Below are 57,671 nucleotides of genomic sequence, written 5' to 3' on the forward strand. Positions count from 1 at the left end.
GTAATTCTGGTCAGTTCCTGATATACTATTCGTCCGGCACCTATGTTTGTATGCCCCACCTCTGAATTTCCCATCTGTCCGTCGGGAAGTCCCACATCCATACCGCTGGTATGCACTATTGTGTTGGGGCAGGTTGCAAGGTATTTGTCAAGGTTTGGCTTATGAGCTGCGGCAATGGCATTTCCATCTGTTCTGGGGTTGTTGCCGAAACCATCCAGGATCATTAATGTTATTAATTTCTTATCCATATGATATTCTCCTTTAGAGTGTATTTAAGCTCCCATTGCACACATCATTTTGGCGTATTTTGCGCCATGCACAAGCAGATCTTAAACAGGCTCTTATATTTTAACGGTTACTATTTAAAACTGGCTATAATGTCCATTTTACAAATCCTTATCACAGTCATCCTGTCACATTTATAAATATTCCACTCGGGGGCTTGTGACAAACATTTTTATTTGATAAAAGTTGTAAACTTACAACTTGACCCCCCAGCACCTACCGGAGGGTCAAATTTGAAATTATATAATTCACTGAACGTAATTTATAAAGTCATTTATATACATTTATAGCAGTTGAACTTTTATGCGGTAATTTTAAGCGTTAGCTATTACTGTAAATTCGTCAACCTTTAAGCTTGCTCCGCCGACAAGTCCGCCGTCGATATCCGACATTGCAAAGAGCTCGGCTGCATTCTTTGCATTTACGCTTCCGCCGTACTGTACTCTTACCTGTTCGGCTACTTCTTCACCATAGAGCTCGCATACAAGCTGTCTGATTATGCCGCAAACCTCGTTAGCCTGCTCGTTTGTGGCTGTTTTACCTGTTCCGATAGCCCAGATAGGTTCATAGGCTATGACAGTCTTCTTAACCTGCTCAGCTGTGAGGCCAAGCAAGGCAACCTTGATCTGGTATCTTACGTGGTCGGCTGTAACTCCCTGTTCTCTCTGGGTAAGGGTTTCACCGCAGCAGATTATTGGAGTCATTCCGTAATTGAATATGGCATGAGCTTTCTTGTTGATCATTTCATTGGTTTCACCGAAATACTCTCTTCTTTCAGAGTGTCCGATTATTACATAATCAACTCCGAGATCAGCCAGCATCGGGCCTGAAACTTCACCGGTGTAAGCACCTTTTTCCTCCCAGTGCATGTTCTGGGCTGCTACCTTTATGTTTGTGCCTTTTACAGCTTCAACAACTCCGGGCAGGCAAACAAAGGGAACACCCACAACTACTTCATTTGAAGCATCTGCAATACTTGCTTTCAATTCATTTACAAATGCAACGGCTTCCTTTGGAGTCTTGTTCATTTTCCAGTTACCTGCTGCAATAGTCTTTCTAGGATTTTTGTCCATAAGTACAGCTATACCGGGAAGAACCTTTCCTTCGAGGAATTCCAGCGAAGCTCCGCCGCCTGTTGAAATATGAGTGATCTTATCCGCAAAACCAAGTTGTTCAACAGCAGCCGCTGAATCTCCTCCTCCGACTATTGAAAGAGCGCCTGACTCCGCAACAGCTTTTGCAACTTCCTTTGTACCTGTAGCAAAATTAGGGAATTCAAATACCCCCATCGGTCCGTTCCAGATAACTGTCTTGGCTTTTCTGATTTCTTTTGAAAACTTCTCTATTGTGAGTGATCCTATATCCATACCCATCCATCCGTCAGGCATGGCATCTGAAGGAACATATTTTATTTCAGTGTCATTCTTGAATTCCTGTGCAACCATGCTGCCTATCGGAAGCATCAGGTTGACTCCCTTTGCCTCGGCCTTGGCCATAAGAGTCTTTGCAAGCTCAAGCTTGTCGTCTTCACAGATTGAATTTCCGATGTGGTAGCCCTTTGCCTTCAGGAAGGTGTAAGCCATACCGCCGCCGATTATTAAAGTATCAACCTTATCTATAAGGTTTTCAATAACTGCGATTTTGTCGGAAACCTTTGCACCACCCAGTATTGCAACGAAAGGTCTTGCCGGGTTGGCCAGAGCCTTGCCCATGAAATCAATTTCCTTCTTGATGAGATATCCGCATACGGCGGGTAAATAATCTGCAAGACCTGCAGTTGAAGCATGAGCTCTGTGAGCAGTTCCGAATGCATCGTTTACAAAGATTTCAGCCATGCTTGCCAGCTGTTTTGCAAACCCGGGATCATTCTTTGTTTCTTCCTTGTGGAATCTTACGTTTTCAAGCATAAGAACTTCTCCGTCCTTCAATGCAGCAGCCTTGGCTTTAGCATCTTCACCTATGACGTCCTTTGCCATGATAACTTCTTTTCCCAGCAGCTGGCCCAATTTAACTGCTGTGGGCTTCATGCTGTATTTATCTTCAAAGCCATCCTTCGGCCTTCCCAGGTGGGAAACCAAAATTGTCTTTGCTCCCTTGTCAACAAGGTACTTGATGGTAGGAAGTGCACCAACTATTCTCTTATCGTCAGTGATATTTCTATCAGCATCCAATGGTACGTTAAAATCAACTCTTACAATAACTCTTTTTCCAGCCACATCGATATCTTCGATGGTCTTCTTGTTCTTCATACTCATAAGTTCACACTCCTATATATATTTTAATAACACATAGATTCAATAAAAATTTTCCTGTTATAGAAAATTTTTTTATCCTTATATGCCGTTTTAACGAGACTGATATGCTCACCGTCTGAAAACCGGATCAGTAAGAGGTACATGTGTCCCCAAAACAATTCGGACATTGCCGTCCCGTTATAGAACTGAGTCTAAATTTCAGGAAAATTCTCTTATTTGTCTGCTGTCGCACATACTATGTATATTATCCAATTTTCCATAGAATCATTACACTTGGTGGATGATTCTTTTTAAATAACCAAAGTAATTTTACCTCTTTTTCAGTGTTATTTCAATAGTTTGTTAGTGAATTAACAAAATACTTTACATGACATGTACCGGATTTTTTGATAAACTTATTGATATAACTGCAACTAATTTATTAACGGTAAAACGGGAGTGAAGCTGAAAATGGTAATACAGAGGCCGCAAATACCGCAGGATCTGGCAATATCCTGCAATGTGGGTGAAATAATTTCTGAACTGATGGAATCCGGCTATGATATAGAGAACTATCAATTTAAAAACGGTATATTTGATTGTACTTCATACTCAGCTATGCTGTTCTTCAATAAATGCATATTTGAAAAGTGTACCTTCAATAAAAGCAATAATAGTCATATATTTGAAAACACGGTTTTCAAGGATTGCGATTTGAACGGCATGGACTTTACCGATGCAGGCTTCAACAGCGTGGAATTTATTAATTGCAATATGACCGGAACTAATATGACCAGGGCCAAGCTGCATGATGTGACAATAAACGAATGCAGCTTGCGGTATTCCATTTTCTCCAATGCTGATTTTACGCGGGTTTCCATCCAAAAATCAAATCTGTCCAACTGCTATATATGGGAAGCAACTCAAAAAGACCTGTTTTTCTCCGAATGCAACCTCACTTCGGCAGAACTGGCAGGCACCATGCTAAAAGGCATTGATTTCACCACCAGTGATATTGATGGACTTTTATTGAGAGGGCCGGAATTAAAGGGTGTGATAGTCAATGAATTTCAAGCCCTGGCTCTGTCCAAAATACTGGGTATTATAATTAAATAGTACTTTAAATTAACGCGTTGTGCTAATTAATTTAATTTTTTACTTTACCCAGGTGATATTTTTATATCAACCGGTAACTTCCGCACTAACTTCATAAAATAAGGACGCACCCAAAACAATTACCAAAATTGTATCGCCTCATTTAAAGCGGCACAGTTTATGCTGAAAAGGAGCCTGAAAAACGTTTTACCGTCCTCCAGACTCCTTTTCATAGAAAAAAATTTATTTACGCAGGTTGTTAATTGATATCCTTATGCTTTCAAACGGGTCGATCCTTATATCGTCCTGTTCAATTGCCACCCATTTAAAGCCTGCCTGTGCCGAAATATCATAAAGCCCTCTGCAGTCGATAATGCCGGTACCTACTTCGGTCATCTTTTTTTCTGTCCTGTCGGCCATATCCTTGATATGAATGGTTTTTATGCGTGAAATATTTTTTGTAAGATATTCCGCAGCCTCCAGGCCGGCATGTGTTACCCAATAGCAGTCAAGCTCAAGGGATACGTTCCCGGGAGATGTATTTTTAAGTATAATATCCTCTGCCATTTCTCCCGAAAACCTAGGTTCAAATTCGTGGGCATGATTATGATACATAAAATGTATGCCGTTCCTGCGCATCTTCTCGCCCCATTTTTCAGCTTTTTCACATAAACGCAGCCAGCCGTCCCTGTCCGCGGACTCATACCAGGCCAGGCTTATATATTCAATCTCCAGTTCATAACAGTATTTGACAAGTACATCCAGCTCATTGGTCAGAATATCGGCACTGGTATGAGTTCCCAGGGCTTTTAAATTGTATTTCTTAAGCATTTCCCCCATATCGTCCGAATTGATATCAAAGAAGGAATAAAACTCAACACCATCATAACCGGCTCTGGATACTTCCTTTAATACATTTTCGAAATTCTCGCCGCATTTTTCTCTTAAGGAATAAAGCTGCAGGCCTATATCAGGTTTCATAAATATCAACTCCTTTTATACATTCACCGCATTTGGCGGATTCAAATATTGCATCGATAATCCTCATTACACGCATTGCCTGGGCAGGTGTAACAATCAATTCCCCCTCACCCTTCACAGCCTTTGCAACATTATCATAATAATCCTTGCAGTCGGGCTCCATTTGGGGCAGAGGGAGTTCATCGATTGTTTCCACCGGCCTCGGCGCCATGGTCTTTGTCGGTCCCGCACTGGTGTGTACGATACCTTCCTCCCATTTGAACTCAACCAGGTTGGCTTTAAGAATTTTTCCGCTGCATTCCCAATCGTTTATGACAAGTGTTCCGGAATCAGTGCTTATATGCCATCTTGGCAGCGGAATAAAGGTATAGGTGTCAACCTCAATCAAAGCACTTAGCCCGTTTTCAAATTTAAGCAATACTTTGAAGTTATCATCCACACCCTCAAACTTCACGCTGAGCAGATGGGCGTAAACCTCTGTAACAGGACTGTCCACAAGCCAGAGCAGCTGGTCCAGCAAATGTACTCCCCAATCCAGTAGCATTCCGCCGCCGGCCTCCCTGACGCATCTCCAGTCTCCGGGAATTCCCCGGGAGCCCTGAACACGGGATTCAATGTAGAAGGGCTTTCCTATAAGCTTCCTGTCAAGGGCTTCCTTCACTATCCTGAAATCCTTGTCCCAACGCCTGTTCTGATGAACTGTAAAAATTTTCTTTTCCTGCTTTGAAACCTCAAGGACTTCCTCCAGTTCCTTTGCATTCATCATAACAGGCTTTTCGCATATGACATGCTTTCCGGCCCTGAGTGCCTCAATGGAAAGCTCCTTGTGGAAATTATTCGGGGTGGCTATTATGACGAGTTCAGTGTCATCCGAGAGGCATTCCTCCAAGGTGGAATATCCCTTATACCCTTTTTTAACACCTTCCTGGACTTTCTGAGGATTTATATCATAAACCCCGGTTATTTCTATTGAATTTATCTGTTTTATCTGTTGGGCATGAAATGACCCCATGCCGCCAAATCCGATTATTGCAGCTTTTATACTCAAATTGACCTCCCAAGCCGTATCACGGCTTTGAACCGCACAGCGGCCACAAAATATTGATGAAGAATTTTCCTTCGTATCCGGTGTGTTTATGCCCACCACATGCCGGTCGGCTTTTCTTCGAACAACATCACTCTTTTCAGGAAAGCAACTGCTTTCTCAAGTCCTTCCTTCGAAGTCATGAGGCTGTCTTCATGTTCAATAGACATAACATGATTGTACCCTGCAAGTCTCAGCTCACTGCAAATTGCCCTCCAGACCTCTTCCCCGTGGCCATAGCCCACAGTTCTGAATATCCAGGACCTTTCATTTTCTCTTCCAAAGTGTTTGGAGTCCAGGACCCCGTTCCTGCTCGTATTATAAACATCAATTCTGGTATCTTTTGCATGGAAGTGATATATTGCTCCCTTCAGTTCCCTTATTGCCGCCACGGGATCAATACCCTGCCAGAACAGGTGTGACGGATCAAAATTTGCTCCGATTATATCACCCACCGCCGCTCTCAGCCTGAGAACCGTGTCGGGATTGTACAGGCAGAAGCCCGGATGCATTTCAAAGGCTATTTTGTCCACACCGTATTTTTTTGTAAACTCGGCAGTCTTCTGCCAATATGGTATAAGGACCTCATTCCACTGCCATTTCAGAATTTCCTGAAAATCATCTGGCCAGGCACAGGTTACCCAATTTGGATATTTCGAATTCTCACTGTCCCCGGGACAGCCGGAGAAGGTTACAACCCGGTCCATACCCAATTCTCCTGCCAGCTGCACCGCCGCCTCATATTCCCTGTGGAATTTCTGTGCTATCTCCTTCTGGGGATGTACCGGGTTGCCATGCACCGACAATGCGCTCAGAGTCATTTCATATTTGTCAAGGGTGTCCTTGAACTCTTTTATAAGGCTCTTATTCTTTATAAACTCGACGGCATTGCAGTGTGCGGTTCCCGGGTAGCCTCCGCAGCCGATTTCCACTGCCTCTACTCCGATACATTTCAAATATTCCAGGGTCTGCTCCAGACTCTGATCACCCAATAAAACGGTAAAAACTCCCAGTTTCATACAATCTCCTCCAAATATCAGTCAAATTTTGATATATAATTTTGATTTCCTAGTCATTAAAGTACACCGGTTTGCCGGTGCTGGCAGATTCATATATGGCCTCAAGGATCTGAGTGACCACCAGGGCCTGTTCCGGGGTTACTGTAAGTTCGCCCTTGCCCAGGACCGCATTGATAAAGCTCAGCTGTTCAAGTACTTCAGGCTTTTGTTCCCCTCCTTCGAAGAAAGCGACTCCTCCGGCATTAAAATCAGGTTTGAGAACATATTGATTGCCGTTTTTTACACCGTTGATTCTGAGTCCGTCAAGCATATCTGCTCCAGCTTGGGTACCGCACAGTATGGTCGCGGCCTCCAGGTTCTCCAGGGAATTCAGTGCCCAGCTGGACTCAAGTAGGATTGTGGCACCATTTTCCATGACAACAAAGCCAAAGGCGCTGTCCTCTACTGTAAACTCTTCAGTATTCCAGTCACCCCAGATATTACCGGTATTCTTTTGACTGTTCAGCTTGTGGTATGTAGTTCCTACGGCATATTTGGGCTTGTAGTTATCCATCATCCACAGTGTAAGGTCAAGTGCATGTGTTCCGATATCTATGAGGGGACCTCCGCCCTGCTCATATTCATTTAGGAAAACTCCCCAGGTGGGAACAGCTCTGCGTCTGATAGCCCTTGCCTTTGCCATGTAAATTTCTCCCAGTACACCATTTCGGCATTCTGCCTTAAGGTATCTGGAATCCGAACGGAAACGGTTCTGGTAGCCTATGGTCAGCACTTTGTTGTTGGCTTTTGCAGCGTCCACCATTTTTTTGGCTTCAGCTGAATTTATGGCCATGGGTTTCTCACACATGACATGTTTGCCTGCGTTGAGGGCGGCTACCGTTATTTCACTGTGTGAACGGTTTGGTGTACACACGTATACGATTTCAATGCTGCTGTCCTTGAGCAATTCCCTGTAATCGCCATAAGTTTTTGCGTCTTTTGTACCATACTCTTTTGCAGCCTTTTCAGCCTTTTCGGGAACGATATCACAAAAAGCCGCCAGATCAACCAAACCTGTCTTTTTTACACTGGGCATCTGCTTTCCGTTTGCAATTCCGCCGCAACCAATTATTCCTGCTTTTAAATTTGCCATACTATCCTCCGTCTGCGTGCTCCTCACGCTAAAAAGTAATAAAAACACCTGTGTTTTGCCGCGCTTCAGTACGCTGAATTGAAATTGTCTTCTGCTCGCATTGATGTATCATAATAATGTATTATAATGATGTTTTATGATGATATATTATATTGACAATGATAATATGCTTTTGATAATATCAAAAGTAAATTACTCTATAATATTAGACAAAAACTGATGTTTGTATAGAAATCTTAAGAGGTTGGCCTATGAGTGCTTATTTTGAAATATCCAGGGAATCGGATAGTAAAATTCACATTTTCAGAGTCATGGATAATTACTGCGAACCCCATTTTCATTCCAATATTGAATTGGTATATGTCGTCAGCGGTAAAATGAACATCAACATCAACGGCCAGATCAAGTCTATGACCGGAGGCTGCATTTCAGTTGCAAACAGTTATGACATACATTCCTATACAAATATTGAAAATTCGGATTCCATAGTCATGATAATACCTGTGGAGCTGGTCAACAGCTACATAGCGGCTATTCGTTCCAAGGTTTTTTCCAGCTCCTTTATCGAGAGCTGTGAGAACACCAAAAACATATTCAACGTAATGGAAAAACTGCTCCAGGCCCAGGATTCCTCCAACGAACTGGTCAGCAAGGGTGCGGCTTACTATATACTGGGCCTCCTGTGTGATTGTGTGGAGCTTATTGATAAACCGGCGGTAAGCAGTACAGACCTTGCAAGAAAAATTCTGGTTTATTTGCAGCAGAATTATTTGAATTCCCTGTCCATAGAAACTCTTGCCAGGCATTTCGGGTACAACAAGGACTATCTTTCCAAGTTTTTTAATTCATATCTGGGCTGCGGTTTTAACAGCTATATGAACGCCCTGCGTTCCCGCCATGCCGCTCAGCTGATTTCAAGCGGCAAATCAGACCTTACGGATATTGCCTTCATGTCGGGCTTCGGAAATTACCGTACCTTCAACAGGGCTTTTCTGCAATCCTACGGCATTACTCCGTCGGATTACAAAAAAAGACTTGCAGGCTTAAAGCGTGCAAGTCAGCTTTGCTTATAGGAATTTATAGCTTTTTATTGAAATGTTAAATTTGACTTTCCGACATAATATCAGAGCTGCTTTGATTTTTCCCAGCCCCGGCCAAAAGCGTAATTATGATGGCGGCCACCAGTACTATTGTAACTCCGAGCCCGCCCTCCAGTCCGAAATCTCCTCCGTTGATCAAGGTGCCTGTTCCCGCCGGCACAAAGGAAAAAACCGAGGCCTTTATATTTATACCGCTGACTGCAATTCCAAAAATGTTTCCCTGTACGAAATTCCACATGGAATGTATTGCACAGACTCCCCATATATTTCCGGTACGGAGCATGTAGACCGAAGCAAATATGCCAAACAGCGTAAGGTTTATAACAGGCAGCAGTGATATTCCATTGTTTAAAATATGCATCAGGGCAAACAGTATGGAATTCAGCAGTATTGCAACCACAACCGTTTTCTTTGCCGCTATGGAAACCATAAAATATCCTCTCAGCATAACCTCTTCGCTCATACCCTGGAAAAGGAAAGCCAGGAAAAAAGCAAAGACAAGTCCAAGGCTGTTGCCCAAAATCACCCCATTAAAGGCAAGTGCTCCGGTAAGCCAGCAAATCAGGACTCCAGCTCCGAACATCACCGCACCGATGACCAGCCCCAGCAGGTAATTGAAAACAGCTTTCCTCTTTACAAAACCCATCGAATAAAGGCTGCGCTTTTCTATAAATCTGCAGTAGACTATGACCAATATTGTCACGATAATTGTACAGAACAGGGTTAAAAGGCTGAACCAATTCACGCTCATCATTTCCCTCGCATAATTCATACTGTCAGCCGGATTTGTGAAATCAGCCCTCCCGCTTGAGATATCGGCCACAACCTTTATAATTGCTCCAATGGCCACCGGCAGACCGGCCGCAATCTGTGTAACAATAAACACTGCAATGAATATCAGCACCTGTACTGCCAGGTTGGGCCTGAACCGCGCCTTTTGTGCCTCAACTACAATATCAGGCTTGTTTTTCAATAATTCCAGCATATTGGACCTCCTGTTTTAATTTATTCCGAATAGTGAAAACCTCTTTACTTTAATATTGTCATTTATCATATATGTCCAGGTGGCAGCCGGAGTACTGTACCCTCTTACGGCAAAATCAGCCTCACTTACGCCGAAATCCGTCTGCTCCAGCTCCTGCAGCATGTCATCCTCCAGCCTGTTCATAAGAGAGTCAAACTCCTGTATAACCAGCTTCCGGTATTCATCCAGAGGGACTTTTCTGGTAGCTCCCACCAGGTGAATGCCTTCCTGTACACTTTCACAGTACTCCAGAAAAGTATACCAGCATTCATCAATAAAGTGAATGGCTGCCCTTTTTCCAACAGCATCGACCTTCCCGGTGCCATACTGCCCGCACAATTCCCTGTACAGTTCAGGTCTGCTTGCCGGCAGCAGGGGCGCTGCCTTCATATACAGTATTTCATCCCGTTTTTTTGTCAGCAGTCTTCTCTGGTATTCCAACAGCAGGGAATATTTCCCAAGGGTCTTTCTGGCATCAAAGTTCTGGCCGTCAACTACCCTCTGGATATGATTTATTAATGAATTCAGCTTGCTGTCCTCAATTTTCTCCTCCTGCCTGTAACCCAGATATTTTTTGGGCAGCAGCTTACGAATCTCAAACCTGTTGAGGAGCTCGTCCTCAAGGCTGATAAAAAACCTGGAAGCCCCGGGGTCCCCCTGCCGGCCTGCACGCCCTTTCAGCTGCTTATCAATCCTGATACACTCGTTTTTGTTTGTACCTATCACATACAGGCCGCCTAAATCAAGAACCTTGTTGGTTTCCACAGATGCCGGACAGCCATCTCCCAATTTTATGTCCACACCTCTTCCGGCCATATTTGTTGAAACGGTGACTGCACTCAGTTTTCCGGCATTTGCTATTATTTCGGCCTCCTCAGCATCGTTCCTGGCGTTGAGCACCGCACAGTCAATCCGGCAGTTTTGCAGCCTTTCTGCAAGGCTCTCGGACTCCTCTATACTTGAGGTTCCTATGAGTATGGGGCGGCCTGACTTATGAACTTCCAGAATTTCTTTTATTATGGCTCTGTCCCTGGCTGCTTTATGAGTAAATATCTCATCGGGATAATCCACCCGTATACATTTTTTGTCCGGTTTAACCACATAAACCCTCCGGTTATAGGCATCCAGGAATTCCTCTTCCGAAGACTGGGCCGTTGCAGTCATACCGGCCATTTCAGGATAAAGACTGATAAAATTCTGTATGGTGATCCTGCCAAGAATCCTGCTGTTCGGTGTATAACTGATCCCCTCCAGAGCCTCTACCGCCATTTGCAAGCCAACATGCCACTTTCTACGTTCGGCAACTCTTCCGGTGAATTCATCTACTATCTCTATCCTGTTGTCCCTGACGATATAGTCAACATCCCTTTTCAAAAGGGTTTTGGCGTGCAGCAGATTGTTTATGAATGTCAGCAGCTCCAAATTGTCCCCGTACAGGTTTCCGCAGTTCAACTCCCTTTCGAGAATGCTTATTCCGGTATCGGTAAGAAAAACATTCCTTTTGTTTTCATCAGTGAGATAATCAATCTCCGGTCTTAATTTCTCAATGCTCTGTACCAGCTTTTTATCTATACTCCCACATTCATTACCGTCTTTTCCTGCTATTACAAGAGGAACTCTTGCTTCATCTATCAGGATGGAGTCGGCTTCATCCACTATAACATAGTTAAATGAACGGTGTACAAGTTCTTCCGGACTGTATACCAGTGTATCCCGTAAAAAATCAAAACCTGCTTCCTTGGGAGTCATATATGTGATATCCGCCCTGTATGCCTTTTTACGGCCTTGGGCTTCCATGGCACCCTGAATGAAATCAACGCTCAGCCCCCAGGCAGAATATACGCTCTTCATCCATATGGCATCTCTTCGGGCCAGATAATCATTAAAGGTCAGAATATGAACACCCTTGCCGGCAAGCGCATTCAATACCGCCGGAAATACCGCCGCCATGGTTTTGCCTTCGCCGGTGGGAAGCTCGGCGATATTCCCGAAGTGGAGAGCTATACCGGTGAGAAGTTGGGAGTCATATGCCTCCAGCTTGAAGCTGCGCCTGCAGAGTTCTTTTGTTATGGCATAACATTCCGGCAGATAACTATCTGTAAACGCTGTTTCTCTCAGCAGTTTGTTGAGCAAAACATTGTCCGTGTCACGGCAGTCCTTGTACTTATCGGTCAACCATGCAGAAAATTTGTCTTTAAATTCTTTTACTCGATTTTTGAGCCCTGCGTCGGAAAGACCGGTTAATTCGATCCGTTTTATTTCTTCCAGCAGTTTGTCATACCCGGAAAATTCAGCCGGCCGGGCCAGTAATTTTAACATTTTTTTAAACATAAAGTCCTCCTGTATTTGATTAACTTTTAATGATTCATCAAACACAGAAGGCCCGGATCCTTAATAGCTTTATATATTGTTGTAATCTGCCGATTCCTTCGTCCCAGAATATCCAGATCAATTGAAAGATGACCCGATATAATTTTGCAACATGCCGCAAACACTCCGATACTTATGTGACACAGAAGTGCCGCACGGAATATTTCCAGCTGCATAATAATTGGATATTGTATAAAACATGATAAAAACAGCAATAAATAATTATTTATAAGCATTTAGTTTTTCCTGAGTTAAATTTTTTTTCACGCTTGTTAAGAAGTCTAATCTTATTATATATCATACAAATCAATTGTACCGCAATAGAAACCGAGAAAAGCTAGGAAATATTCTCCAGTGATGGTCCTCAGCAATAAATAATATATTGTTTTAGTCCTTAGGAAAAAGAAAGACAGTCATCGTGTAGACAACCGCCGTAAAATCACTAATATGATAGAACTTTAATTATTGTAATTTGATTATGCTTTTTGCTTCTTTTAAAAGTTTAACTGAATACTCAGGATACTCCATTTCTTTAAATTCTAATATAACCTTTTCCAATTCAGAATAGTCTCTATCAATATTAAAATGACATTCAATAAAATATCTAAAAGTCTCTAGCGTCAATATCGGAAAGCAGAAACTTGTAAGTATATAACCATATTTTATTGGCTTATCCAATTGCTATTCACAACCGAAAGCTGTTCCTCGGCCTGCCACATGGCGTAATACTTGCCGCGCTTTCCAAGCAGTTCCTGATGTGTGCCCTGTTCAACGATCTTTCCGCCCGACACCACAAGGATTTTATCCGCATTTTGAATAATCGAGAGCGTATGCGCAATCATAATCACGGTCTTTTTCGACCCCAGCAGATTGCGGATGGCCTGTTTGACGGCCAGTTCATTTTCTATGTCCAGAGAGGCAGTGGCCTCGTCCAGAAGCAGGATAGGGCTGTCTTTGAGTATGGCCCGGGCTATGGAAAGCCTCTGACGCTCGCCGCCCGACAACTGATTGCCGTTTTCGCCGGTCGGCGTCTCATAGCCCTTTTCCATACTGCGAATAAAGGAATCACAGTTTGCCAGCCGGCAGGCTTCTTCAATCTCATGGTCCCCGGCTGTGGGGCGTGCAGAGCGAATGTTGTCCCTGATGGTATCATTGAACAGAAACACGTCCTGATCCACCATTGAAATTTGACTCAACACTTTTTCGGCGGCAATATCCTTGATGGAAATCCCGCCAATCCTTATATCCCCTGACTGCGGCTCGTAGTATTTGGAAATCAAATTCAGGATGGTTGATTTTCCGGAGCCGGAATTGCCCACTATGGCGGTAAGTTTTTCATTTTCCGCCGTGAAACTCACACCCGTCAGCACCGGCTCGTCAGCTTCATAGGAGAAAGTCACATTCTCAAAAGATACATCATGGCTTTGCGGTGAAAAAAGAATGTCTGACTGGTGTTCCTCTTCCTCATCTATCACCTTTATAATCTGCCGCCTGGAAATCATCAGGTTTTTGTAGGAAGTCAGGTCAATAAAAATCGTACCGGCCAGTTTTGCCACAAAGATCGGCAGCATGACTACCATCAGGTATGTGGCAGTATCCAAGGTCCCTGACAGCCACGCACTTCCGCCTGCAAAAGCTGTAAGGGGAAGGCTGCACCAGGCAAAAATGCTGAAGGTTACTCCGCTGGGAATGATCCTTTTTTCATAGCGGTAGCTGATGTCGCTATAAGCGCGCATGGAATCAGTGACAGTTTGGTTTTTTGTCCCCCCGCTTCCATATGCCCGGAAGGTCTGGATGCCGGTGATGTATTCCACAATGTTGCTCACATTGTCGGCCAGGATTTGATTTTTTTCTTTCCCATATTTCTTCACCGACCGGAAGGAATCCCATAACGTCGGAATCAGCAGTAGATCGGCGGCCAATGCGATCAATCCGGCCGGAGGATAAACAATCAGGGCAAACAAAATCATAAGCGATGTCAGGGAAATATTTTTAATAATGTCGCCCAGCTTGTGTGTCAATATTTTTTCATAATTATTGACATCGCTGCTCACCACATTAATGTATTCACCCGTCTTGCCCTTTGTATAGCGAGAGAGAGGGATTTTACCGATCTTATCCCCTAAAAACAGCCGGATTCGGTTGCTTATATCAGCTCCGCCAATTTGCCCCTGGGTGTATCCGATACCATAAATGATCAGCCGGATGACAAAAATGGCGGCGAGAATACCGGTCAGGGTAAATAGCAGCTCGGTATCCAGGTTTTTCTCTATCAGCGCCTTGATGGGAAAATATATAATCATCAGATTACAGCCTGCCAACAAGCCTTCCAAAAGATTCAGAACCATAGCCAGATAAAACCGCCGGTTCTTTTGCATCACTTTATCCGTGTTCATTACAGAGCGCCTCCTTCCATGCTGTATGATATCCCTCGTGCCTGCTCATAGTCCCGCCATGCCTGCCGGTAATACTCATTGCTTTGCTTTACCCCGTCATGCGTGCCTATACACGAAACGGTATTGTTTTCCACCACGGCCACGCGGTCGCATTGTAACACCACGCCCAAACGGTGCGCCACGATAATAACTGTTTTCCCTTTGCATAGATTCTGGATGGCCCGGTCGATCTCCACCTGATTTTCCGGGTCGGCGGCTGAGGTCGCCTCATCTAAAATCAGAACAGGAGAGTTTTTTAATATGGCCCGTGCAATAGCAATGCGCTGCTTTTCACCTCCTGAAAAACGTGTGCCGTAACTTCCCACAAGTGTGTCGTAGCCATCGGGCAGGCCCATGATGAAATCGTCTATCTGCGCCTGTCTCGCTGCCTTCCGGACTTCTTCCAATGCGGCGTTTGAACCCATACGGATATTTTCAAGCACGCTCCCCTTTGTCAAAAAGGTTTTTTGGAATACGATGGATACATTTTGCAGCAGTGTCTCATAATTGATATCTCTGACATTCTTTCCACCAATCAGGATTTCGCCCTGATTTACATCGTAAAAGTGGGCGATAAGCTGGACGACAGTGCTTTTACCAGCTCCGGACCTCCCAACCAGCGCCAGCTTCTCCCCGTCCCTGATTTCCAGATTGACATTTTGCAGGACGTCGTTCTTTCCATCATAGGCAAAGCTCACATTTTTCAGCGTGATGTCGTGCCTTTCAGGAAAACCGCCACCGCCTTCATAAGATGGAATTTTCAGGATTTCATCCGCCTTGCGCACACCGTCAAGAACCTGTGCAAAGCTGGAGCCAAGCTCCTGCAGGGGACGGAGCTCAGTCAAATAAAGAGAACCGACATATGCAAACAATATAAAGGCACTTGCGCCCAAAGAACCGTTCAGGAACATTAACCCGCCCAGGGGAACCATTAAAAGCAGCCCGCATTCGACGACAACTACGTATGCAGCGTAAGGAGGCCCCATCCTTCGCGACATTTTCACCCATACCGAATGCTCATCCTCCACGGCGCGTGCATACCGTGTGAAGGAACGGCTTCCCATATTATAGGCTTTGATCAGCTTCATCCCGTTGATATATTCAATGATTGTGGCATTGAGGTCGGCAAGAGACCGGTAAGCCCTTCCCATGAGTTTATCCGCCCCGCGAAACATCAGAAACATGACAAAAAAGGCAAGAAAGAGGGGAATCAGCGATACCAGTGCCAACTGCCAGTTTACTGTACAGAGATAGATGAAAATGGCAACAGGACCGCTGACATAATAAATTAAGTCCGGCAGATTATGCGCTAAAAACAATTCCAGCTTTTCTATCTTCTCTGTCAAAACAGTTTTCATCTCGCCGGTATTCCGTTCGTTCAAGCTCCCTAACGGAATTTTAGCCATGTGGTCCACCACCATGCAGCGCACCTTGAACAATGCATTATAAGCCCCCTTGTGCGACAAAACACCGGCAACGCCGAACAAAATAAAACGCAGGGCAATGGCGGCGGCAGCTATCAGACCATACCGCAGGACGGTTTCCTTCGTAAATGAATGAGAGTAAACGCTTTCCATGATCCTATACACCGAGTAATATGGAATCATGGTACTAAGACCGCTGATCAACGATAAGCCCGCAGAAAAATAAAGGTAATATTTATCCTTTCCCGCCCATTTGAGCAGAAGACCAATTGGATTCTTCTCTTTTTGCTTCATATGCATACTTCCTTCCAATTTCAGTGTAATTCTTTTGTCCGGTTTCAGCCCCCTCAATGTCATCCCTCCTTTGACCCAGAATGAAAAAGTCTTGAAGCTTCCCGAGATTTTTTTGATTCACTGCGAAATCCTCCTGTACCGTACCGGAGTCAAAATGTACCACACGGCTGCAAACAGCCGAAATGAATTCGTAGTCGTGGGTAACGACAAAAATGATCTTACCCCCGCGGGCAATCCTTGAGAGCAGCCTTGAAACCTGCAGCATTCCGTCAAAATCCAGTCCGCTGGTAGGTTCGTCGAATATTAAAATCTCCTTCCGGCAGATCATGCTGACCGCCACAGCCGTCCTCTGCTTTTGTCCGCCTGACAGGGTGTTCGGATGGCGGTTTCTGTATTCATAAAGCCCAAGCTCTTTCATGGTTCCGGTCACAATATCTGCATCAGGATTTTTAATGCCAAAACAGCATTCTTTCTCCACGCTTTCTGCAAACAGTTGATAGTTGACATCCTGCATAACCATATAGGAGGACTTTAAACGCTGCTTTGAGTCCATTCCCTTTCCATCCCAAAGGCACGCACCGGTGCAGCCTTTATGCAGGCCGCAAAGGGCTCGTAAAAAGGTGGACTTGCCTGTGCCATTGTGCCCTGTGACACCGATGATCTCTCCACGGGCAGCGCGTAGATTAATGCCGCTTATGACGGGCTGTTTTTTATAGTACAGAGCCATGGCCCTGATATCCAATACAGGCAGGGCTTGAACAGCGGGTTTTGGCAAAGGCTTGACGCTGTGTAGGTCCATTGCGCGCAGGCCCATCTTCTCCCGCTGCACCGCAGGGATGGATAAAAATTGTTCAGGCGTATAGATACCTCTGACTTTCCCCTGTTCCATATAGACAATCCGGTCAACAAGGTCTTTCAGATAGTACAGCCGGTGTTCAGCCACAAGTATGGTTTTCCCCTGCCGTTTTATCCGGATCAGGTTTTTTCGCAGGTCTTCAATTGCGTCCACATCCAGATTGGAGGATGGTTCATCCAGTAAATAAATATCTGGATTCATGGCGTATACCGAAGCAAAAGCGATTTTCTGCTTTTCACCTCCCGACAGAGAAAAAATACGCCGACCCTGAAGTTTTTGAAGCTTCAGATCCTTGACGGCACCATCTACCTTAAGACGCAATTCATCAGGTGGTACGCCCTCATTTTCGATTCCGAAAGCGATCTCACTGTCGGTATCCACGTTAAAAAACTGTGTGCGGGGGTTTTGAAAGACCGAACCAACTTTTTCCGCAATCTGATACATAGGCAGTTTCGCGATATACCGTTCATCAACGATCACATCGCCGGTCAGTTCCCCGGCAAAGAAATGGGGAATCAGCCCGTTTACAAGCCGGGTGACTGTGGTCTTGCCGCAGCCGCTGCGCCCGCAAAACAGGACGCACTCACCGTCTGATATGGTGAGATTCAGATCCTGCAGCCGGTCCTCGCTCTGCCCCGGATAAGCAAAGGAGACATGCCTGAATTCGATCATATCCATCCCCCCCGCACAGCCATTCCGGCAATAAAATATAAAAGGAATGCACAAGCCGCCAGTGCATCGGCAGCCCCGAACCGGATCTGTATCAGACAGGTTCTGGGCTCAGGGTTCTCAATTCCCCGTGTTACCGATGCAATGGACAGTTCGTCAGCCGCTTTGGAAGCCGACATCATAAGCGGTACATAGACACATTCGGCGGTTTTGCCCGGATGGGCAAGCAGCCCTCCTAAAGAAGGCGAAACATCCCTCATTTGCATGGCATCTTTGATAAATCCCCAATCCTCCCGGATCACCGGCAGATACCGCAGCATCACAGCCAACGGGATCACGATTTTCCTGGGAACATGGAGCCGGTGCATGCCGGTCATAAATTCACTTACCTTTGTGCTGCCAATCATGATCCCTGCCATTAAACCACAGGGATAGACCTTATGGACAAGACCTAAAAACGCAATGAGCATGGTTTGCAGCGTACCGTACAGAAAATCCCGTGTCAGTATGGTCAATGCAAAAAATACGGTATAGGTCAATGCTCCAAGCAGGGAATAACGTGGTTTGCCGCAGGCAAAACCAAACAGCATAATCAGCAGCACCAGGCCTGATGCATAATACAGCGACGGCGAAAGGGTAGCGGAAAGAATAGTGAAGATCATGAGCAGCAACTTGGTGCGCGGATCAAAATGCAATTTTCTCACGCCGTAATACCCGCTTTTTCAAACTGCTTTTTCAACATTTTGTTGCCCACCCAGCCACTGAAAGCCGCTACCGTCAGCGTGCCGATAAGAATGACCGCCAGCACCCAGTTTTGAGCCGAGGCATTCATGGTATCAATATAGGCCTGTTCGGTGCCTCCCCGCAGCATAGTGCTGGCCCAGCTTGCAGGATCGATAAAATACATAATGTATGTACCTGTGCAGCCGATGGAAAAAAGCATATATGCTAAAATATTCATCCTGACGCTTTTATATTTCCGGGAGCCCGCTGCAAAGTCGGCAATGATGCCCATGACGATGTAACCAATATCCATTGCCCAATGCATGCCGGTGGCAAAAAATATGATTCCTATAAGTATTCCCGCCGTCATCACCGGACCCCGTTTGGGAACCTTTGCTATAAGCAAAAGGAATACCGGGCCGCCAAGCAGCGCACTGCCAAGGGGCATATAAAAGGTGAGTACGGGGTTGGGCGCAAAGAACAATCCCCCAACCAAAATGGTAATGAACAGCAGAGCGGAAAAAATACCGATGGTGACCAGGTCTTTGACAGTCAATCCTTTACGGTTTGCAGCTGGTGAGTTTGACATATGTTCTCCTCCTAATATTTGAATTATTATCCTCCGGCGTGATTTATTGACTGCGCCGGTTTAAAATGTTACTATACATATGAGTTAGATATGGCTAACTCATACTTGTTAAGTATACAGGGTAGTGTTTTATGAAACAATTACCCGGCGGTACATTCGTCGGATCGTGTCACATATCCGTCTGATCGTGTTAAATATGGAGGCCTTAGTTATGAAAAACACCGCAAAAGCTGTACAGGAACCGTTTTTGCTGGAAAACGGTTTTTCTTTGGGAGAGGATCCTGCGCTTTACAATACTGCGGGTCAATACTATAAACTTGATCCTCAAAAAGGCAGCGGGTACTATTGGTTGTACACTCACGAAAACCTTTTTGGTTTTGCCGTGCATGATTTTGTTTTTTATGAGGATTTCTTCCTTAACTGTGCCCTGCCGGAGCATTTGATCTTAACCTATTTTGAATCCGTTTCGGGCGAGAGGCTGGACCCCTATAAGCGATTGACAGCCGGGTACATGGAAGGCTGTTTGTTAAACCACGAGGGCTATCGAGCGTTCATCCACAAGAACATTCCCATTCGCTCTATCGGAATTGAGATTATGCCGGAATACTACGAAAGATACTTAAAAGAAAAATATCAGGAAGAATATACAAATCCGCAATCCGCCTTTTTAAGCATTGATGGAACCATAGATTTCCCTGATATGGTTTTGCTTTTGCATCAGGTAAAGAATTACCGCGGCGAGGGGATGGCGGCAAAGCTGTTTTACGAGGGAAAGGCGGCCGAGGCAATTTCTCTTATTGTGGAATACACGAAACTTATGCGCACAAAGAATGCGCACAGTATTTCCGAAGAAGACATGAAGCACCTGGAAACAGTTACTGCTTATATAAACGATCATTTTGCCTTTGATTTGCGTCTGGAACAGCTTTCAAAGATTGCATGCATGGGAACGACAAAACTAAAATCCACCTTCAAGGAAGTACATAAATGTACCATTACGGAATATATTCAACACCGAAGAATGGGACAGGCCGAACACCTTTTATCCAATACGGAATTAAGCATAGGGCAGATTTCACAAATTGTGGGCTATGACAGTCCCAGCAGATTTTCTGTACTTTTTCGCAAGAGTACGGGATTGCTGCCCTATGAGTATCGCAAATTATCTCTGAGGAAATAAAGCTCCTAAACCGTATCGGAAATCTGCCGGAAGACCGAACAATAAGTCATCTTTCTTCACCCTGATTAAATGAGAATATATTTTTGAAACCCGGTATACATTGATTTCGACCTGTAATAAAATGCGGACCTCGACAGTGGACATCCAATTTGAGGGCAAACTGAGTACATGGGGACAAATGGTATGTGTCTTTAATCTCTTTTGTTATTTATATACTTGCTTATATATTCATGAAATAATTCCATATCAGTATTTGTTTTAAAAGCTCTTTTTGGGATAATACAGGCACTGATTGATCCTATATAAATAAAAATGTGTTGATTTGAAGAAACAATCTTCTCGACCCCACTCCAACTAATTTTATTCTCTCCATTTTCACTTTGCTCCAAAACACCTTCCTCATTAACGGTAACACGATGTTTGCCTAATAAGTCTTTATTTTTACCCTCATCAACCATTTTGGATACTCTTTTTGAAAAAGCCCACACAAAGTATTTGGGATAGAATACTATCCAGACTACAGAAATTACAATAAAAACACAAATCCAATATAATAGCGGCAAATCAGTCACTCCTGCAATTAAAAAAGGAACAATCATAAAAATAATCGGTATAAAATATCTTTGAATGAGCAATGACTTTTTAATTATATCGGAATGATTGACATGATAAATGTTAAAATCAATATAATCCTGTTTGTTTAAATAGTATTCAAGCTCCATGCTGCATACCTCTTTATACTTTTTGCAAAATTGTTCATGCAATTATATTTAATATAAAACTATTCTTTGTATATATCCCAACAATAGTCCTGTTACAATATGGAAAAAATGTTTTTTTCAAAAAAAACGGCATACTTCAGATTTTTCAATCTAAAGCATACCGGCATATAAAATTGCATTTTATTGGATGTATCAAGAATTAACTATCTAACTAAATTTTACTGACTCAGGCAATCGCTTAATCGCCATACCCGTCGGGATGGGAGGAATGCCAGCTCCATGCGGTTTCAATGATCTTGTCCAAATCATTGTATTTTGGTTTCCAGCCCAGGATATTGATGGCTTTCTCGGCCGAAGCCACGAGAGTATCAGGGTCTCCCGGCCTTCTGGGAGCATCTGTGGCCTTTATGGTTTTGCCTGTAACCTTCCTTGCAACTTCGACTACCTCCCTGTTGGAGAAGCCCTTTCCGTTTCCAAGGTTGAAGACATCACTGCCGGCGCCCTTTCTGAGATTTTGAAGCGCCAGAACATGTGCCTGGGCAAGGTCAGATACATGGATGTAATCTCTTACACAGGTTCCGTCAGGCGTGTTATAGTCATTTCCAAACAGCTTGATTTCCTCTCTCTTTCCCTGGGCTACCTGAAGAATTATAGGAATAAGGTGTGATTCCGGTGAATGTGCCTCCCCTATTTTTCCGCTGACATGCGCACCGCAGGCATTAAAATATCTCAGCACCGCATGTTTTATTCCATATGCTCCATCGGCCCATTTCAGTATTTTTTCAACAGTCAGCTTGGTCTCGCCGTATGGGTTGATGGGAGCAGTCTTATCACTCTCTTTAATGGGAATATTTTCAGGTACTCCATAGGTAGCGGCAGTTGAAGAGAACACAATTTTATTCACTCCTGCTTCCTGCATAACGGTTAACAGGTTCAAAGATGCTATGACATTGTTATTGTAATACTTTAACGGGTTGACTACACTTTCTCCCACCTCGATATATGCGGCAAAATGAATTACAGCTTCGATTTCATTTTCTTTGAACACTTTTCTTATTTCATCAATATTTCTTAAATCGGCCTGAATAAACTTTCCGCCAAGTACAGCTTCCCTGCGGCCCTTCTCCAGATTATCCAATACTATTACAGCTTCATTGGCATCCAGAAGCTCGGCCACAGTGTGGCTTCCTATATATCCGGCACCGCCTGTCACTAAAATCGCCATAAACTCCAACCTCCCGTTTCACTTATATTTTTTATATTAACTGCTCTTTATATCAGTTATTGACACTTGATTTTCCACAACATTTTTAACTATTTATTTACTGCATTTTTGCAGCTTATTTACGGCTACAGCTTTATTTCTCTTGCTCCGTCGCCTATTTCACTGACATAAAACTCCGGAGTTATGCCTGTCTGCTCCCTGTAATTCCTCCCTACCTGTTCAATAAACAACTGCACTTTATCTTCGGGCACTATATTTACTGTACAGCCTCCGAAACCGGCTCCGGTCATTCTGGCACCAATTACTCCTTCCACCTTTATGGCTTCGGCGGTCATGGTATCAAGTTCCTTACCCGTTACCTCATACAGGTCTCTTATGGAGTCATTTGCTTCGACCAGAAGCCTTCCGAGCTCTTTGATATCATTTTTTTTCAGTGCGTCCACAGCTTTAAGAACTCTGTCATTCTCATATATAACGTGAGTTACTCTTTTTCTGACAACCTCATTTTCTATTTTATCCTTGTATTGCTCAAATTCCGCAGGTGTAACAGCACATAGATTGTTTTTCCCGGGGAGGTACTGCTGCAGAATTCTTAAACCCTCTGCGCATTCACTGACTCTTTCGTTGTATTTAGATTCTCCAAGAGAGCGTTTTTTCTTTGTATTTCCCAGGACTATTTTGTAGCCGTCCAGTTTCAGAGGCAAATATTCATACTTTAATGTGGCGCAGTCAAGAAGTATGGCGTGGTCTTTTTTACCCATTGCAGATGCAAACTGGTCCATTATTCCGCAGCTTACTCCGCAGAACTCATTTTCGGTCTTTTGTCCCAGTACGGCCAACTCCACCATATCTACAGGCTTTGTGATACCATGTGCTTCATTGCCCAAAGTTACCAGACTGATTGCCGTAGCAAGTTCTATGGCTGCAGAAGAGGACAGGCCTGAACCCAGCGGAACTGTGTCATGAAAAAGCATATCCACTCCCACAAGCTTGTATCCTGCATTTTGAAGGAAATATGCAACACCTGCCTGGTAATTTCCCCATCTCAAGGTTTTGGCACTCTCAAGCTCATCCAGCTTAACCGCCACCCTGTCGGGAAGATCGGTAGCCGCAAGTCTTAATACATTATCCCCGTTCACCCTGGCTACCACGGTGGAATCCAGGCTCAGAGCCGCCGGAAAAACATAACCGCCGCAGTAGTCAATATGCTCCCCTATAAGATTTACTCTTCCAGGACCGGAAAAAATACGCAGATCCTCTTCACTTCCTCCATATATTTCACAAAACTTTTTCTTGAGTTCCTCATAATTTTTACTCATTCCACATGCTCCTTTCAGAAATTATTGATGAATTCCTTTTCCGCTTTATAATTCCGTACAGCCCATGGCTTTCATAAATCTGTCAAAGGCCGCCAGGCCTTCCTCCGTTTGTTTAAATACACCGGTATGTTCAAGACAGGTTTCAAACTTTTTACCCACCTCAAGTTTCAATATCTCATCTGCGCGTTCAGGCTCCATATTTATTCCGTATTTGGCCGCCAACTCTTCAACCCATGGCATATGCTTATATAATAAATTCTCCGGGTCATAAATATCCACCATGTTCGAATGTCCGCAAAGAATTTCCTTGATCTTTTCAATTTCCGTTTTAAGCCTGCCGGGAAGTATTGCAAGTCCCATAACCTCTATCAGGCCGATGTTTTCCTTTTTGATGTGATGAATTTCCTTATGGGGATGAAATATTCCGTCGGGATGCTCATCATTGGTCCTGTTGTTCCGCAGTACCAGGTCCATTTCATATTTTCCTGCTTCATTTCTTCTGGCTATGGGCGTTATGGTGTTGTGAGGCACCCGGCCGCTGCCGCCTTCTGTGAATGCCAGTATGTCAACACTCTCATCGCTGTATTCTCTCCAGCTGTCCAGCACATATCCCGCGAATTCCACCAGCTGCTCCAGACTGTCAGAGGCAGCACGTACAACCGAAAGCGGCCATTTGACTGTCCCTATTTCAATACCTTTATGGTCATCAGAACGGAAGTGCCTTATTACGGCCGCCTTTTGCATGGGAAACAGGTAATTCCCGCCCTGGAAGTGATTATGGCTCAGTATGGACCCTCCCACTATGGGCAGGTCTGCATTTGAACCGCAGAGATAATGAGGGAATTGTCTTACAAAGTCCAGAAGCCATCCGAAGGTCTTTTTTGAAATGGTCATGGGAACATGGTCCTCACTCAGAACAATGCAGTGTTCATTATAATAGACATAAGGTGAATACTGCAAATACCACTGTTCCCCGCAGAGGGTCACGGGAATAATCCTGTGTGTCTGCCGTGCAGGAAAGTTTATGCGGCCTGCATAGCCTATATTGTCCACACAAAGCATGCATTTGGGGTAGCTGCTCTGTGGCTGAAGCCTCTCCATTGCTATGGTCTTTGGATCTTTTTCAGGCTTTGTGAGGTTTATTGTGATCTCCAGGTCGCCGTACTTTGAATTGGCCTTCCACATGATGTTTTTAGCGATTTGGGCAGTCCGGATGTAATTTGACGCCGTACAGAGGTCATAAAAATAGTCGGTTGCTGCTTTAATGGATTCCTTCCCGGCCAATTCGCTGAATTTTGCTACGATTTCGGCTTCCCTGGGAATAATAAGTCCCATCAGCCTGGTGTCGAAAAGTTCTCTGCAGGCATACACCTCTTTGTCATACAGACCCTTTTCTCCGGCGTATTCCAAAAGGCGGTCCAATATTTCGGTGGGGTACTTAAGATCTTCCTCTGCCGTCTCACCATAATGGGGTTCATCCAGCTGCAATAAATCCAACAACTGGTTCCTGGCGATTATTATATCCAATTTATCAATTAAGCCGTGCTTTCTACCGAATTGAAGAAGCCTTTCAACTTCATAAGCCGGTTTGATCACTCCAACTCCACCCTTCTGTTATTTTATGATTAATTTTCTGCGAATAAAACTTCATAGCATGTAGTTATTGTTTATGCAATATTGTCAGAAAATCTTTTATTTACCGCAATTTTATAATATCATTATATATAAAGAACAACTTTACTTCTCTGATTATTTTATTGTTTTTTGATACTATTTTACGATTTAATAATTATATTTATAGAATGGAGCATATATGATGGAAGTATCAAAGGTCTATAAGCCCAAATCCTTTCCAATGGATTTTCCATTCAGTATTAAGTTTACCGATATGGAACCTTTTTATTGCATGAATCATACCTTCCATTGGCATAATTATCTTGAAATAGCTTTTGTAAAAAAGGGCAAGGGAATATATTATGTTGAAAACAGAACTTATGAAATGAACGAGGGAGATATAGTGGTTATCAATAATATCGAACCCCATTATATGGAGGTCCTGCCCCCCGTTAATATGGTCATGCCGGTAGTAATGTTTGAACCTCAGCTGGTCTGGTCTTCCGAAAGTCTTTTTGATTATAACTACATGGAACCTTTTTTTGAAAGAAGCTCCAATTTCAATAATAAAATTGACAGTAAAAGTGAAATAGGCCGGAAAATTTTTGCAATGCTGTCCGAGATTGAAGACGAATACGTAAATAAAACCGTGGGCTACAAGCTTATGATCAAAGCCAAGCTGCTCCATATTATTACCTATCTTATCAGGCATTACCAGGATTCCAGCAAAAGCACCGAAAGCATCACCTCCAAAAGCAAAAGGCTGGAGAAGCTGGAAAAGGTGTTTGACTATATAAATGGGAACTATTCACAGAAAATAGAGCTGAACACCCTTGCAGAACTGGCATATATGTCCCCTAACTATTTTTCAACCTTTTTCAAACAGTCAACCGGCTTTACACCGATTGAATACCTTAACAAAATGCGTATTTCCAAGTCCATTGAAATGCTGCGTGAAACTGATTTTTCGGTAGCTCAGATAGCGATGGACTGCGGTTTTAACAACCTGGCAAACTATAATAAAATATTCAAGCAGCTTACCGAAACAACTCCGACCCGGATCAGAAACGGTAAGTAGATAGCCAATAAGCAGGCATATACGTATATACTAAATTGTTTTGCTGTTCAGGAGGCCGTTTATGAAAAAAATAGGAGTAATTGCAGATACCCATATACCAAGAAGGGGTCATAAGCTCCCCGAATTTTTGCTGGAGGAGCTTGCCGGAGTTGACATGATAATCCATGCAGGGGACATTTGCAGGGACTACGTTATATACGAACTTGAAGAAATCGCTCCCGTATATGCAGTTTCAGGGAATAATGACGATGAATATCTGGAGGCAATGCTGCCCTCAAGAAGGATTCTTGAAATTGAGGACTGCAGGATAGGCATTATACATGGTCATCACCCCGGAAGGACTGCGGCTGAAAGTGCCAAAAAGGCATTCACAGGCGAAAATGTAAATTGCGTGATATTTGGCCACAGCCACATCCCGGTCAATACCACAGTAGATGAAATACTTTATTTTAATCCCGGCTCAGCCATGGATAAGAGACGTCAGGAAAAATACAGCTTTGGAATTTTAAGGGTGGATGGACATTCCATAACCGGAGAAATTATAAAATTTGACAATAAAAAATAACCATCATTAATTATTGGATGCTTGCAATTTTAACATCAATGTCTACATCCTGGCCGTAGTCAACAGCAGCAAACTCGAAACCAAAAAGCCTGAAAAATTCTTTTCTGTATTCTTCCACATCAGATATTTCAGTGATATTTTCATTATTTGCCTCAGCCCAATATTTCGCTACCTGAGCCTGAACTTCAGGGCGCATTTCCCAGTCATCCATACAAATACGGCCCTTGCCGTCCAGCTTTAAATTTCCGGAATACACTCTGTCGCTCAACATCCTGTACATTTGTTCAATAGTACCCTCGTGAATATTCATCTCTTTCATTACCTTGAATAAGACACTGATATATATCGAAATTACAGGAATAGCGGCACTTGCCTGTGTTACCACGGCTTTATTTATTGATACGTACGCGTTTCCGCCGATACTGTTCAAATTCTCCGTTATTTTTCCGGCGGTGGCCTCAAGATCATCCTTTGCTCTTCCAATTGTGCCTTTTCTGTAAATAGCATGGGTCATATCGGGCCCCACATAAGTGTATGCTATTGTAACAGCACCCTGTTCCAGTACATCGGCCTCCTTCAGTGCATTCATCCACATGGCCCAGTCTTCACCGCCCATTACGGCCACCGTTTGCCTGATATCTTCTTCGGTGGCAGGTTCTATTGTTGTTTCAGAAACCTGCCGGGAATGAAAATCAACGGTTTTTACAGTACATGGAGCACCAATGGGCTTTAAGACCGAATTAAATACTTCACCTGTAACAGGATGTGTCCTCCTGGGGGAAGCTATACTGTATATGACCAGATCCACCTTACCGAGATCCTTTTTTATCAAATCGATTGTTTGCTGCTTTATCTCATTTGAGAAGGCATCACCGTTTATACTTTTTGCATACAGGCCTTCTTCCTTCGCAAGCCTTTCAAAAGCGGCTGAGTTGTACCAGCCTGCCGATGCAGTCTTGCTGCCTGAGGCGGGTCTCTCAAAAAACAATCCGATTGTAGCCGCCCCGCAGCCAAAAGCAGCAGCTATTCTTGAGGAAAGTCCATAGCCTGTTGAGGCACCGATAACAAGTACTTTTTTAGCACCGGGGATTTTCTTCTGCTGTTTCACATACTCGATCTGCTTTCTTACATTGTATTCGCAACCGGCAGGATGGGAAGTGGTGCAAATAAAACCTCTGAATTTTGGAGCTACGATCATAAAAAACCTCCTGTTACTCTTAATGATTTATTAAAACATTAAATTAAATTCATTTTTTATATAAGTATAACACAATTTTGGGGAAATTAAAACTAGATATTAGTACTTGGTTATAAATATAACCTCCATTAATTGTATAAAAAACCGTCTATAATGTATTGAGCATATGAATTTCACACACATTACAGGGCTGCATGGACTGCAAGACATAAAAGGTCTGCAGCTATGCCGCAGACCTTTTATGTCTTAATTTATGTTCTAATTAAAAAAATCAATTTTAATTATTTAGCATCAACCTTAGCCATATGTTCGATAAGGTTAACTACTTTGTTTGAATAACCCCATTCGTTGTCATACCATGATACCAACTTAACGAAGTTACCGTTCAATGCGATACCAGCTTCAGCATCGAATATTGAAGTACGTGCATCGTGGATGAAATCAGTTGAAACAACTGCATCTTCAGTGTATCCGAGGATACCCTTCAATTCATTTTCAGAAGCCTTCTTAACAGCTGCTTTGATTTCTTCATAAGTAGCTGCTTTTTCAAGACGAACTGTAAGGTCAACAACTGAAACGTCAACTGTAGGAACTCTGAAAGCCATACCAGTCAATTTTCCGTTCAATTCCGGAATAACCTTTCCAACTGCCTTTGCAGCACCTGTTGATGAAGGAATGATGTTTCCGAGGATTGATCTTCCGCCTCTCCAGTCTTTCATTGAAGGAGCATCAACTGTCTTCTGAGTGTTGGTTGCAGCGTGAACTGTAGTCATAAGACCTTCAACTATACCGAAATTGTCGTTGATAACCTTAGCTAAAGGAGCCAGACAGTTTGTTGTACAGGAAGCGTTTGATACAACTGTCATGTCCTTTGTATACTTGTCATTGTTAACGCCCATAACGAACATTGGAGCATCAGCTGAAGGAGCACTGATTACAACTTTCTTTGCGCCGCCCTTTATGTGAGCTGAAGCCTTTTCAGTAGTAGTGAATACGCCTGTTGATTCAACAACATAATCAGCACCGCAAGCACCCCATGCTATAGCTGTAGGATCCTTTTCAGCAAATACGGCGATTTCTTTACCATTAACAAGCAATTTACCATTGCTGGTTTCAACAGTTCCTTCAAACTTTCCATGAACTGTGTCATAAATTAACATATATTTCATGTACTCGAGATCGATAAAAGGATCGTTTATTCCCTTTACTTCCACATTAGGGTTGTTTATTGCAGCCCTGAAAACGAGACGTCCGATACGTCCAAAACCATTAATACCCATTTTTACTGCCATTGTTGTTACCTCCTAAGTTTTTTATTATTATTGGAAACGACATTTACTCGTTCCTTAACCAAGCAAATTAATGCTTATCAACATAATAACTGGTTTCAATTTCCTAAACCAAAATTAATTCTATAATATTTCAAAAACATTTTCAATAGTGTAAACTCCTAAATTAATAATAATTTAACAAAGTTCAATTACACACTTTTCTACAAAGCTGACAGGATTATAGGATAACTTGGCTTTTCTCAAGCCTTCCAGGCCCAAATCCTGTTCGCGGTTTACAAATTCCATATGAGTCCATTCATTGGCAATAAACTGCTGGTTTATTAGTGGATAGAGCCCATGTATGTCAGCATTTGCCTTTTCTATGTGAATTACAGCCGTATCACTGTTCAGCTGCTCACCGACAGTAAAAGCCTGCGGTATTCCATCCACCTTTATGATTGCACCCTTTAAGCCCAAAAGCTTGTAATTGTCAAGCAGATCGAGATTTGCTTTTCTTTCTGCCACAAGACTGTCCTGTTCGGTATAGTTTCTCTGAATACACCAGTTTTCCAGTATGGTTTTGCAGTCTGAAATATTGCTCTCGGTGATTTCTTCATACTCAAAGGTATAGAGCTTTTTGAACTTGTTAATGTGATTTCTTTTTCCGTCAAGCTTTTTACCTGCCAGGGTTGAAAGACTTGTTACCGAGTATAGATAGTCATAGTTGTCCCTGTCCTCAGTGGAACTATAACAGAAGCCCAGTGACTTGAAAACAGCGGCCTGTTCGGATGAAACTCTCTTCAGCTTAAAATTCCATCCCATCTCCGAAAAGTATTCTCTCAAAATATAAAGCGTACACCTCAGCTCGTCCGTTCTGCCGTAATCTCCGATTGGAAAAAAGCAAAAAGGCTGATCCTTATCCATAATTGATATTATGCATAAAAAGTCATTTACTATGCTATATTGTATTTTGTAGTAATCCCTCCACATGAAGAAATTCGTAAAATTCAGCTCGGATACCCGTAAATCGGCTATTTTGAAATACCTGTCGAAGCACTGCTTATCATCTATGTTTATTTCTGAAACTTTCAAAGTAGTTATGTGCAACACCAAATCCCCCTAATGTTTTCCGACGCAATGCAGTAAATCTGTTAATTACCTAATATTCTTCAATATTGAAATTAAAAACAATACGGCATTCTCCATATCGGTAATTGATATTTGTTCGTCCACACTATGAACCTTCGTCATGCCAACACTCAAGTCCACAGCCTGAATCCCTTTTGAATTTATTATGTTGGTATCGCTTCCTCCGCCTGTAGTTACGGCCTCAAAAGCAAAACCGCTGTCAGCGGCAGCACTTTCCAAAATCTTGACGATTTCGGATTCCCTGGATATATTAAATGCCGGATATTCAATTTCCGAAATAAATTCTACCTTGCCGCCCCATTTTTCGGCCGCCTTCACAAAACACTCGCGCATATGCTCGGTTTGTGCCTGAAGCTTTGATTCATCACGGCTTCTGGCTTCCCCCTCTATCTCTACCCTGTCGCAAACAATATTTGTTGCAACACCGCCATGCACCGTACCTATGTTGGCTGTTGTTTCTTCATCTATCCTTCCGAGTTTCATGGATGAAATTGCATCTGCCATGATGGAGAAGGCACTTACTCCGTTTTCAGGTTCCATACCTGCATGTGCGGCCTTTCCCTTAATAACAGCATGTATCTTGTTCTGGGATGGCGCTTTGACTGCGGCACAACCGATCCTGCCGTCACTGTCCAATATAAAGCCGTATTTGGCATAAATCCTGCTGTAGTCCAGATTCTTGGCGCCCAGCAGACCCATTTCCTCTCCAATTGTAAATGCAATCTGGATATCTCCGTGGGAAACACCCTGTTCCTTTATTACCTTTAAAGTTTCCAGTATCACAGCAATACCGGCTGCATCGTCCCCTCCGAGTATTGTGGTACCGTCACTTTTGATTATATCCCCTTCTATGACAGGCGTTTTGCCTATTCCGGGAACTACAGTATCCATATGGGCTGTTATCAGGACAGCCGGAACATCCCTGCTGCCTTTTACCGTGCATATAATATTACCGCACTGGCCTCCGAGCTTTTTACCGGCATCATCTTCAGCGGGCTGATACCCAAGTCCCGTCAGCTTCCGTTTCAGGGTATCGCACATTTGTCTCTCTTTCAGTGACAAACTGTCTATCCTGACCAATTCAACAAATTCATCAACCATTCTGTTTCTATTTACCAATCAGACCCACTCCTTAAATTTTTTCTACTTATCCCTATTTTTTATTAAAATACTTCTGGTATGCCTGCACGCCAAATTTGGGCAGGACAAGCAATATAAGCTTGAATTGTCCCACGGCTTAATATAAGTAAAGGGTAATCTTCACTTATAATATACCCATTTTTTTATATTTATCACAGTTTTAATCATTTATTAACAGTAACTTATCCTGTAAAAATTAATTACACCAAATCCATTACCAATTGTATTTGACCATTTTCCCCTCGGTCTTAAGGTTTTCAAATTTCCTCTGTCTTAGAGTTTCATAGACAACTATAGCCACCGAATTTGACAGATTTAAAGACCTTATTCCCTCTTTCATGGGAATCCTTATACAGGTTTCCCTGTTGTCCTTCAGTAATTCCTCCGGCAGACCCGCCGTTTCCTTTCCAAAAAGTATAAAACAGTCCTCTTCATAGGTTACATCGCAGTAATTATGAACAGCTTTTGTGGTGGAATAATAGAGCCGCCCTTCCCCATGCTGTTTCAAAAAATCCTGCAGACTGTCATAGTACTTTATTTGTGCTTCCTCCCAATAATCCAGTCCTGCCCTTTTGAGATATCTATCTTCTATTGAAAACCCAAGCGGGCCCACCAAATGCAAAACAGCTCCCGTTGCAGCACAGGTTCTTACAATGTTACCTGTGTTCTGGGGTATTTCCGGTTCAACCAGAACAATATTAAGCGGCATTAAATAACTCCTTTCATGGAACTAAAAGTATATTTCAGTAAAAATTTGCTCAACAGAAAAAGATGGTATGAACCATCTTTTTTAATATACTGGATATATTTTAACATTTTATTTATAACATAATCAAATCTTAATCTTCTACCGATATGTCTATTTCCAGAACTTCCTCATCATTCAAATAAAGCGGTATACAGATGGTCTTCATTTTTGAAGGGGATATCTGAAGATTTTCTCCAAGCAGCAGCGACGGAGGAGTTATCTCAATACCTATTCCTTTATTATAAAGTATGGTAGCAGTGTTTCCTAAAATCATATTGGTAAGTTCGGACAGCGCGCTCTTTGATATCTCATTCAACTCTTCCACCTGCATGCCGAACATCATGGCCGATGCTATCTTAAACGCAACAGGTTTTGTCATGGTAAATACGGCCTGTCCTCTTATTTTTCCTGTAATGCCAACTATAATTAAAATTGCTTCACCCCTGTAAGGAGCAGACTTCAGAAAAACTTTGCCTAATTTTGCATCAACATTAGCCACTTGTTTTAATACAGTCTGACTAGCCTCAATGAATGGGTTTATGTATTCAATATTCATCTTTATCCACCTTATTTTTTCATAGATTAAATTGTCTTTTAAACTGTATGAATAAAAACCATACCTAATTATATATAATTTTTATACAAAATTCTATATTTTTTTCAAAAATCCTTATATTATGCAGAATTTTGTGTAATTTGCTGTATTATTTGACATTGTTTCATAAAAATTTATATATTGGAAACAAAAATAAGCTGCCGCAAAACTAAAACAAAATGAAATACATGAAAGGAAATACGCAAAAGCAGATACGTAAAAGGAAGTACATGTGATGTATTTCATTTGTCTTATTTAGAGACAGCTGCTATGACTATCTTTTTGCCTTTGGTTTTGCCACTACAGACATTATATAGCCAAAGGTTATGACAGCTCCAAGCCCGGCAGCAGCGGCTTTGAAGCCTCCTGTAAGTGCTCCCGTCAGCCCTGTCTGATCCACTTCATTAAAAACTCCCTTGGCCAGGTTGTAACCAAAACCGGTCAGGGGTATGGTAGCACCTGCTCCTGCAAAATCCACCAGTTTCTGATATATGCCCAATGCGGTCAAAAAAACTCCTGAAACCACAAACAGTACCAGTATCCTGGCAGGCGTAAGTTTTGTCTTATCGATCAGCACCTGTCCCACAGCACAAATGGCTCCCCCGACTAAAAAAGCGTTAATATAGCTCATATGCATTCTCCTATCCACATGTTACGAAAATTATATAAGGGTTAATCAAGACTTCTATGAATAGCCACCGCATGGGCTATTCCGGGAATGGACTCTTTTTGCTGGGTGCTGACAGGACTCATTAAAGCCCCTGTGGCAATAAACAGCACCCTTTTTAAATTGCCCTTCATTATTTCCTTGTATATATAACCCGCAAAAACTGTAGCCGAACAACCGCAGCCACTGCCTCCCGAATGCGTATCCTGTTGTTTTGTGTCGAAAATCATGACACCGCAGTCATTATATCTGTTTTCAATATCAAGTCCATTCATTTTAAGTAAATCAAGACATATTTTCTTACCTACCTTGCCCAGATCACCGGTTATAATCAGATCGTAATAATCGGGAACAAGGCCGGTATCCGCAAAGTGCGTAAGAATTGTGTCTGCTGCCGCCGGGGCCATTGCCGCCCCCATGTTGTTTGTGTCTTTGATTCCCATATCGTTTATTTTTCCTGTCGTTACATGCCTTATAAAGGGTCCTGTCTGTTCCGAGGTCAATAAAGCCGCTCCAGAGCCCGTAACAGTCCATTGTGACGTGGGAGCCCTCTGGCTTCCCAGCTCCAATGGATACCTGAATTGTCTTTCTGCCGAACAGAAGTGGCTTGAAGTAACACATACGACATTATCGGCATAACCGCCGTCTATCAGCATGCTTCCAAGGCTCATGGACTCCGCCATCGTAGAGCACGCACCGAACAGACCGAAAAATGGGATATCTGTTTCTCTGAGGCCATAATTGGCAGCAATACATTGGTTCAGTAAGTCACCGGCCAGAACATATTCAATCTGGTCATTGCTCATACTGCCCTTTTGAAGGACCTTTGCAAGGGTTTCCCTTACCAGCTTGCTTTCGGCCTTTTCCCAGCTGTCTTCACCCCAGAGTTCATCAGGAATGATATAATCAAAGCTTTGTCTCAGATTGCCCTTACCTTCCTTGGGGCCTACAATACTTGCTGTAGCCCTGATTGACGGCGGCTTTGCGAAATATACCGTCTGTTTGCCTAAATGTTTTTCTGCCATAGATAACTCCTCAAATTCAAGATATAAAGTAATGAATAATCCCAACCAGCACAGATGAACAAATACCAAAGACAATGACCGGACCTGCAATAACAAACATTTTAGCAGCCGTGCCCATTATATATCCTTCTGTCTTAAATTCCATAGCAGGTGATACCACAGAATTTGCAAAGCCGGTTATAGGGACAATGGAGCCTGCTCCCGCAAAGCGGCCGAGTTCATCATATATATTCAGGGCAGTAAAAAAAGCACCCAAAAAAATCATTATGGTGCTGGTAAGCCCTGATACCATTTCAGGATCAAGCCCTCTGCCCTTGAGCCAGTTAAAAATCATCTGACCTATGACACAAATGATTCCTCCTACTACAAAGGCTTTAATTATATTGATAAATAATTTTGAATTTGGTGAAACACTTTTGACATATTTGGAATATTCCTGTTTAGTAAAATTCTTGTTCATAGCCCCTCCGTAATAATTAATTTACCAGAATATTTTTTGCAAATTTCCTGAAATTATTACGGAAAATCAATTAAATGTTACACAAATTCAGCCTTTTTAGGTGTGCCACCCGTTGATGCTCCCATAAATGCAATTACTGCAATTATGATACAGAGCAATAGAATACATAATATTATTAAAACAGTCCTGTTTTTTACAATGCCGATTATTCTTTGCATACAAAGTCCCCTGTCCGTATTAGGTCCTGATTAACTCCTTGTGCAAGTTTATTATTTGGGTGATGGATAGAAAATCTATAATACACCAGTACGCGAGTACAACTTCAAGCAATGGGTAGCACAATAAAAATGCTTACTGAAATTGTAGGTGAATAACAGGTATTTTAGCCGGCAAAGTGACAGGAGGTCACTTTGAGCAGCACGCGAGACCCGGATGGTCGAGTCGCTGCGACGGCATAAAATGCTTGTTGTGAACCGTACTATTTCAAGTAAGCTCTTTGTGTGCACCCATTGCTTGACGTTCGTACGGAAGTACTGGTGTATCAGTAATGTCATTTTAAAGAATTAATAAACTTGCACAACGTGTTAATCAATTTCCGTTGGCAATCATTTTATGCTTTATATCCTTTAATATCTTTTTCTCTATTCTCGACACCTGGACCTGTGATATTCCCAGCAATTTGGCAATCTGAACCTGGGTTTTTTCCTTGAAATATCTCAGAATAATTATCTGCCGTTCCCTGGCATCCAGTGAATCCAAAATCTGCCGTATGGCGATTTTATCTATTAGATCCACTTCACTGCTGTTGTTGTCGGCATTTATACGGTCAATCAATAAGATGGGAGTGTTGTCACCTTCCCCTACCGTACTGTAGAGGGATTCCGGCGTACAGCCCGCTTCAAGTGCAAGTACAAGCTCTTCAGGAGACACATTCATTCGTTCTGCGACTTCATTGACAGACGGTTCCCTGCCGAGCTCCTTGCTGATGATCTCTTTTGTGATGCGGGCTTTTGACGCAATTTCCTTTAACGATCTGCTGACCTTGATTATACCGTCATCTCTTATAAATCTCTTGATTTCCCCGATAATCATAGGTACTGCATATGTAGAAAATTTTACATCATAAGATATATCGAATTTATTAATGGCCTTAATCAGTCCGATGCTTCCTATCTGATATAAATCATCAACCTCGTAACCTCTGTTTTGAAACCTTTTCACTATGCTCCAAACCAGACCTATATTCTTTTCGACTAAAGTAGCCTGAGCCTGTCTATCCCCGGCTTTAGCATTTATGATAAGTGTTAGAACTGCTTCATCGGTCATATCCTTCATAGCTTACCTAAACCTTTCCGTCACATATTACACATACTGCTGTTCGCAAATACTGCTCATATCAACATTATTGGCAAGCCCATATATTTTTATACATTTATAGTAAATATTTACATGTGTACGTATAAAAAAACTTACCCCTGGTAATTAAAATAAGATAATCAGGACTTTATATTCTTAAATAATGTAACAGTGGTTCCTTTATCAGGTTCAGATACGATGTCCACTCTGTCCATGAAGCTTTCCATTACTGTAAAGCCCATTCCTGAGCGTTCCATGTCAGGTTTGGAGGTGTATAGAGGCTGCCGTGCAAGTTCCACATCCTCTATTCCTTTTCCCTCGTCGGAAATTACGATTTCAATTCCGTCATTATATAATCTGCATACCATTCTGACTATACCGGAATTGTTCTCATATCCGTGGATTATGGCGTTTGTTACTGCCTCCGAAACAGCAGTCTTTATATCTGCAAGTTCTTCAACAGTAGGATCCAGCTGCGATGCAAATGCAGCCGCAACTATCCTGCCAAATGCCTCATTATTTGATTTACTCATAAATTCAAGTTTCATTTCATTTATAAGCTGCATAAAAACTCCCTCTGCATTCACGCATTAATACGTGGCTGCCAACAAATAGTGATTTAAACACTTGTGTCAAGCCATTTCCAGGCTAATATAAAGGCTCCGGTTATCCGCACATGGAGGTAAGCGCATCCTCCAAATCGGCATAGGCCGGAATTATTTTTAGAACACCGGACATCTCAAATATTTGCATTAATTTAGGATTGGCATTTACTATTGCAGCTCTGCCGTTAAGTTTCTGAATATTTTTATACCTACCTACAACTATACCAATTCCTGAACTATCCATAAAATTCACTTTTGAAAAATCAAAAATTATATTTTTTACTGTTGACTTGATAATCTCGCTGTCAATTTTTTGCCTCAGGTATTGAGCCGAATGATGGTCCATATCCTCCATTATTCTGATAACCAGAGTGGTTCCCTTCCTTAGTAACTTTACATCCAAGTATATTGCCTCCTTATTTTACAGTACACTGAAATAGATTGTTTTAACAGTGTATCTGCCGTTAATATGACAATATACTATTCAATATTTCCCTTCATTTACCTTTATTTGGCAGTATTTCTTTTCAGATTGTCCCTCAATTGATCGGCAATCTCGTCAAGTTTTCTCAGTCTGTGATTAACTCCGGATTTTCCAAGTCTGGGATGAAGCATTTCTCCAAGCTCCTTGAGACTGGCCTCACTGTATTCCAGCCGCAGATTTGCTATTTCAACAAGATTTTCGGGCAGCTTGTCCAAACCTATTGAAGACCGGATAAACCTTATGTTCTCCACTTGTCTTACAGAAGCATTTACAGTCTTTTCAAGGTTTGCGGTCTCACAGTTCACAATGCGGTTGACACTGTTCCTCATATCCTTGAGAATCCTTACGTTTTCAAGTTCCATTAGTGCTCCGTGCGCCCCTATAATATTGAGAAAATCAACGATATTCTCCCCTTCCTTTATATAGGCCACATAATTTCCTTTGCGGACAATTATTTTCACATTTATGCCATACTCCTGCAGCAGCTCCCTGATCAATTCCGCACAGAAGCAATTGCGGGTGGATATTTCAAGGTGATAGGTTTTCTCAGGGTCGCTTATGGAACCCCCAGACAGAAATGCAGCACGCAGGAAGCTCTTTTTGCAGCATACCTTTCTCAAGGTCTTTTTAGCCGGATTGTTTTTATCGGAAAAAGCGCTTATTCCGAAATCATAAAGCATTTTGTTGATCAGCTGCATTGAAGCAAAAATTACCGAATATGATACATGCTTTTTCAGCCTGCTGCTTCTCCTTATGGCAACCTCCGGACTTATGCCGTATACCTTCCTGACAGTAGAGTATATTCTCCTGGCAAATGCGGCATTTTCGGTCACCATCTTTATATTCCTGTTGTTTTTCTCATTGGAAAATAGGTTTCCCGTCAGAATAACCCCGAAAATTTCAGATTTCATACAGCAGGTTTCGTTATGCAATTCCACTCTGCACAGCTCGTCCTTTACTAACGTTGAAAATGACAAAACATCCGCTCCTTCCTTTGACAGCCGGTATGCAATCAGCATTGCCTCCCGCTGCCAAGCTCATACTTCACGCATCAATCAAGCCCCGCATCTTCAATGGCAGCCCTCAGTATTTCGGCCACGCTCCAGGCCTGAGCAAAACAACCCCTTGGGCGGTGCGGGCTGCTGCCGTCAAAAATTTCTGAAATATTTCCTACTCCGGCATCCCTCATATGATCTGCAAAGGGCAGAATAAAATCCAGAGCAGCCTTTCTTGCTTCAGCCGTATTCCCGTTGACTCTGACATAGGCCTTGATGAACCTGCCCAGAAGCCAGGTCCACACAGTTCCCTGGTGATATGCGCCATCCCTGCTCCACACGTCGCCGGAGTATACTCCCCTGTACTGCCGACTGTCCTGAGACAGAGTCCTCAGGCCATAAGGCGTGTACAGCTCCTTCCATACCTTTTCCACAACACTCCTGGCCTTATGGCCCTCCAATACCGCATGGGACAGTCCCACGGCAAGTATCTGGTTGGGCCTGATGCTGCCGTCGCTGCCGGCTTCATTAACCACATCGTACAGGCACTGCTGCTCCTCATTCCAAAACACCTTTTCAAAGGAGGCTTTTGTTTTTGAAGCCGGCTCCAGGTATACATCCCTGTCCGTAAACTTTTGTGCCAGTTCCGACATTATCATCAGGCCGTTGTACCACAGGGCATTTATCTCCACTGCCTTCCCGTGTCTGGGGGTGACCACCCAGTCTCCCACCTTTGCGTCCATCCAGGTCAATTGGGTATTTTCATTTCCGGCTGTTATCAAGCCGTCACCTGTCATTGCGATATCATATATGGTTCCGTTCATAAAATGCTCACATATATTTTTCAGGCAGGGGTATATCTCCTCTTTGATAAATTCAAAATCCCCGGTATATTTCAAATAGCTGTTTACTGCCTCAAAATACCACAGGGCTGCATCCACACTGTTGTATGCGGGCTTTTCACCATCGTCGGGAAACATGTTGGGTATAAGTCCGTAATCAACATATCTTGAAAAGGTATACAAAATCTCCTTAGCGTCGGCAAACCTGCCTGTGGTAAGGGTCAACCCTGTAAAGGCTATCATTGTGTCCCTGCCCCAGTCGGTGAACCACGGGTAACCGGCAATTATTGTGCTGGCCCTTATGGAGTTTCTGTAAACGATAAAGTTATCTGCGGCCAGCACCAGCTTTTTGACCAGACCGGATGAATAGCCTGTTCTTTTTAGCAGCTGTTCCATGCGGCCCATCCGGTCGGATATGACCCGCACCGCGTCTGAAAGCTGTTTTTCGGGATTGAATGCGTCCTGCATCTCACCGGACAGGCCAACTCCCTCACAGCAGGAAGCCGTAAAAGCAACGGTTTTGCATTCCCACGGGTTCAATTCAACACTGAAAAAACCGGGGATGAAATGATCCTCCATGCAGTCAAGTCCCCGCTCCTGCTCAAGTGTGTAAAACATATTGTAAAAGTAACAATCCTCCAGCTTCCTGATTTGTCCTCCGCTCACTCCCATGCGGAGGCTGACGGTCGAACCGGCAGGATAAACATTTATTTCGTTGCCGATGATTTTTGTCACAAAATCAAGATTTTCTTTAAGACTCCTGTGGTGATGGTCCCTGAAATTGACCAGCGGTGTGAGTTTGAGAGAAGCCTTCCTGGAGCCGTTCCTTATTTCGTAGAGCACTGCCGTGGTATTCTCTCCCTGTTTCATTGCTATTTTTTTCTTTATGACAATATCCTCATGGTTAAAGGTGAACTCTGGAAAAAAATCGTATTTCATCCTTGTGAGCCTGTCATAGCCGTGATTTATGTACTCTTCATTATTAAAGCCCTTTGTCATGAAAGAGGACAGGGATACCTGACTGCCGTCGGTGAAAATTATATCCTCAAGCAGGTTTGACAAAAGCAGATATCTGCTTGTAGGAGGTTTGAGAGCTCCCACCAGCAGGCCGTGATACCTTCTGCTGTTGGAACCGATCAGGGATAACGAGGCATAACCTCCCGTCCCGTTTGTCACTATCCATTCCCTTTCACTTCCCTGATGAAAATCATACCAGCAGCTTTTACCAAACTCCATTAACTCCACCATTTCCCGTTACCCGATTTTATTTATCCTGTCCCTGGAGTAGTAATAATCCAGGATTCTTTCCTTGTCTTTTGACAGCACCAGATCTGAAACCAGCTCTATTATTTTCTTTGCCAGCTTGTTGGAATCATGTCTGACATAATTGTTGGTTACTGCTTTAAAATCACCTGTGATCAATTCTATTCCCATTTTTTCAACAACCTCGGAATCAACCTTCACAAGCTCGGCACCGTCCTGTCTGTATCTCTCATTTAATTCCTGGGGAATAGGTGCGGTATTTACAACACAGAAATCAATAATGCCCTTTTTGGAGTGTTTTTCAATGGCCCTGATGTGGTCACTGAGTGTATACTCCTCGGTTTCACAGGGCTGTGTCATAACATTGCAGACGTAGACCACAATTGCCCTGGTTTTGAGCAGGGCCTCACAGACCCCTTCCACCAGAAGGTTTGGAATTATGCTTGTATAGAGGCTTCCGGGGCCCAGAACAACTATATCTGCCTCCATTATGGAAGCAACCGCTTCTTCCAGCGGTCTGACATTGGACTGATTAAAAAAGACCTTATTTATCCTTGCCCTGCTTTCCCGGTTTCTATGCCCGATATTGTGCTCGCCCAGTATGGTCTCTCCGTTTTCGATCTCGGCGCACAGTCTGACGTCATCAAGTGTTATGGGAAGTACCGTTCCTGTAACGGCAAGTACGTCACTCATCTTTTTGACGGCCTCTTCAAAGCTGTCGGATATCCCGTCCATGGCAGCAAGAAAAAGATTGCCAAAACTCTGACCCTTGAGCATTCCGTCCTGAAACCTGTACTGAAGCAATTTCTGCATGATGGGTTCGGTATCGGCCAGCGCCAGGATACAGTTTCGAATATCGCCCGGAGGAAGCATGCCCAGATCGTCTCTCAGCATACCCGAACCGCCCCCGTCATCAGCTACCGTAACAAGTGCGGTAAGGTTTGAGGTATATTGCTTCAGACCCCTGAGCATTGTGGAAAGTCCTGTCCCTCCGCCAATTGCAACAATTTTGGGGCCCTTTACCAGAATCCTTTTTTCATGTAAAAGGTTGCTCAAACCCTCGGCATTTAAAGTTGAACTTATATTTCTGTGATTAATGTCTTTTAATATGGAATTTATCAGGGCCTTCAATGAGCCCAAAACAGTTACAACTCCCGCACAGGCCAGCAAAATCATTGAAATAATAAACAGAGCGCCGTAACTGTGATACTTAAGCACCAGTATAATAGCAAAGCATATTAATGACAGGCCCGCAACAAGCAGCAAACTCCACCTTCTAATTCCAAAACCCGGAATCAACAAATCAGAAGCCCTCATTTTCCAACCCCTCTACCATCTTTCTCTATATCCCTGTGTTCAATAATAACCCTGTGCAGCTTGGCTTCAAGTCTTCTGAACAGCTCGTCGGCTATGGCCACAGACCTGTGCCTTCCGCCGGTACAGCCTATTCCGATATCAAGCTGCGATTTACCCTCCTTGATGTAATTGGGAATGAGAAAATCCAGCATATCATCAAGCTTTTCAAAAAATGTCTTTGTCTCGGAAGCCTCAAGTACAAAAGCCCTTACCATATCATCCTTGCCGGTTTTGTGTTTCATGGGCGCAATGTAGTATGGATTGGGGATAAATCTCACATCAAATACCAGATCACAGTCGGTGGGTATCCCGTATTTGAAACCAAAGGATAATATATTGATTATAATGCCCTTGAAAGTCTTTCCCTCTACAAAAATACTGTTGATCTCCTGCTTAAGCTGCCTTGTTGCAAGTGTTGAAGTATCTACTATATAATTTGCCTTTGATTTTATTGTTTCAAGAGCTTTTCTTTCCTCCTTGATCCCCTTGACAAGACGGCCTTCCGGTGACAGGGGATGCTGTCTCCTGCTCTCCTTGTACCGCTTGACCAGCACATCGTCATCTGCTTCGAGGAAAAGAATTTCGTAAGAGAAACCCGACTGCTTCACCTCATTAAGTGCCGGAAACAGGTCGTGGAGCAATGCACCGCCTCTTATATCAATAACCAGTGCAATTTTTTCCATTTTGCCTTCACTCTGTGCACTTATTTCAGCAAACTTCGGTATCAGCGCCGGAGGCAGATTATCCACACAGAAAAAGCCGATGTCTTCCAGATATTTAGTTACAAGGCTTTTCCCAGCCCCGGACATTCCAGTTACTATTACGAATCTCATGTCTTTCGAGCCCCCATATCTTCTGTATATATTATCCTATACCGTCACTGTTATGGCAATGTATATTAAGGAATGATCAAATAATAACTTCCCATTTCTTGAAATAATTAAAAATCTCCTATAATTCTTATTTCAGGTTCCAGCTGTATGTTAAATTTCTGATTTACCGTGTTTTGTATATGTTTGATTAAATTAAGTACATCGTGACAGGTTGCATTTCCCCGGTTGATTATAAATCCGCTGTGCTTGTCGGAGATTTGAGCTCCTCCAATGCCAAAGCCCCTCAACCCGCTGTCATCTATCAGCTTCCCTACAAAATGTCCTGCCGGCCTTTTAAATACACTCCCGGCGCTGGGCCATTCCAGGGGCTGCTTATCCTTGCGTTTGAAATTAAAATCATCCATAAATGCCTTTATTTTTTCAGGGTCGTCTTTCCTTAGCTTTAGCCGGGTTTTAAGAACTATTCCCTTTGATCTTTGGATCACACTTGATCTATAGGAAAAACAATGTTGTTCTCCCCTTACTGTTTTAATATTTCCTTCCCTGTCCATATATTCGGTCTCCTGGACAACCATGGACATCTCGCCCGTATAGGCACCGGCATTCATTGTTACGGCTCCTCCCATAGTCCCCGGGATTCCTTCTGCAAACTCCAGACCCGAGAGTGAATTTGCCAGGGCTATTTTAGCTGCCCTTGCTATCAGTATTCCTGCTTCAAATTCCAAAAATTCATCCTGCACGGTATAATTTTGAAGATTGTCAAAAATCTTAACAACCACTCCCCTGATGCCCCTGTCTGAAACCAGCAGGTTTGTGCCGTTGCCCATAATCATATATGGCGTGTCCGAGCTTGCAAAGTACTTGACCATTTCCCCCAGCTGAGCCGTATTATCAGGGATTGCCAATATATCAGCCGGTCCTCCGATTTTAAACGATGTGTGCCCGCTCATAAGTTCATTAATTAAAACTCTTTCTTCTCCCAATAATGAAGTAAGCTTTTTAACCAATTCTTTATTATCCAAATCTCAGCACTCAACCTTTCTAAAAGATGAACAAACGCAATTCATTCATCTCTTTATTCTGTTCTGCCTTTCCAGCAGATAATCTTCCATTTTTTCAACAGAAGTGGTTATGACCAGTTTCTCAGGCATATCGACTTCTGCAATCAATCTTTTTACATTTTCAAACTTTCCGATATTAAAGCTTATATGTGCATCACTTCCGGTTGTTATCCTGACACCGTATTCTTTGCACATGCGCAGGATTTCCCTGCAGTTGTTTTCACTTCCCTTTCTGACATAAAAGGAATGGTTGTTTATTTCTATGAGCTTGTTATTTTCTTTTGCCGCTTTTACCACCTTTTCGATATCTATCTGGAACTGGGGATTTCCCGGATGTGCCAGAACATCGATATATGGATTTTCCAGTACTTTTATTGCAGCCCTTGTATGGTTTTCTACAGTTGAAGGAACTATACATATGTCGTGAAAACTTGCCAGAACCAGCTCCAGCCCTTTTAAATACCTACGGGGCAAATCCACTTCTCCGTCATAGCTGACGATGTTCAGTTCCACACCTTTTATGATGCGTACCCCGTAGAGTACCTGGGGTATTACTCCCAAATTTCCGAAATGGTACAAAAATGGTGCCCCGTTCATTGCCGGACCATGATCCGACATATTTATCATCTTTATCCCGTTTTCATAAGCTTCCCGTGCATTTTCCTGAATTGTGCTGTATGCGTGCCCGCTTGAAATTGTGTGCGTATGTGTATCTGCTATTAAATTCAAAATGTACCTCCCTGACCTTTATAATAAATGGGACTGCTGTAAAACAATATGGATTAATGCATGTGATACAGATGTTTCTCTGCATACATTAATCCCAAGTTCCGCAGCACTCCCGTTTTCAGTCTTTAAAACCCGTATCCTTGTATTCGGTGGATTTGTTGATGTTGCCCAGAACTCGCTCACTGAGTACCTTGGCAGCATTGTATCCCATTTTCTTCTGTCTGTTGTTCATTGCGGCAACTTCAACTATAACTGCCAGATTTCTTCCCGGGCTGACTGGGATTGTCAGACAGGGAACCGTTATGCCCAGTACTTCGGTAAATTCCTCCTCAAGTCCAAGCCTGTCATAAACCTTTTTATCATTCCAGTGTTCAAATTTCATGACCAGATTGATATTTTCAGTCATTTTAACCGAACCGACACCGTAAAGGTTCTTCACATCAAGTATACCTATACCCCTTATTTCTATAAAGTGCCTTATTATATCCGGTGCCGTGCCCACAAGAGTTTTGTCGGACACCTTTCTGATCTCTACGTTGTCATCGGCCACAAGTCTGTGTCCTCTTTTTACAAGTTCAAGTGCAATTTCGCTCTTACCCACTCCGCTTTCTCCAAGAATGAGTATACCCTCTCCATAAACTTCCACCAGAACTCCATGGGTACTGGTTCTGGGAGCCAGCTGCAGGCTGAGGTATCTGATGACTCCGCTCATGAATCTGGAAGTGACATCATCCGTTCTCAGTACGGGAATATTATACTTTCTGCCCACTTCTATCATCTCCGGAAATATTCCCAGTCCTCTGGCCACCACCATGCAGGGGAAACCACATTTGAAAAAATTATCCAGTCTCCTGTAACGGTCTTCCTCCCTCAGCTGCATCAAATAGGCAGTCTCTCCCTTTCCTATTATCTGCATCCTGTCGGTGCCGAAATACTCCATATATCCTGCCAGCTGTAAACCCGGTCTGTTTACGTCGGCCGACGAAATCTCTATATTTTCATAATCCTTGCAGCCTGTGAGTTCTTCCAGCTGAAATTCTTCCATAATCTCTTTTACCGTTACAGAAAACATATTAACCTCCATGAGCCGCAATAACGGCCACAAAACTGTAATGAAATCTCTTCACTCCCTCACCCGCTGTAAGGCGAATAAAGGAGGTTAATTGGCCATGTGCGCTTTCAAAGTATTGAGAAATACTTGAATATTTCGCACAGCCATAAATTCTCAGGTTAGTTTGGAAGACGAGCGTTAGCAAAGTCTTTCAAGTTAACCTCCATGAGCCTACTTAATTATCTCCTAAAATACTTGCATTCAATCCCTAATATTATATAATACCGGCCGGAAAAAGAAAACACGGCATTTTAACCAATTTTGGCGAATAAGACTGTATAATATCCTCGTCCCAACTTCAAAAATGGATCGCTCACAAAGTGCATGCCTGAAATTTCAGGCATGCACTTTTAATGAAGCTTCCCATTTATGAAATACTACTTCCTGCGTTTTACATTGATCCTCATTTTGTAGAACGAACGCCATACGAATACAAGGGCGCATGCCAGGAAGGCTATTCCCACAAAGGGCGCAACATCCTTGAAAGACTCCGATATGGCTATTTCCATGGCCAGCAGTCCAAACAGGGTAGTGAACTTTATTATGGGGTTGAGCGCTACTGAAGAGGTGTCCTTAAAGGGATCACCCACCGTATCTCCAACCACCGTTGCGTCATGGAGTTCGGTGCCCTTTTGCTTCAGATCCACCTCCACCACTTTCTTGGCATTGTCCCAGCAGCCGCCGGCATTAGCCATAAATATCGCCTGGTAGAGTCCAAACACTGCAATTGATATCAGGTATGAAACAAATAATGCGACCGAATCCGTTCCGCTCCTGGGTGCGGACAGGAATGCAAAAGCAAGCGCAAAGGAGAAAATTGCTATAAAGATATTGAGCATTCCCTTTTGTGCATACTGCGTGCATATTTTTACAACTTCCTTTGATTTATCGGTTGCAGCCCTCTGATTTGCATCCTCATCAAGCCGGATATTCCGCTTGATGTACTCCACCGCTCTGTAGGCACCGGTGGATACCGCCTGGATTGAGGCCCCGGTAAACCAGTAAATTACCGCTCCTCCGCACAGAAAACCTAAAATCGTATATGGGTTGAGAATATTCAAAACCTGTTCCGGTTTGACACCCAGAACATTTTGTATTACCAGTATCAGCGAGAATATCATTGTGGTCGCCCCAACAACAGCAGTACCTATCAATACCGGTTTTGCAGTGGCCTTAAAGGTATTCCCGGCACCGTCATTGGCCTCAAGGTAATATTTTGCATTTTCAAAATCAGGTTTGAAGCCGAAGTCACGTTCAATTTCCTGTTCAATCTCGGGAATGGTCTCAATGAGCGACAATTCATATATGGACTGCGCATTATCAGTTACAGGCCCATAGCTGTCCACCGCAATTGTTACGGGACCCATTCCAAGAAAACCAAAAGCCACAAGCCCGAAAGCAAATATGGACGGGTAGGACATAATATCTGCAAGACCGAACTTGCTGGCCGAATATGCAGCAAACATAAGCACGATGAAAACCATGCCCTTCCAGAAAGCACTGAAATTACCGGCTACAAGGCCCGAAAGAATATTGAGGGATGCTCCGCCTTCCTTTGAAGATGTCACAGTCTCATTTACATGTATTGATTTCGGGCTTGTAAATATTTTTGTAAATTCGGGGATAACCGCAGCACCCAGTGTACCGCAGCTGATTATTGTCGACAGTACAACCCACAGGTTCCCGGCCTTGTCACCGATTTCGGTACCCGGGCCTATCATGATAAAGCTTACCATAAAGGTTACAATTATGGACAGTGCCGACGTAATCCAGACAAGACTTGTCAGCGGCTTTTCAAAATCAATGTCGGGCAAACCTCCGAATCTGATTTTACTGAAAAGTTTATTGATATAGAAGGCCGCCACCGAGGTTATGATCATCAGAACACGCATGGTAAATATCCAGATGAGCATATCGCTCTGCAGTTCACCGGTTACAGCCAGGACTATAAAGGTTATCAGTGCCACTCCCGTAACACCGTATGTCTCAAACCCGTCGGCAGTGGGTCCGACACTGTCGCCTGCATTATCGCCGGTACAGTCTGCAATAACTCCGGGATTGCGGGGATCATCCTCTTTAATCTTGAAAACAATCTTCATCAGGTCCGAACCGATATCGGCAATTTTTGTAAAGATACCTCCGGCTATACGGAGTGCGCTTGCACCAAGGGATTCGCCTATTGCAAAACCTATAAAGCTTGCACCGGCCAGTTCATTGGGAACAAATCTCAGTATGATAAGCATCATAATCAGTTCAACGCAAATAAGTATAACCCCAATGCTCATTCCCGAATCCAGAGGAATACTCAGCAGTTTTAACGGCTTTTTCTCCAGGGATGAAAATGCCATCCTGCTGTTTGCCAGAGTGTTCATACGTATACCGTACCATGCCACGCCGTAGGAGCCCAGAATACCCACAACCGTCCAGGCCAGAATAAGTATTACTCCCCCGACTCCTTTCTCCTGTAAAAACCCAAAATAGAACGCAATGCAAATGCCTATGAATACAAGCAGCAGTGCCAGGAATTTACCCTGCTGCACCAGGTAGGTTTTGCATGTTTCATATATTGTATCGGCCACATCCAGCATACTCTTGTGTGCTTTTATTTTTTTTACCCGGATAAATTGAAACAAACCGAACAGCATCCCCAGAATACAAACCAGCATGCCCACGTAAAGCAGATTGTTCTGACCCCTGGATAATTCGGGCGTTACCAGATCTGCTTCACTGGCAAATGCCGTAAGAGGAATAAAAGTGACTATCAGAATACTTGTCAATAGTACCTTAGTTGATTTCTTCAGCAACCTTATAAGTTGTGAATACATGTACCGTCCCCCTTTTACCGAAACGGGGGATAGCAAAACCAAAAACCTTTTTTTCGATAAAATGTCAGCGAAAATATAAGTGCATTATTATTTTGCCATCCCCTGAAAAAATTTGTACAGTATATTCTATAAGGAATGTATCCACAACATTCTGGTTTCCATGAAATAATTTTCAGACATTATAATTAAATATGATGAATTATCTCGTACAAGCTCTTTTGATGTAGAAATAAAAGACACCCTTAAAAAGACAGAGCATCAGGTCTCACATAAAAGCTGCTGGCAGAGCTTCTCCAATTTTCCGTTTCTCTGCCATTCCTCTATTGTTTTTTGACCCAGAAGCTTCAGCTGGTGTATATTTTCCTCGCTGGCATCATCCATCCCCTTGCCCAGCTCAGTCAGACTTGACTGTATCCTGTAATACCTGCTATCGGTAAGCAGCTGACGCAGCTGATAATCAACAGTGTTGCTGACCCCGTCAAACACGATGCCCAGCATGGGCTTTGCCCAGTTTATCAAGCCCCAGTCCCTGGCCTCCTCATAAGGAATTGCCCTGCTCAGTTCACCCGTACCGAGTGATACCAGCATAATGTCAGCCTGGCTGCCGAACATGACCTTCGCCTCGGCAAAGGCGCACATGGAAGGATTGTTGGCATAAACACCTCCATCTATAAATGTATAATAGTCGGCACCTTCCTCCTGGTTCAAATTCAGCTTAAAGGGTTCAAAATATGTAGGAGCCGCCGAACTGGCCCTTGCCACCTGCCACATGGGAAAATTGTAGTTAGCCTTCTCAGGTTTTTTTGCATGGCAGCTCTTGAAGAAAAACGGTGTTCTGAGGCCTATCTCATAAGCCGGAACTAAAACAGGTGTCAATGCTTCCGCCAGCATTGACTCACCGAAAAAGTCCTTTAAAACCGACTCTATTCCCGAGGATTTATACCTTTCGTCGGTTACCCCATCCAGTGTTGCTATTTTGTGAAAAATATTGGTGGAAAATATCTTGTTTCCCTTATCGGCGTAGAAATTGACCAGCTGTCCGGCGGTGTATGCAGGCATATCTTTATTGTCCGCGGACGGCATTGCCAGGGCCAGTGCCATTATGGACCCGGTTGACGTCCCTGCAATAAGGTCGAACATCCGGTATATGGGTTTTGAGGTCATTTCCTCAAGCTTTGCCAGTATCATGGCAGGAATTATTCCTCGTATTCCGCCTCCGTCAATCGATAAAATTCTTACTTTTTTCATATGCAGCTCCCTTCCGATGCATTTTAAATTAATGCGCAAAGCATTAAACTTAACCGGTAGTGCTGTAAATTGCCTCTCAGCTTTGCATTGGCACAGTTTATGCTGATTATGCAGGTACGCGAGTACAACTTACAGTTTATAATTTTACATTATCTTACTGCAAAAAAATAGTACTTTTCCCATATAAAGTACTGCAATGATATCTTGCACAAGAACGAATATCTAATTTATCTTTTTGTGCTAATTTAAGTCCAATTTACTCACGCCAAGCGCATGGTGATTCCATAAGGTATCCTTGACCATCTCCGATTTGTCCTCGGAGCAGTCAATAATCAGAACGACCTCTGTTGCCTTTTTATAATTTTGTCTGTTGTCATTATACTTTCTTAATAAAAGCAGTTTGATTATCAGACCTATTGCAAAACCCACCACCAAACCCACGAGACCCCAGAATATCGGGCCTAACTTCAGCACAAATCCATAAATAGTCCCAAAGAGCATCAAAATGGTTCCAAAAATAGTAGCCAGGTCTATAAGACTCAGGCCGTCCGACTGATGTATTGTGTCAAAAAGCTTCCTTTTTTCATTTCTTTTGTCCATGGGTACGGCAAGAATAGCCTCTTTGGTGATCCCATTCATCTGTATGGCCGTTATTGCTTTTTCCAAGTAAATCGTATGCTCAAAAGTAGATACAATATACACCTTATCACCTCTAGCCGGGTTAGTATTCCCTGGTATGCAAAAGCCGTCGTACTGATAATGCTTTTTTAGAAATTTAGCCTGTTCCCAGTCAAACAGTTTATTGTTCTCCACGGTATTTACATAGGCATCATACATTCCGAATAAATATACCGAGGATATGTTCAGCGTCCAATGTTCATCAAGAATATTCTTTGCCTGTTCAAATTCTCCAAGAAAAGTGAGATGTATTGCCGGAAGAGCCTTTGAATAGTAAAGTATAGCTATCCACCATCCCAATGTAAACAAGGCATTTACAAGCCTGTGGAGGTAGAGCTGTCCCACCCCTGGCATGAGCAACGACCAGAATGCTGCCACCCACGGTTGTCTCTTGTCGAGATAATTTATTTCCAGAGAGTTGATTCTGAAACTTTGAATTTCGGCATCTTCCCTTGCTGCAAGAACATAGTTGTTATTAACATCAACTGTGGTTCTGTAGCTGTCCCAAATGGCAAAAATATATACTGCATTATAAAGCAGAAGCCATCTGGTGTCCAATACCTCTTTAGCCAGCTGATATCTGCCTGTAAAAGTATAGAGTATTGCTAAATTGATATGGGCATTTAAATTGATAACCACTTCCCATATAAACAGCACAAAGCCTCTTAAATATTTCGCCAGCAGGATATGCCCGAGTCCGGGAAATGCCGCAGACCACCACGCTATAACGCAAGGATTCCGCAGATGAAGCTGCGATGTACCTAAAATTCCTAAATAGGCAATCTGACGCCTCGATGAACTACCGGTTGATTGCTTGTTCTTTGATGTATTAATGTTCACTGGGCTTACTCCCTATTTTTTTATTTCATTAAATAATTTTCCCCAGCCTGATATTTTTATCCAATAGAAAAAAAGAAATTTCGGTACACTAAAAAACCGTTCATTATAATGTTAAACATTACAATAAACGGTTTCTTGGAGCGGGTGATGGGAATCGGACCCACGCAATCAGCTTGGAAGGCTGATGTTCTACCATTGAACTACACCCGCGGGTATATGGAGCGGGTTAAGAGATTCGAACTCTCGACTTTCACCTTGGCAAGGTGACACTCTACCACTGAGTTAAACCCGCATCACTATCACGCAAAAGTTATTATAAAGGGCCTGGTCCATTTTGTCAACCATTTTTCTCAAAAATTTATTTTAAATTCCTTTATGTCAAATGCCTGCCAGACTCCGGATGATATAATACACCAGGGGTATAAATACTGCCGGGAGAAGATTTCCCACGTTTATCTTCCTTATCTCCAGAAGATTTATTCCTATTGCAAAAATCAGGATTCCTCCTACCAGTGACATTTGAGAAATAACCGCATCGGTGAGCCAGGGTTTTATAAAGCCGGCAAGCAGGGTTATGCCTCCCTGGTAAATAAATACCGGTATGGCCGAAAATGCAACCCCCACACCCATTGTAGCAGCAAAAACAACGGCTGAAATACCGTCAAGGATTGATTTGGCAAACAAGGTGGAAGGATTGCCCGAAAGACCGTCCTCCAGGGCACCAACTATAGCCATTGCCCCCACACAGTAAACCAGACTGGCCGTGACAAAACCTGTGGAAAATGATCCGCCTTTTGCCGGAAGCTTGGATTGAAACCACTCTCCCATATTTTCCAGCCTCTCTTCTATCTTTAAAAGCTCTCCTATAACTCCTCCGATTACAAGACTGAATATCATAAGCATTATAAACTGCCTGTCCAGCTTGTTTCCGTCAATTATAGTCAGCATTTCCTTTATGGTGCCCGATATTCCTATAAACAAGACAGAAAGACCAATTCCCTGCATTACAATTTTTTTATATTTCTCAGGTATACCGCTTCTCAGCAGGGTTCCTGCCATTCCGCCCACAATAACCGCTCCGGTATTCACCAGGGTTCCAAGTCCAGTCAAAATTTAACACTCCCCATAAAATACTAATATTAATACTGTCTGTATCTTTAATCCAACACAATTAAAAGAACGGGATACGTTGTTTTGCCAGCTCTATCAATTTCTCCTTATCGTTCAGTTCAGGGTTTTCCAGCACCCGGTCGAACAGGTAGCCCAACATTTCCCCCACTTTCCGGCCTGGCTCCATTCCCAGAGAAATTAGGTCATCTCCGTTCACAGCCATGTCGGAAAGGCTCAGGCATTGCCCTTTATCCTTGATTTCCTTATAGATACGTTTTATATTATCCAACTTTACAAGCCTTTTGTCCAGATAAACAGGATTCTGACCCATTGCATCGGCCCTCTGAACCTCCAGAAGACTTAAAAACAAGTCCTCTCCAACCTTATTTAAAACCTTTCTGATTGACTTCCCGGTGTCAAAAATATCCACATCATGGTATCTTACCAGCGTCAGTATTTTTTTTATGGAAAGCTTGTCCAGGCGCAGATTGTTCAGAATGCTATCCGCCATCCGGACGCTGACCTCCTGATGTCCGTAAAAATGGTCAATGCCCTGGTCATCGGTTGTCCTGCTGGAAGGTTTTCCTATGTCATGCAGCAGCATGGTCCATCTCAGAATACTGCTGTCCGGAATACTTTCCACTGTGTGGATTATATGTTCAGCAACATTGTATATATGATAGGGATTATTTTGCTCGGTGTGATAGCAGGCTACAAATTCCGGCATTATATGTTCCAGAAGTCCTGAATGGTATAATTTATTGAAACAGGACGGGTTCTGTGAAGTCAGTAGCTTATCTATCTCCTCCCTTATCCTCTCCCTGCTGATATTTTTAATCAATCCGGAATTGCCGGATATTGCATCAAAAGTATTTTTTTCTATTTCAAAGCCCAGCTGTGCACTGAACCGGATTGCTCTCAGCATTCTGAGGGCATCCTCCTGAAATCTTGCCCCGGCATTTCCCACCGCTTTTATTTGCCTGTTTTTTATATCCTGCAGTCCTTCAAAATAATCCACCAAGCCTGTCTGATAATTATAGGCCATGGCATTGACTGTAAAATCACGTCTGGCAAGATCCTCCCTGAGGCTGGCTGTAAAGCTGACATTATCCGGCCTTCTGGAATCCGAATACTTTCCGTCCACCCTGTAGGTGGTTACTTCAAAAATCTCATCCTCAACCGCAACACTGACGGTACCGTGCTTGATGCCGGTATCATAGGTTCTGCCAAAAGTTTCCTTTATATCTGCCGGCAGTGCGCTGGTTGTAATATCCCAATCATGGGGATCCTTCCCCAGGACGGAGTCTCTGACACAGCCGCCGACAATAAAAGCCTCAAAACCCTTTTCATTAAGTTTATTGATGATATAACCTACACTTCCGGGATAGATTATCTTTTTCATGTGCTATACATCCGCCTCTGCTTTATAATCCGCCGCCTGCTGCAAGCCGGGTCCTGCCTTTATCTCCGGACCCAATTTTGCATTTGACTTTTTACTATGTAATTTTATCACAAATTACCTGTGTTAATACACCTGTCTTTTTACATATCAAAGGAGGAATTGGAGCTCAAAGTGTTATGTACAAAAGCTGTAATATTACTTACAGGTATAATAGCCACCGATCCCACAGAAGCTTTTTTGTTGAAAGGGCAAAGCCCGCAGAAAAGAATATTGCCATAACTGCTGCAGGCATTTCCCAGCGGGCATGCCGGAGGCATTGCCGGCAGCATCAGAAGTTTTATATATGTGGGGGTACTGCCGGTCAAAACTCCTGTAAAACCCTTGCCCACTTCGCCCCCGGCGTTTACAAATACCGTTACCGTCTGACCTGTAAACTGTCGGAAATCCATATCAAATACTGCCTTATTAGCCTCCTTGACCGCCGGAGCATCTTTTGCATGATTTGTAACGTTTTCTGATTGCTTCCTGAATCGCCTCATATATAACACCCCAAAAAGAACTCTTGATTCATTATATTAAATTAATTTTTTATTTGTAACAAAAAAAAGCAGATTGAATAGTATGGTATTAGCCTGATAAAATTTGATGTTTCGAACATTTGCGGGAACTGAATTTTATCTATGACTACTTGAATTCATAACAATATTAATTTTGGAGGGAGTGTTTTTTTATGGGTGGTTTCTTTGGTGGTAAAGGTGGTTGCTTTGATGACGACTTTATATGGGTCCTCATAATTCTTGTTATTCTGTTCTGCTGCTTCTGTGGAAGAGATCGTCACGATTGCTAACAAAAAATAAACTCAGGGGTTATGTACGGCCCCTGAGTTTATTCTTAAAGCGTTCTAAAATTTACAGATCAACTTTTTTCAATTTTACCTTTTCCTTCTTTTTCTCCTGATGTTTGTTAATAAGGATGGATACAATCACACTTCCCAGCAGGATTGTAAAAATTGTCAGCAAGGAATATATTATGGGTATTTCCTTATGCCAGAACATTATCCCCAGCTTGACACCGGTAAACATAAGTATCAATGCCACGCCATACTTTACATATTTGAATTTTTCCTGCATGGCAGCCAATACGAAGTATAAGCTTCTAAGTCCCAATATGGCAAATATATTTGAAGTATAAACTATAAAAGGATCTCTTGATATTGAGAAAATGGCCGGTATTGAATCTATTGCAAACAGAATATCGGAAAACTCGATAAGCACCAGTATTGCGAAAAGAGGAGTGGCATGGAGTACATGATTTACCTTGACAAAGAACTTTTCTTCATGCATGGTATCTGTGACCGGCAGAACTTTGCCAAGGAGCTTTAAAACCTTGCTGTCCTTATGATCTCCCGCCTCATCCTTGCTTAACATCATTTTGGCTCCGCTTATAATAAGTATTATACCGAATACATATAAAATCCAGTGAATTTTATTAATAATGGTTATTCCGAGCAGTATAAATATGAGCCTGAGCACTATAGCTCCCAGTATGCCGTAATTCAGCACCCTTCTCTGATACTGTGGCTTTATGCCGAAACTTGTAAATAAGATCAGAAAGAGAAATAAATTATCCACACTCAAACTGAGCTCTATCATGTATCCACCTAAAAATTCCAGCGCCTTGTGCTGTCCTTCAATAACATATACTCCTGCATTGAAAAGTATAGCAAGTCCGATCCACAGCAAAACAAATTTTATTGCTCTTTTTGTTGACATTTCAGCCTCCTCAAATTTTTAGCAATATCAAAGGCAGCCATTCCACCTTTTTTTGCCATTTAAAACAAAATAAAAAACCCTGAATGCGTAAAACATTCAAGGTCTTGCTTCCCACTCTGGAGAATAAAGCCAGGCTATTTTAATAACCGGTTGTTGACTTTATCGCTTTTAAGCTACTCCCCTTTACTGTACTAAGTTTAGCAAAATTATTCGACTTAGTCAATCAAATGACTGTAATTAAATATATTTGCAAAAAGTAAAATAGCTATTCATCCTGATTTTGGCTGAAATTCATTCAATTATAATATTTTTATGCCGGCATTGTTTTTTACAAACAGAGGCAATGTATCAAGCGGAGCCTCCGACTCAATCCACGTACCACCCTCAAAGGTGCGGCCCGTGCCGGTTTCCGTCCAGCATGCCCCTCCGGGCAAATAAACCCTTCTCTTCCTCTCCCCCTCATAAAGTACCGGCGCCACCAGTATATCAGGTCCGAACATATATTGGTCATCGATGTCCCAGGTCCCGGCATCGGCCGGAAAATCATAAAACAGAGGTCTCATGGGCGGAGTGCCCTTTTCATGTGCTTCTTTCATCAGCCCTAAAATATACGGCCTCAAATTTTCACGGATAAGCATATATTTTTTGAATATTTCATATGCCTCTTCCCCATAGCTCCAGACTTCATTGGGTGCACCGCTATAGCACATGCCTCCCCCGCTTGTCCCAAGGGGTTCTCCTGCCGGCACCCTGTCCCCGTGCAGCCTGAATACAGGACAGAATGCACCGTACTGGAACCAGCGTATTATACATTCGCGGAATTTGGGATCCTCAGGATCTCCGCCGTGAAAACCGCCTATGTCGGTTGTCCACCAGGGTATTCCGGCCAGCCCCATGTTGAGGCCGGCTTTGAACTGGTTTCTCAGGGATTCGAAACTGGAATCTATATCCCCCGACCAGACCAGTGCGCCGTACCGCTGGCTGCCGGCCCAGGCACAGCGCAGCAGGTTTACTATATTGTTCTGCCCCTCCTGCCTCATCCCGTCGAAAAAGGTCTTTGCATACATAAGGGGATATATGTTTCCAATCCGGACATTCGGACCCAGGTGATAGCGGTAATTTTCAAAGTCATATACCGAATATTCCGGTTCGGCCACATCCAGCCAGAATGTATGTATTCCGGCGTCATAATAGTTTTTCTTTACGGTTTTCCATACAAAATCTCTGGCTTCTGGATTTGTCGGGTCATAGAAAACAGTGTCACCCAAAAAATCCATTGTTGTTCTCAATCCGCGTTCGGTCCGGACCAGGTACCCTTTTTGCAGCATTTCGGCATAGTTGTCACAGGTCTTATCCACTGTAGGCCAAACCGATACCATCAGCTCGATTCCCATTTCCTTCAGCTCTCTGACCATTCCTTCTGGATCGGGCCAGTAATCCCTGTCAAATTTCCAGTCCCCCTGCTTTACCCAGTGGAAATAGTCAATAACGATTACATCTATAGGCAGGCCCCTTCTCCTGTATTCCCTGGCCACAGACAGCAGTTCCTCCTGTGTCTGGTATCTGAGCTTGCACTGCCAGAAGCCCATTCCGTAGTCAGGCATCATCGGCACCGTACCTGTGGCCCCCGCATAAGCTTCCTCAATCTCTGAAGGAGTGTCTCCCGCCGTGATCCAGTAATCCAGCTGTTTTGTGGAAAAGGCTTTCCACTCGGTTATGTTTTTGCCGAAGGTAACACTGCCTATTCCGGGGTTATTCCATAGGAAACCATAGCCCAGGCTTGACAGTGCAAAGGGAACACTTGCCTGGGAATTTCTCTGGGCCAGCTCCAGCGTGCAGTTTTTCAGGTTCAGATAGGGATGCTGATATTGGCCCATCCCAAATACTTTTT

General features: G+C 43.1%; 50 protein-coding genes and 2 tRNA genes (2 of these 52 only partly in view). 5 read left to right on the plus strand and 47 right to left on the minus strand.

What is annotated here, in order from left to right:
• Positions 1-248 carry the beginning of a 2,3-bisphosphoglycerate-independent phosphoglycerate mutase gene (gpmI, locus tag CTER_RS23695; RefSeq protein WP_004629632.1) on the minus strand. The gene continues 1,288 nt to the left of window position 1, outside the view, so the window shows 248 of its 1,536 coding nt (coding positions 1-248); the start codon lies at positions 246-248; its stop codon lies beyond the left edge, outside the window.
• 351 nt (positions 249-599) lie between these two features.
• Positions 600-2,540 carry a triose-phosphate isomerase gene (gene tpiA / locus CTER_RS23700; RefSeq protein WP_004629713.1) on the minus strand — a complete coding sequence of 647 codons (1,941 nt, stop codon included), beginning with the start codon at positions 2,538-2,540 and terminating at the stop codon, positions 600-602.
• A gap of 450 nt (positions 2,541-2,990) precedes the next feature.
• Here tpiA and CTER_RS23705 point away from each other — a divergent pair, with 450 nt between their 5' ends.
• The gene (locus CTER_RS23705; protein ID WP_004629937.1) at positions 2,991-3,635 is read left to right on the plus strand and encodes a pentapeptide repeat-containing protein; all 645 of its coding nucleotides are present in this window, start codon (positions 2,991-2,993) and stop codon (positions 3,633-3,635) included.
• Positions 3,636-3,857: 222 nt separating this feature from the next.
• On the opposite strand, the gene CTER_RS23710 is transcribed toward CTER_RS23705, so the two are convergent.
• The 4 genes from CTER_RS23710 to CTER_RS23725 form a co-directional block, all read right to left on the minus strand.
• Positions 3,858-4,595 (minus strand): sugar phosphate isomerase/epimerase family protein, encoded by a 738-nt coding sequence (locus tag CTER_RS23710; protein ID WP_004630141.1) that lies wholly within the window; start codon positions 4,593-4,595, stop codon positions 3,858-3,860.
• A complete protein-coding gene (locus CTER_RS23715) occupies positions 4,585-5,643 on the minus strand; it encodes a Gfo/Idh/MocA family protein (RefSeq protein ID WP_004630087.1) in 1,059 nt (352 codons plus the stop codon). Before CTER_RS23715 ends, CTER_RS23710 begins: the two co-directional genes overlap by 11 nt.
• A gap of 86 nt (positions 5,644-5,729) precedes the next feature.
• Positions 5,730-6,698, minus strand: coding sequence for a sugar phosphate isomerase/epimerase family protein (locus CTER_RS23720; RefSeq protein ID WP_004630275.1), 969 nt, complete (start codon positions 6,696-6,698; stop codon positions 5,730-5,732).
• Positions 6,699-6,747: 49 nt separating this feature from the next.
• Positions 6,748-7,830: a Gfo/Idh/MocA family protein gene (locus tag CTER_RS23725; protein ID WP_004629665.1), complete on the minus strand. Its 1,083-nt coding sequence runs from the start codon at positions 7,828-7,830 to the stop codon at positions 6,748-6,750.
• Between the two features lie 251 nt (positions 7,831-8,081).
• Here CTER_RS23725 and CTER_RS23730 point away from each other — a divergent pair, with 251 nt between their 5' ends.
• Entirely contained in the window at positions 8,082-8,903 is an 822-nt protein-coding gene (locus CTER_RS23730) for an AraC family transcriptional regulator (RefSeq protein ID WP_004629918.1), read from the plus strand.
• 25 nt (positions 8,904-8,928) lie between these two features.
• Here CTER_RS23730 and CTER_RS23735 read toward each other — a convergent pair whose 3' ends face one another.
• The 7 genes from CTER_RS23735 to CTER_RS23770 all read right to left on the minus strand — a co-directional run bounded on the left by CTER_RS23735 (position 8,929) and on the right by CTER_RS23770 (position 19,314).
• A complete protein-coding gene (locus CTER_RS23735; RefSeq protein ID WP_004629990.1) occupies positions 8,929-9,915 on the minus strand; it encodes a CPBP family intramembrane glutamic endopeptidase in 987 nt (328 codons plus the stop codon).
• 15 nt (positions 9,916-9,930) lie between these two features.
• A complete protein-coding gene (locus CTER_RS23740) occupies positions 9,931-12,285 on the minus strand; it encodes a preprotein translocase subunit SecA (RefSeq protein WP_004630210.1) in 2,355 nt (784 codons plus the stop codon).
• A 701-nt stretch (positions 12,286-12,986) separates the two neighbouring features.
• The gene (locus CTER_RS23750; protein ID WP_004629870.1) at positions 12,987-14,720 is read right to left on the minus strand and encodes an ABC transporter ATP-binding protein; all 1,734 of its coding nucleotides are present in this window, start codon (positions 14,718-14,720) and stop codon (positions 12,987-12,989) included.
• Positions 14,720-16,477, minus strand: a complete 1,758-nt coding sequence (locus CTER_RS23755; protein ID WP_004629986.1) for an ABC transporter ATP-binding protein — start codon at positions 16,475-16,477, stop codon at positions 14,720-14,722. Before CTER_RS23755 ends, CTER_RS23750 begins: the two co-directional genes overlap by 1 nt.
• Positions 16,419-18,005 carry an ABC transporter ATP-binding protein gene (locus CTER_RS23760; protein ID WP_004629724.1) on the minus strand — a complete coding sequence of 529 codons (1,587 nt, stop codon included), beginning with the start codon at positions 18,003-18,005 and terminating at the stop codon, positions 16,419-16,421. Before CTER_RS23760 ends, CTER_RS23755 begins: the two co-directional genes overlap by 59 nt.
• Positions 18,002-18,706 carry an energy-coupling factor transporter transmembrane component T gene (locus CTER_RS23765; RefSeq protein WP_004629914.1) on the minus strand — a complete coding sequence of 235 codons (705 nt, stop codon included), beginning with the start codon at positions 18,704-18,706 and terminating at the stop codon, positions 18,002-18,004. The genes CTER_RS23760 and CTER_RS23765 overlap by 4 nt, the downstream gene beginning before the upstream one ends.
• Positions 18,703-19,314, minus strand: a complete 612-nt coding sequence (locus CTER_RS23770; protein WP_004629906.1) for an MptD family putative ECF transporter S component — start codon at positions 19,312-19,314, stop codon at positions 18,703-18,705. Before CTER_RS23770 ends, CTER_RS23765 begins: the two co-directional genes overlap by 4 nt.
• Before the next feature lie 211 nt (positions 19,315-19,525).
• Between CTER_RS23770 and CTER_RS23775 the strand changes: the two genes are divergently transcribed.
• Complete coding sequence (locus tag CTER_RS23775; protein WP_004630075.1) at positions 19,526-20,494, plus strand: helix-turn-helix transcriptional regulator; 969 nt, start codon at positions 19,526-19,528, stop codon at positions 20,492-20,494.
• A 191-nt stretch (positions 20,495-20,685) separates the two neighbouring features.
• Here CTER_RS23775 and CTER_RS23780 read toward each other — a convergent pair whose 3' ends face one another.
• The 4 genes from CTER_RS23780 to CTER_RS23795 all read right to left on the minus strand — a co-directional run bounded on the left by CTER_RS23780 (position 20,686) and on the right by CTER_RS23795 (position 25,356).
• Entirely contained in the window at positions 20,686-21,216 is a 531-nt protein-coding gene (locus CTER_RS23780; RefSeq protein WP_004630216.1) for a YcxB family protein, read from the minus strand.
• A 238-nt stretch (positions 21,217-21,454) separates the two neighbouring features.
• The gene (gene galE / locus CTER_RS23785) at positions 21,455-22,441 is read right to left on the minus strand and encodes a UDP-glucose 4-epimerase GalE (RefSeq protein ID WP_004629866.1); all 987 of its coding nucleotides are present in this window, start codon (positions 22,439-22,441) and stop codon (positions 21,455-21,457) included.
• A 125-nt stretch (positions 22,442-22,566) separates the two neighbouring features.
• A complete protein-coding gene (locus CTER_RS23790) occupies positions 22,567-23,760 on the minus strand; it encodes a galactokinase (RefSeq protein ID WP_004630060.1) in 1,194 nt (397 codons plus the stop codon).
• A 45-nt stretch (positions 23,761-23,805) separates the two neighbouring features.
• Complete coding sequence (locus CTER_RS23795) at positions 23,806-25,356, minus strand: UDP-glucose--hexose-1-phosphate uridylyltransferase (RefSeq protein ID WP_004630188.1); 1,551 nt, start codon at positions 25,354-25,356, stop codon at positions 23,806-23,808.
• A gap of 217 nt (positions 25,357-25,573) precedes the next feature.
• Between CTER_RS23795 and CTER_RS23800 the strand changes: the two genes are divergently transcribed.
• A complete protein-coding gene (locus tag CTER_RS23800) occupies positions 25,574-26,452 on the plus strand; it encodes an AraC family transcriptional regulator (RefSeq protein WP_004629623.1) in 879 nt (292 codons plus the stop codon).
• Between the two features lie 61 nt (positions 26,453-26,513).
• Positions 26,514-27,017, plus strand: a complete 504-nt coding sequence (locus tag CTER_RS23805; protein WP_004629673.1) for a metallophosphoesterase family protein — start codon at positions 26,514-26,516, stop codon at positions 27,015-27,017.
• A gap of 10 nt (positions 27,018-27,027) precedes the next feature.
• On the opposite strand, the gene fabV is transcribed toward CTER_RS23805, so the two are convergent.
• The 30 genes from fabV to CTER_RS23950 all read right to left on the minus strand — a co-directional run.
• Positions 27,028-28,215, minus strand: coding sequence for an enoyl-ACP reductase FabV (gene fabV / locus CTER_RS23810; RefSeq protein WP_004629898.1), 1,188 nt, complete (start codon positions 28,213-28,215; stop codon positions 27,028-27,030).
• A 281-nt stretch (positions 28,216-28,496) separates the two neighbouring features.
• On the minus strand, positions 28,497-29,507 hold the full coding sequence (gene gap / locus CTER_RS23815) for a type I glyceraldehyde-3-phosphate dehydrogenase (protein ID WP_004630008.1): 1,011 nt from the start codon (positions 29,505-29,507) through the stop codon (positions 28,497-28,499).
• A 174-nt stretch (positions 29,508-29,681) separates the two neighbouring features.
• On the minus strand, positions 29,682-30,596 hold the full coding sequence (locus CTER_RS23820; protein WP_004629643.1) for a DUF2156 domain-containing protein: 915 nt from the start codon (positions 30,594-30,596) through the stop codon (positions 29,682-29,684).
• 45 nt (positions 30,597-30,641) lie between these two features.
• A complete protein-coding gene (locus tag CTER_RS23825) occupies positions 30,642-31,754 on the minus strand; it encodes a M20/M25/M40 family metallo-hydrolase (RefSeq protein WP_004629661.1) in 1,113 nt (370 codons plus the stop codon).
• 235 nt (positions 31,755-31,989) lie between these two features.
• A complete protein-coding gene (gene trmL / locus CTER_RS23830; protein WP_004629902.1) occupies positions 31,990-32,484 on the minus strand; it encodes a tRNA (uridine(34)/cytosine(34)/5-carboxymethylaminomethyluridine(34)-2'-O)-methyltransferase TrmL in 495 nt (164 codons plus the stop codon).
• A gap of 130 nt (positions 32,485-32,614) precedes the next feature.
• The gene (locus tag CTER_RS23835; RefSeq protein WP_004630037.1) at positions 32,615-33,079 is read right to left on the minus strand and encodes a chemotaxis protein CheX; all 465 of its coding nucleotides are present in this window, start codon (positions 33,077-33,079) and stop codon (positions 32,615-32,617) included.
• A 313-nt stretch (positions 33,080-33,392) separates the two neighbouring features.
• A complete protein-coding gene (gene spoVAE / locus CTER_RS23840; RefSeq protein ID WP_004630279.1) occupies positions 33,393-33,749 on the minus strand; it encodes a stage V sporulation protein AE in 357 nt (118 codons plus the stop codon).
• A gap of 41 nt (positions 33,750-33,790) precedes the next feature.
• The gene (spoVAD, locus tag CTER_RS23845) at positions 33,791-34,810 is read right to left on the minus strand and encodes a stage V sporulation protein AD (RefSeq protein WP_004629913.1); all 1,020 of its coding nucleotides are present in this window, start codon (positions 34,808-34,810) and stop codon (positions 33,791-33,793) included.
• A 16-nt stretch (positions 34,811-34,826) separates the two neighbouring features.
• A complete protein-coding gene (spoVAC, locus tag CTER_RS23850; RefSeq protein ID WP_004630081.1) occupies positions 34,827-35,270 on the minus strand; it encodes a stage V sporulation protein AC in 444 nt (147 codons plus the stop codon).
• A gap of 77 nt (positions 35,271-35,347) precedes the next feature.
• Complete coding sequence (locus tag CTER_RS28465; RefSeq protein ID WP_165585980.1) at positions 35,348-35,488, minus strand: hypothetical protein; 141 nt, start codon at positions 35,486-35,488, stop codon at positions 35,348-35,350.
• Positions 35,489-35,858: 370 nt separating this feature from the next.
• On the minus strand, positions 35,859-36,605 hold the full coding sequence (gene sigF / locus CTER_RS23855; protein WP_004629850.1) for an RNA polymerase sporulation sigma factor SigF: 747 nt from the start codon (positions 36,603-36,605) through the stop codon (positions 35,859-35,861).
• Positions 36,606-36,766: 161 nt separating this feature from the next.
• Positions 36,767-37,192 carry an anti-sigma F factor gene (gene spoIIAB, locus CTER_RS23860; protein WP_004629645.1) on the minus strand — a complete coding sequence of 142 codons (426 nt, stop codon included), beginning with the start codon at positions 37,190-37,192 and terminating at the stop codon, positions 36,767-36,769.
• A gap of 100 nt (positions 37,193-37,292) precedes the next feature.
• On the minus strand, positions 37,293-37,634 hold the full coding sequence (gene spoIIAA / locus CTER_RS23865) for an anti-sigma F factor antagonist (RefSeq protein WP_004630240.1): 342 nt from the start codon (positions 37,632-37,634) through the stop codon (positions 37,293-37,295).
• A gap of 104 nt (positions 37,635-37,738) precedes the next feature.
• Positions 37,739-38,692, minus strand: coding sequence for a DNA-binding protein WhiA (gene whiA, locus CTER_RS23870; protein ID WP_004629836.1), 954 nt, complete (start codon positions 38,690-38,692; stop codon positions 37,739-37,741).
• Between the two features lie 74 nt (positions 38,693-38,766).
• On the minus strand, positions 38,767-40,788 hold the full coding sequence (locus CTER_RS23875; RefSeq protein ID WP_004629859.1) for an amylo-alpha-1,6-glucosidase: 2,022 nt from the start codon (positions 40,786-40,788) through the stop codon (positions 38,767-38,769).
• A gap of 18 nt (positions 40,789-40,806) precedes the next feature.
• Complete coding sequence (locus CTER_RS23880) at positions 40,807-42,132, minus strand: gluconeogenesis factor YvcK family protein (protein WP_004630209.1); 1,326 nt, start codon at positions 42,130-42,132, stop codon at positions 40,807-40,809.
• Positions 42,129-43,004, minus strand: coding sequence for an RNase adapter RapZ (rapZ, locus tag CTER_RS23885; protein WP_004629774.1), 876 nt, complete (start codon positions 43,002-43,004; stop codon positions 42,129-42,131). The genes CTER_RS23880 and rapZ overlap by 4 nt, the downstream gene beginning before the upstream one ends.
• A 107-nt stretch (positions 43,005-43,111) precedes the next feature.
• Positions 43,112-44,026 (minus strand): UDP-N-acetylmuramate dehydrogenase, encoded by a 915-nt coding sequence (gene murB, locus CTER_RS23890; RefSeq protein ID WP_004629911.1) that lies wholly within the window; start codon positions 44,024-44,026, stop codon positions 43,112-43,114.
• A 45-nt stretch (positions 44,027-44,071) separates the two neighbouring features.
• Complete coding sequence (locus CTER_RS23895; protein WP_004629928.1) at positions 44,072-44,794, minus strand: phosphatase; 723 nt, start codon at positions 44,792-44,794, stop codon at positions 44,072-44,074.
• A gap of 118 nt (positions 44,795-44,912) precedes the next feature.
• Positions 44,913-45,866, minus strand: coding sequence for an HPr(Ser) kinase/phosphatase (gene hprK / locus CTER_RS23900; protein ID WP_004630114.1), 954 nt, complete (start codon positions 45,864-45,866; stop codon positions 44,913-44,915).
• 416 nt (positions 45,867-46,282) lie between these two features.
• Positions 46,283-48,730 (minus strand): sodium-translocating pyrophosphatase, encoded by a 2,448-nt coding sequence (locus tag CTER_RS23905; RefSeq protein ID WP_004629847.1) that lies wholly within the window; start codon positions 48,728-48,730, stop codon positions 46,283-46,285.
• A gap of 258 nt (positions 48,731-48,988) precedes the next feature.
• Entirely contained in the window at positions 48,989-49,978 is a 990-nt protein-coding gene (locus CTER_RS23910; protein ID WP_004629938.1) for a CBASS cGAMP-activated phospholipase, read from the minus strand.
• Positions 49,979-50,218: 240 nt separating this feature from the next.
• Positions 50,219-51,496, minus strand: a complete 1,278-nt coding sequence (locus tag CTER_RS23915) for a hypothetical protein (protein WP_004630168.1) — start codon at positions 51,494-51,496, stop codon at positions 50,219-50,221.
• 136 nt (positions 51,497-51,632) lie between these two features.
• Positions 51,633-51,706 (minus strand) — tRNA-Gly (locus tag CTER_RS23920).
• Between the two features lie 7 nt (positions 51,707-51,713).
• Positions 51,714-51,788: transfer RNA gene (locus tag CTER_RS23925), tRNA-Gly, on the minus strand.
• A gap of 86 nt (positions 51,789-51,874) precedes the next feature.
• The gene (locus CTER_RS23930; protein ID WP_004630073.1) at positions 51,875-52,606 is read right to left on the minus strand and encodes a DUF554 domain-containing protein; all 732 of its coding nucleotides are present in this window, start codon (positions 52,604-52,606) and stop codon (positions 51,875-51,877) included.
• Between the two features lie 61 nt (positions 52,607-52,667).
• A complete protein-coding gene (locus CTER_RS23935) occupies positions 52,668-54,008 on the minus strand; it encodes a CCA tRNA nucleotidyltransferase (RefSeq protein ID WP_004629659.1) in 1,341 nt (446 codons plus the stop codon).
• Positions 54,009-54,148: 140 nt separating this feature from the next.
• Complete coding sequence (locus CTER_RS28975; protein WP_004629857.1) at positions 54,149-54,547, minus strand: hypothetical protein; 399 nt, start codon at positions 54,545-54,547, stop codon at positions 54,149-54,151.
• A 369-nt stretch (positions 54,548-54,916) separates the two neighbouring features.
• Positions 54,917-55,780, minus strand: coding sequence for a TerC/Alx family metal homeostasis membrane protein (locus CTER_RS23945; protein WP_004629810.1), 864 nt, complete (start codon positions 55,778-55,780; stop codon positions 54,917-54,919).
• Between the two features lie 299 nt (positions 55,781-56,079).
• Positions 56,080-57,671: the 3' portion of a glycoside hydrolase family 31 protein gene (locus tag CTER_RS23950; protein ID WP_004629923.1), read on the minus strand. The gene runs 409 nt beyond the window's last position; the window shows 1,592 of its 2,001 coding nt (coding positions 410-2,001); the start codon falls outside the window, past its right edge; its stop codon occupies positions 56,080-56,082.

Origin of the sequence: Ruminiclostridium cellobioparum subsp. termitidis CT1112, assembly GCF_000350485.1 — a bacterium.
Taxonomy (GTDB): Bacteria; Bacillota; Clostridia; order Acetivibrionales; family DSM-1351; genus Ruminiclostridium; species Ruminiclostridium termitidis.

What these genes read in the sequence shown, in the direction of transcription:
- CTER_RS23735 (WP_004629990.1), bottom strand. Translation starts at nt 9,915, where the DNA reads ATGCTGGAATTATTGAAAAACAAGCCTGATATTGTAGTTGAGGCACAA.
- CTER_RS23935 (WP_004629659.1), bottom strand. Translation starts at nt 54,008, where the DNA reads ATGAAAAAGATAATCTATCCCGGAAGTGTAGGTTATATCATCAATAAA.
- hprK (WP_004630114.1), bottom strand. Translation starts at nt 45,866, where the DNA reads ATGTTTTCTGTAACGGTAAAAGAGATTATGGAAGAATTTCAGCTGGAA.
- CTER_RS23875 (WP_004629859.1), bottom strand. Translation starts at nt 40,788, where the DNA reads ATGGAGTTTGGTAAAAGCTGCTGGTATGATTTTCATCAGGGAAGTGAA.
- CTER_RS23730 (WP_004629918.1), top strand. Translation starts at nt 8,082, where the DNA reads ATGAGTGCTTATTTTGAAATATCCAGGGAATCGGATAGTAAAATTCAC.
- CTER_RS23805 (WP_004629673.1), top strand. Translation starts at nt 26,514, where the DNA reads ATGAAAAAAATAGGAGTAATTGCAGATACCCATATACCAAGAAGGGGT.
- fabV (WP_004629898.1), bottom strand. Translation starts at nt 28,215, where the DNA reads ATGATCGTAGCTCCAAAATTCAGAGGTTTTATTTGCACCACTTCCCAT.
- CTER_RS23945 (WP_004629810.1), bottom strand. Translation starts at nt 55,780, where the DNA reads ATGTCAACAAAAAGAGCAATAAAATTTGTTTTGCTGTGGATCGGACTT.
- gap (WP_004630008.1), bottom strand. Translation starts at nt 29,507, where the DNA reads ATGGCAGTAAAAATGGGTATTAATGGTTTTGGACGTATCGGACGTCTC.
- CTER_RS23705 (WP_004629937.1), top strand. Translation starts at nt 2,991, where the DNA reads ATGGTAATACAGAGGCCGCAAATACCGCAGGATCTGGCAATATCCTGC.
- CTER_RS28465 (WP_165585980.1), bottom strand. Translation starts at nt 35,488, where the DNA reads ATGCAAAGAATAATCGGCATTGTAAAAAACAGGACTGTTTTAATAATA.
- CTER_RS23800 (WP_004629623.1), top strand. Translation starts at nt 25,574, where the DNA reads ATGATGGAAGTATCAAAGGTCTATAAGCCCAAATCCTTTCCAATGGAT.
- tpiA (WP_004629713.1), bottom strand. Translation starts at nt 2,540, where the DNA reads ATGAGTATGAAGAACAAGAAGACCATCGAAGATATCGATGTGGCTGGA.
- spoVAD (WP_004629913.1), bottom strand. Translation starts at nt 34,810, where the DNA reads ATGGCAGAAAAACATTTAGGCAAACAGACGGTATATTTCGCAAAGCCG.
- CTER_RS23780 (WP_004630216.1), bottom strand. Translation starts at nt 21,216, where the DNA reads ATGGAGCTTGAATACTATTTAAACAAACAGGATTATATTGATTTTAAC.
- CTER_RS23910 (WP_004629938.1), bottom strand. Translation starts at nt 49,978, where the DNA reads ATGAAAAAAGTAAGAATTTTATCGATTGACGGAGGCGGAATACGAGGA.
- CTER_RS23710 (WP_004630141.1), bottom strand. Translation starts at nt 4,595, where the DNA reads ATGAAACCTGATATAGGCCTGCAGCTTTATTCCTTAAGAGAAAAATGC.
- spoVAC (WP_004630081.1), bottom strand. Translation starts at nt 35,270, where the DNA reads ATGAACAAGAATTTTACTAAACAGGAATATTCCAAATATGTCAAAAGT.
- CTER_RS23750 (WP_004629870.1), bottom strand. Translation starts at nt 14,720, where the DNA reads ATGAACACGGATAAAGTGATGCAAAAGAACCGGCGGTTTTATCTGGCT.
- rapZ (WP_004629774.1), bottom strand. Translation starts at nt 43,004, where the DNA reads ATGAGATTCGTAATAGTAACTGGAATGTCCGGGGCTGGGAAAAGCCTT.
- CTER_RS23905 (WP_004629847.1), bottom strand. Translation starts at nt 48,730, where the DNA reads ATGTATTCACAACTTATAAGGTTGCTGAAGAAATCAACTAAGGTACTA.
- CTER_RS23720 (WP_004630275.1), bottom strand. Translation starts at nt 6,698, where the DNA reads ATGAAACTGGGAGTTTTTACCGTTTTATTGGGTGATCAGAGTCTGGAG.
- spoVAE (WP_004630279.1), bottom strand. Translation starts at nt 33,749, where the DNA reads ATGAGCTATATTAACGCTTTTTTAGTCGGGGGAGCCATTTGTGCTGTG.
- CTER_RS23725 (WP_004629665.1), bottom strand. Translation starts at nt 7,830, where the DNA reads ATGGCAAATTTAAAAGCAGGAATAATTGGTTGCGGCGGAATTGCAAAC.
- spoIIAB (WP_004629645.1), bottom strand. Translation starts at nt 37,192, where the DNA reads ATGCAGCTTATAAATGAAATGAAACTTGAATTTATGAGTAAATCAAAT.
- CTER_RS23775 (WP_004630075.1), top strand. Translation starts at nt 19,526, where the DNA reads ATGAAAAACACCGCAAAAGCTGTACAGGAACCGTTTTTGCTGGAAAAC.
- galE (WP_004629866.1), bottom strand. Translation starts at nt 22,441, where the DNA reads ATGGCGATTTTAGTGACAGGCGGTGCCGGATATATAGGAAGCCACACT.
- CTER_RS23880 (WP_004630209.1), bottom strand. Translation starts at nt 42,132, where the DNA reads ATGAGGGCTTCTGATTTGTTGATTCCGGGTTTTGGAATTAGAAGGTGG.
- CTER_RS23770 (WP_004629906.1), bottom strand. Translation starts at nt 19,314, where the DNA reads ATGTCAAACTCACCAGCTGCAAACCGTAAAGGATTGACTGTCAAAGAC.
- CTER_RS23835 (WP_004630037.1), bottom strand. Translation starts at nt 33,079, where the DNA reads ATGAATATTGAATACATAAACCCATTCATTGAGGCTAGTCAGACTGTA.
- CTER_RS28975 (WP_004629857.1), bottom strand. Translation starts at nt 54,547, where the DNA reads ATGAGGCGATTCAGGAAGCAATCAGAAAACGTTACAAATCATGCAAAA.
- CTER_RS23790 (WP_004630060.1), bottom strand. Translation starts at nt 23,760, where the DNA reads ATGAGTAAAAATTATGAGGAACTCAAGAAAAAGTTTTGTGAAATATAT.
- trmL (WP_004629902.1), bottom strand. Translation starts at nt 32,484, where the DNA reads ATGCCGCTTAATATTGTTCTGGTTGAACCGGAAATACCCCAGAACACA.
- sigF (WP_004629850.1), bottom strand. Translation starts at nt 36,605, where the DNA reads ATGAAGGATATGACCGATGAAGCAGTTCTAACACTTATCATAAATGCT.
- CTER_RS23760 (WP_004629724.1), bottom strand. Translation starts at nt 18,005, where the DNA reads ATGATCGAATTCAGGCATGTCTCCTTTGCTTATCCGGGGCAGAGCGAG.
- CTER_RS23740 (WP_004630210.1), bottom strand. Translation starts at nt 12,285, where the DNA reads ATGTTTAAAAAAATGTTAAAATTACTGGCCCGGCCGGCTGAATTTTCC.
- CTER_RS23755 (WP_004629986.1), bottom strand. Translation starts at nt 16,477, where the DNA reads ATGAAGCAAAAAGAGAAGAATCCAATTGGTCTTCTGCTCAAATGGGCG.